Consider the following 57,671-nt stretch of genomic DNA (forward strand, 5'->3'; position numbering starts at 1 on the left):
GCCCTCTCTGCTCTCTTTCATTGCCAATTCCGCTTTTACGTGCTCTTCATTATCAGGCGCTTCCTTATGGGTTTCCTGTTCCCGCTTCGTTCTTTCCGCGGCAGAGAGTGATGCAGTAAAAAACGGTTTTACTTCACTTTCGGATTCGCCGAGAAACGATTGATAGATCGGGACTGTGTTTTCATCGCTCTCCCCGTCATCTTCGTCTGCCTGCTCTTCTTCGATTTCCTGGTATTCGTACGGACTGTCAAGGTTAATCGAGAATGGCTTTTCCGCGGCGTCATCAGCATCCTTTTCTTCGCTGGAATAAGCCCTGTACGCCGGTTCAGGCTCTTCTTCATACTGAGACGCTTCCTCGAGAACCGGCTGGGGGTGCGTCTCTTTTTTCTCTTCGTCCTCCCCGCTCACATCCAGCAGACCTTCAATCGCCAAATCCGCCTGGATCGTCAGCATGCGGGCATCTGTCAGCTGATAATCGAAAGCATCAATAAAGACAAACACGTCGTTTAAATGGCTTACCTTGTTTTTTGGAATGGTAATATCAACAGGGAAGCAATGCGTCAGCTCGGCGCTTCCGTCTCCCTTCAATGTCACGTCTTCCACAAATCGGCTTGTCGCAGGCAGCTCAGCATACTCCCGGGTTTGATCTATGTTGTATTCGCCTGTCAGCTCTAATGACCCGCGTATGGATACATAATCATTCACTTCCTGAACCGAAATGTCAGGATCCAATGATATCGATAATAATTCCGATACTTCCTGTCCTTTTTGAAAACAGATCGACTCTTCTACAGAAAATTGCAAACGATGGTTTTGCGGCAAACTGATATCCTCCCTTCACCTAATTTTTAAAATTAGATGTCAGTAAAGATGTATGAAAAACAGCGTCAAAATATGAACAGAAAAAAAACCGGATTGTTAACGGCGCATGCAAAAAGGCCGCCGGCAATGCCGGCAGCCCCGTCCGCTTTTACTTTGTGCGGCTGATCGCGCTGAATACCTTTTCAGCGGCTGTGATCGTATATTCAATGTCTTCATCCGTGTGGGCGGTTGACAAAAACAGCCCTTCAAACTGAGATGGCGGAAGGAACACGCCTTCATCCGCCATTCCTTTATAATAGTCGGCGAATAGGCTGAGATCCGACCGCTTAGCAGTGTCATAGTTAATGACAGGCTCGTTTGTAAAAAAGAAGCCGATCATTGACCCCGCGCGGTTAAATGTATAAGGAATGCCGTTTTTCCGGGCGACTTCGGAGATCCCTTTTTCCAGGCGGTCTGCTTTGCGCGAGAATTCCCGGTAGGAATCAGGTGTCAGCTGTTTCAATGTTTCAAGTCCGGCCGTCATCGCAAGCGGGTTTCCGGACAGTGTGCCTGCCTGATAAATCGGTCCGCTTGGCGCGATTTTCTCCATGATTTCGGCTTTACCTCCGTAGGCGCCGACAGGAAGCCCGCCGCCGATCACTTTTCCGAGACACGTCAAGTCAGGCGTCACGCCGAAATAGCCTTGGGCGCAATTGTAGTCCACCCTGAAGCCTGTCATGACTTCATCAAAGATCAATAGAGCGCCATATGTTTCCGTCAGTTCGCGGAGCCCTTCAAGGAACCCTTTAACCGGCGGCACGACGCCCATATTGCCGGCGACCGGCTCGACGATGACGCCGGCGATGTCATCTCCGAATTCCTTAAAGACGAGCTTCATGCTTTCAAGATCATTGTAAGGGACTGTAATCGTATTTTTGGCAATGCTTTCGGGAACCCCCGGGCTGTCCGGCAAACCGAGCGTCGCGACTCCGGAGCCGGCTTTGATGAGGAGCGAATCGCCGTGGCCGTGGTAACAGCCTTCAAATTTCACGATTTTATTCCGGCCCGTGTATCCTCGTGCCAGTCTCAAGGCGCTCATCGTCGCTTCTGTTCCAGAGCTGACCATCCGGACGATTTCTATGGAAGGGACCCGTTCAATGACAAGCTTGGCAAGCTCGGTTTCAACCTTTGTCGGCGCACCGAAGCTTGTCCCGTATTGAGCCGTCTTCTGAATGCCGTTCACCACTTGTTCGTTGCTGTGTCCCAAAATGAGCGGCCCCCATGATAAGACGTAATCGATATATTCATTTCCGTCAATATCATAGATCTTTGACCCTTTGCCCCGCTCCATGAAAATCGGGTCCATGTTTACCGATTTAAAAGCGCGAACCGGACTGTTCACTCCGCCCGGCATCACCTGCTGCGCTTCCCTGAAAGCAGCTTTAGATTTTTCATAGCTCCGCATTCTCTAAAACCTCCAGTCCAATTTCCTTATTCCGCAAGCCATTTTGCCGCATCTTTGGCAAAATACGTAATGATCAAGTCGCAGCCGGCCCGTTTCATGCTTGTCAGCATTTCAAGGACAAGCGCTTTTTCATCGATCCAGCCGTTTTGGCCTCCCGCTTTCACCATAGCATATTCTCCGCTTACATTGTATCCGACAACAGGCAGATTACATTCGTTTTTCACTTCGCGGACAATATCCAGATAGGAGAGCGTCGGTTTGACGATCAGAAAATCAGCGCCTTCTTCCACATCGGATTTCGCCTCTCTGATGGCTTCCAAACGATTGGCATAATCCATTTGATAAGTTTTTCTGTCCCCGAACTGCGGGCTGCTTCCGGCGGCATCGCGGAACGGGCCGTAAAACGCGCTCGCGTATTTTACAGCGTACGACATGATCGGCACGTTTGTAAATCCTTCCTCGTCAAGCGCTTCCCTGATAGCGGCGACAAAACCGTCCATCATGTTGGACGGAGCGATAATGTCTGCACCGGCGCGGGCCTGGCTGACCGCCGTTTTCGCTAATAGAACGAGAGATTCGTCATTTAAGATTTCGCCGTTCTCCACAAGGCCGCAGTGGCCGTGGTCTGTATATTCGCAAAGGCATGTGTCGGCAACGACGACAAGCTCGGGGAAATCCTCTTTAATTTTCGAAATCGCTTTTTGGACAATGCCGTGATCATGATATGCTTCACTTCCAACAGCATCTTTGTGTTCAGGCACACCGAAGACAATGACCGATTGAATGCCCAGGCTGGCAACTTCCTCGACTTCTTCCCTCAGTCTGTCTAATGACAGCTGATACACGCCAGGCATGGATTCCACTTCACTTTTTATATTCTCGCCTTCTGTGACAAATATCGGATATATAAAGTCAGTTGCTCTCAGTTCGGTTTCTCTTACCAGCTGCCGCATGCCTGCGGTTGTCCGCAGACGGCGGTGCCTGTGAAATGATGATTTCATTTGTCATTCTCCTTTTCTTGAAATGCGGCACATCATGTCCAGCATTCCATCTATTGTATAAACCTCCGGCATAGCTGAAGGGATTCCGTATTCAGACAGCGCCTTTCTCGTCAAAGGCCCGATGCTGATAAAAGCCGTTTTGTTTTCAGCCCATATTTTGCTTTCCTCTTTCAAAATGCCCATAAATGTATGCACGGTAGAAGAACTTGTAAACGTTACGAAATCAAATGATTCCCGGGCCGCTGCCTCCCTCAGTTCGCGAATTCCTTCACAGTCAGGGACGGTTTCATATAAAATCCATTCAGAAATATCAACGCCAAGCGGTGAAAGGGATTCTTTTATGACATCGCGCGATAAATTCCCTTTTAAAACGGCGACTTTATCGTTCGGGCCGACTTGCTGCTTCAATGCCTCTGCTAGCTGTTCAGCGACATAAAGCTTAGGGATGAGATCAACCTGCACATTCCTGTCTTCCAAATACCGGGCGGTCTTTTCGCCGACAGCTGCCACTTTTGCCCGGGATGCGGCCGCCCTGCTGATTTCGTGATCTTCCATGTAAGAAAAAAAGAATTTAGCGCCATTTACACTTGTAAACACAAGCCAGTCCGCCTGCTCAAGCTCCGTTTGAAAGAGCTTTGCCCGTTCGGAAGAAAGAGCCGGGCGGAACGAAATCAATGAGGTGAGAACCGCTTCTCCCCCCAATTCGTTCACCTTTTGTCCAAAAGACCGGGCCTGGGCTTTGTTGCGGGTGACGAGCACCTTCTTTCCCAGCAATGGAAGATCATGCGTCATGCTCGTTCAGCTCCTGTTTGACCCTGTCGATCAAAGCCTTTGCTCCTTTGCTTGACATGCTTTCGGCACATTCTTTGCCCACAGCCTCGGGATCAGTCCCGACCGTTTTTTCGCGGAATACCGTTTTGCCGTCCGGAGAAGCGACAAGACCTGTCAGTTCAATGACATCGTCTTCAGTCATCGTCGCAAATCCCGCAATCGGGATTTGACAGCCGCCTTCCATCGCATGGAGAAAAGCGCGCTCAGCCATGACAGTCTGCTGTGTATAGCGGTCATTCAGGCGGGAAAACAGGTCGAGCAGCTCTTTGTCCGCAGCTCTGCATTCAATCGCCAAAGCGCCTTGCCCGACCGCGGGAAGACAGCTCTCCGGATCAAGAAATTCTGTCACGACATCGTCTTTCCATCCCATTCTCGACAGGCCGGCTGCCGCCAATATAATGGCGTCATACTCGTCTGTTTCAAGCTTTTTCAGCCTTGTATCAATATTCCCTCTGATCCATTTAATCTCAAGATCCGGACGGATTTGCAAAAGCTGTGCGCTTCTTCTCAGGCTGCTAGTGCCGACAACCGCTCCGTTCCTGAGCTCAGCCAGTTTTTGGCGTTCTTTCGAAATGAGCGCGTCGCGGACATCTTCCCGTTTCGGAATACAGCCGATCACAAGGCCTTCAGGAAGCGCTGACGGCATGTCCTTCATGCTGTGAACCGCCATATCGATTTCTCCCGAGAGCATGGCCTGCTCGATTTCTTTGACAAAAAGGCCTTTCCCGCCGACCTTTGACAAGGTGACGTCTAAAATCCGGTCGCCTTTCGTAACGATTTCCTTTATTTCAAAGGTAACATCCGGATGCAGTTCCTCAAGTTTTTTGATGACCCATTTTGTCTGGGTCATCGCCAATTTGCTTCTTCTTGAGCCTACGATGATGTTTCTCATATGTTCTTCCTCCCACTTCCGTACGGGCAACCATTTAACTAAACCAATGAAATTGTGAAAAGCTGCCGAGTAAAAAGAAATTGATTAAGAGAACAAGAAAAGACGCGGTATTCCACATGGCCGCGATCCTCCCTTGCAGCTCTTTGACGATCCTGATAAATAAATAATATCCATATAAAAAGAGCAGCACAATCGAACCAAGCACTTTCGGGTCCGTCCAGTACAGGGTTTCCAGCGACACATACGACCAGATAATCCCGAGTATCAGGCTCAAAAGGAGCATGGGTACACCGATGATATTGAGGACGTAAGCCATGTAGTCAAGCTTTGACAAATCCTCAATTCTCAACAGCCACTTTCCCCACTTTTTCTTTTTCAATAAGTTGTACTGAAAAAGATAAAGCAACGAAAAGACAAATGACAATGAGAAAGCGCCGTATGAGAGAATCGCCATCGTAATGTGAATGATCAGAAGCTCTGACACCAATCTGCCGGAAAGCTCGGCCGACTGCTGCGCCGTCGGTGTAAACGTATGGATCGCCACCATGGAAAATCCGATCACATTTGTGAAAAAAACAAGAAAATCCACCTTCAGCAGTTTTGTTAATACAAGGGAAAGCGTCACAAGCACCCAGGCATAAAAATAAAGCCCCTGCACATTATTCAACACAGGAAACGCCTTGGTATACCACATAAAATCGCAAAGATAGACCGTCTGAAGAATCCAGACAATAGAAAGCAACCAGAAGGCCGCTTTCCCTGCCTTCCGGTTGTGCTGTAGAAAATCTATAAAATAAAAGAGAACGCTGAGCGCATATAAGACGATCGTAGCTTCATTAACCCTGGCTAACAGTGTATCCGTCATGATCGTCACTCACTTGCGATAGAAGTGAAGCCATGCTGATTTTGTTTTGCAAAGCCATGAACCAGCTGGCGCTCATCTTGTTTCTTTTCATCAGGGAAAGCCGCTTCTTCAATATCGAAAATCTGCATGAACAGGCTGAGCTTTTCCTCAGCATCCGATTCTGAAGCAAATTCTTTCACTTTTAAAATCGGATCGCGCAAAAGCTGGTTGATGATGCTTTTCGTATGCTTGTTTAACAGTTTTTTCTCCCTTGTGCTCAAATGAGGAAGCTTCCGTTCAATGCTCTGCATGGTTTCTGACTGGATCGAGAGTGCTTTTTCCCTCAATGCGGATATGACCGGAACGACGCCGAGCGTGTTCAGCCATTGCTTAAAGGCGACGATTTCCGCCTCAATGATCAGCTCGACCTCTTCAGCCACGGCCTGGCGCTCTTTCAAGTTTTCCTCGACGATGCCTTCGAGATCATCAATGTCATACAAAAACACGCCTTCCACTTCGTGAAGAGCGGGATCAAGATCGCGCGGCACGGCGATGTCCACCATGAAAAGCGGACAGCCTTTCCGAAGCTTGTTGACCTGTTCGATCATGTCTTTCGTGATGACATAGCCGTTTGCACCCGTCGAACTGATGAGAATATCCGCTTCCGTTAAGGCGCATTGCAGCTCATTTAAGCTTTTCGCCTCGCCTGAAAAGCGGTCTGCCAGTTCCTTTGCCTTTGAAAACGTTCTGTTGATGACCGTAACCTGTCCGATTCCTTGACCGTGAAGATTTTGCACGGCAAGCTCCCCCATTTTGCCCGCACCGAGAATCAGCACGTGCTTATCTGAAAGGCTGCCGAAGATTTTTTTCGCAAGCTCAACGGCGGCATAGCTGACAGATACGGCATTGGAAGCGATGTCCGTTTCGGCGTGGCAGCGTTTTGCGACTGTGACAGCCTGCTTAAACAAATAGTTGAAAACGGTGCCGATCGTCTTCTCTTCCTGGGCCAGCTTGAAACTTGTACGAACCTGGCCCAAAATCTGCGTTTCGCCGATGATCATTGAATCAAGACCGCACGATACGCGGAACAGATGTTCAACGGCTCCGTCATTTTCATAAAACTTTAAGTAAGGCGAAATATCTTCTTTATCCATTCCGAACCAATTCGCCAAAAACATTTTCATATAATAGCGTCCGGTGTGCAGCTGATCTACGACTGCATATAGCTCTGTACGGTTGCATGTCGACACGATGATGTTTTCAAGTATGCTTTTTTCTTCTTTAAGCTGCGACATGGCTTGCCCCAGATCGCCTGGCTGAAAGGTTAATTTTTCGCGTATATGAACAGGGGCTGATTTGTAATCCAATCCCACGACAAGTATATGCATAACTCTTGCTTGCACCCCCAACACCTATCTAAATTAGAATAATTATAATATAGAATTTATTATTCACAACGATTATAACATATATTCACTATTTTCTCTTCACAAAATGTGAACAGATTTTAAAAATATGTTGTGATATAGTAGAAATTGCTTTTCTAGTTTATCTACAACAAGAAGGTGATACTTTGAAAAAGAAATCTGTTTTGCTTCCGTGTTTATTGCTCGCCGTGTCGATTTACGCGCTTTTAGGCTCCGGACAGATCAGCCTGTTTGACGGGCAAAAGGAATGGTCCGTTTTGGCGGCTCTCATCGGGCTGGCGTTTTTGTACCAGGGACATAAAGAAGCGGATAACGTCCATTTTTTCGCCGGCCTGCTGCTTGCCGCAATCGGGATTTATTTCTCCTTTAAACAGGAGCTTTTCGGACATGCCGATGATTTTGCCATGATCGTCCTGATTGCCGGAGCCGCCCTTCTCGTCAAATCATTTCGCACGAAAGAATATCAATATGAAAGTTTTTTGATGATCGCCTTTGCTTTATATCTCTATTTTTTCAAGCAGATCATCGCCTGGCTTCAATCGATGAAAATCGAAACAGCCTATGTTGAAGCATACTGGCCGGCCGCCGTGATTGCCGTCAGTCTGCTCTTATTATTCTTAAAAAGAAAATAGTTTATTCCATAAAAAAGCACTTGCATCCGGGACGCAAGTGCTTTTTCTTCAGCTGTTGATCATTTGTTCGATCGCAGCCCAGGCTTCCTGCTTGCCTTTTTTCGTTTCCGAAGAAAACAAAATGAGCTGGTCGCCCTGTTCGATATTCAATGTCTGTCTGACGACTTTGGCGTGCTTTTCCCATTTTCCTTTAGGGATTTTATCCGCCTTTGTCGCAATCACGATCACCGGGATGCCGTAATGCTTTAAAAAGTCATACATCATGACGTCATCCTCTGAAGGGGCATGCCTCAGATCGACGATTTGAACAACGGCTTTCAATTCTTCGCGCAATGTCAAATATGTTTCGATCATCCGCCCCCATGCTTCGCGCTCCGACTTGGACACTTTCGCAAATCCATATCCGGGAACATCGACAAAATGGAGCACATCATTGATGATATAAAAGTTAAGCGTCTGTGTTTTGCCGGGCTTTGAAGACGTTCTCGCTAAATTTTTCCGGTTGATCATTGTATTAATAAATGATGATTTCCCGACATTTGATCTTCCGGCAAGCGCGATTTCCGGCAGCCCCCCTTCAGGATACTGCTCGGGTTTTACCGCGCTGATGACGATTTCTGATTTTGTAACTTTCATTTCTCTTCTCCCACTAGTGCATGCTGAAGGACTTCATCCAAATGAGCGACAGGGACGAAAGTCAAGCCTTCCCGCACGCTTTTTGGAATGTCCTCAATATCTTTTTCATTGTCCTTTGGCATAATGACAGTTTTCAGTCCGGCACGGTGAGCGGCCAGCGTTTTTTCTTTCAGACCGCCGATCGGAAGCACCCTCCCTCTCAGCGTAATTTCCCCGGTCATGCCGACATCGCGGGACACGGGACGGCCCGTCAACGCGGAAACGAGAGCTGTCGCCATCGTAATGCCTGCGGATGGGCCGTCTTTTGGAACCGCGCCTTCCGGAACATGAATGTGAATGTCATGTTTTTCATGAAAATCCGGACTGATCTTCAGCTCTTCCGCTTTTGAACGGACATAGCTGAATGCGGCCTGTGCCGACTCCCTCATGACATCGCCGAGTTTTCCGGTCAAGATCAGCTTCCCTTTCCCAGGCGAAAGCGATACTTCAATTGAAAGCGTATCCCCGCCCGCCGCTGTATAAGCAAGTCCTGTAACGACGCCGATTTGGTCATCAAGCTCTGCCTGTCCGTATCTGAAGATTCGTTTGCCGAGGTAGTCCTCCAAATTTTTCTCTGTTACCGTGATTCTTTTTCTTTCACCAGAGACAATCAGCTTTGCCGCCTTTCTGCAGATCGCGGCAATCTGGCGTTCAAGACTCCGGACGCCGGCTTCCCTCGTATAATAACGGATCACATCAAGAACGGCCTGGTCGCGAATTTGCAGATTGGATTTTTTCAGTCCATGCTCCTTAAGCTGCTTAGGCAGGAGATGGTCTTTGACGATTTCAACCTTTTCCACTTCCGTATAGCCCGCGATCGTGATGATTTCCATTCTGTCTCTGAGCGGGCCGGGAATCGTCGCCAGATTATTCGCCGTTGCGATGAAAAGAACCTTAGATAAGTCAAACGTTTCTTCTATATAATGATCGCTGAACGTATGGTTTTGCTCAGGATCGAGCACTTCAAGCATCGCGGAAGCCGGGTCCCCCCTGAAATCCGAAGCCATTTTATCAATTTCATCCAGCAGAAAAACAGGATTGATTTTGCCGGCTTTTTTCATCCCCTGAATGATCCGGCCCGGCATGGCGCCGACATATGTCCGGCGGTGTCCGCGGATTTCAGATTCGTCTCTGACGCCGCCGAGTGAAATGCGGACAAATTTCCGTCCGAGCGATTTGGCGATCGATTTCGCAAGCGACGTTTTTCCAACGCCAGGCGGTCCGGCGAGGCACAAAATCGGGCCTTTTAACGAATGTGTCAGCTTTTGGACAGCGAGGTATTCAAGAACCCGCTCCTTCACTTTTTCAAGGCCGTGGTGTTCTTCATCAAGAATTTTGCTGGCAAGGTTTATATCAAGCCTGTCCTCTGTCGCGTCATTCCAAGGAAGTGAAATGAGCCACTCGATGTAATTGCGGATAACCGAGCTTTCGGCAGAGCTTGACGGTATTTTTTCGTAGCGGTTCAGTTCTCTGAATGCCGTTTCTTTTACATGATCGGGCATTCCGGCTTCTTCGATTTTATCCGTCAGCTTTTGAACCTCTCCCGTCTTCCCTTCCTTATCCCCAAGCTCTTTTTGAATGGCTTTCATCTGCTCGCGCAGGTAGTATTCCTTTTGCGTTCTTTCCATTGAACGCTTGACGCGCTGCCCGATTTTTTTCTCAATCTCCAGGACTTCTTTTTCATTGTGAATCAGATCGATCACTTTGTTTAATCTGGCTTTCACATCGATGGTTTCCAGCACTTCCTGCTTGTCCTTCAGTTTCAGCGGAAGGTGGGAAGCGACGATATCGGCCATTCTGCCCGGCTCTTCTATGTCTGTCACAGCCGCAAATGTTTCAGCCGATATTTTTTTAGAAATCTTTATGTATTGATCAAAATGGTCGAGCAAGGTGCGCATGAGAGCTTCATCTTCAACATCTTTTTCTGTGTCTTCATCTATTCGCTCGATTGTAACAGATGTATAATCATCCATATCGTTGTACTCGATGATCCGGGCGCGCTGAATGCCTTCCACCAGTACGCGGATCGTTCCGTTCGGCAGCTTCAGCATCTGCTTGATTTTTGTATAGGTTCCGAATGGAAAAATTTCTTCTTCATCCGGTTCGTCTATTGATATGTCCCGTTGCGTTGCCAAAAAGATCATATGGTCATTCATCATAGACTGTTCAAGCGCCTGCACCGATTTTTCGCGTCCTACATCAAGATGCAAAACCATTGTCGGGTAGACGAGTAAACCTCTTAAAGGGAGGAGCGGGATGCTTCGTTTCGTTTCATCTGCCATTTTGACTGACACCTCCGTAACTTTAGTAAGAAACATTATAATACACTTTTTTTATCCATGTACAATAGGAAGCCCCATGAAATAAAAGGGTCTCCTGTAGTATACCCTTTCTTTCTCTTCTGAAAAAGGAAAAGATGACCTACAAAAAGAAAACTTGCCGTGCGGGCGCCGCTAAAAAATCCCCACCTGAAAGTGATGAGGATTAAACGGATTCTCTTTTGACCTGTGCGCCGCCCGGCATTTCCGAAGGCGGATTGACCAATGAGAGGTCCAGCACTTCCTGCAGCGTTTTGACGGGAATAATCCGAATACCGTCAATTTGCTTTAGTATGGACTGAACATTTTCATGCGGGATAATCACGGTTTTCGCGCCCGCATGTTTGGCTGCTTTAATTTTCGGAATCACGCCGCCGATCGGCTTGACCCGGCCGTGCAGGCTGATTTCACCCGTCATTGCGATCGTATGATCAATCGGTATTTTATGAATGGCCGAAAAAATGCCGGCCGCCATCGCGATTCCGGCCGAAGGTCCGTCAACCGGGATCCCGCCGGGAAAGTTGATATGAATATCATAATCTGAAGCTTTTACACCCATTGTCCTAAGCACCGTCATGACATTTTCCACCGAACCCTTGGCCATGCTTTTTCGGCGGATCGATTTTGACTGATTGCCGATATTTTCTTCTTCGGCAATGCCGGTAATATTGATCGAGCCTTTATCAGCCGCCTGATTCACGGTGACTTCAATTTCAAGCAGTGAACCGCTGTTTGGGCCGTGCACCGCAAGACCGTTTACAATGCCGATCTGGGGCTTGTCGGCGATTTTTTGTTCATATTTCGGGGTCAGCTGGCTCGAATGGATCACCCATTCGATGTCCTCGAGTGTAACATGATCGCGATCTTCGGTCAGCGCCATTCCGGCCGCGATCTGCATCATATTGACCACTTCACGGCCGTTTCTCGCATAGCTTGTCAAAAGGTCAAGCCCTTCATTTGTCACTTGCTTGTTGATTTTTTCAGCCGCTTTCTTCGCGACCGTTTTTAATTCGTGCTTTTCGAGGTCGCGGAAAAATACTTCAAGGCATCGCGACCTGATCGCAGGCGGGATTTCCTCAGGCATTCTCGTTGTTGCGCCAATCAGCCTGAAATCCGCCGGCAGTCCGTTTTGAAAAATATCATGAATATGCTTCGGAATCTGCGTATTTTCTTCGCTGTAGTAGGCACTTTCCAAAAACACTTTCCGGTCTTCCAGCACCTTCAGCATTTTATTCATTTGAATAGGATGAAGCTCTCCGATTTCGTCGATAAATAAAACGCCTCCGTGAGCATGTGTGACAGCTCCCTGCTTCGGCTGCGGGATGCCCGCCTGCCCCATCGCTCCAGCACCCTGGTAAATCGGGTCATGCACCGAACCGATCAGGGGATCCGCAATTCCTCTTTCGTCAAAACGGGCCGTTGTCGCATCAAGTTCGACAAAAACAGAAGACTCTTGAAAAGGAGAACGCTTATTTTTTTTTGCTTCTTCCAAAACAAGCCGGGCGGCCGCCGTTTTCCCGACTCCCGGAGGACCATAGATGATCACGTGCTGAGGATTTGGACCGCAGAGAGCGGCTTTCAGCGCTTTGATTCCGTCTTCCTGGCCGACAATGTCGTGAAAGCTTGTCGGCCGCACCTTTTCCGATAAAGGCTCTGATAAATGAATGGATCTCATTTTCCGGAGCTGTTCCATCTCTTTTTTGGACTCTCTGTCTATCGTAACCTTTTGTGTTCTTTGGTTTTTAAGCAAATTCCAAAAATATAATCCGATGATAATCCCGAAAAATAATTGTACAAAAAGTGCAATGCTCGTCCAGCTCAACTGATGGTCCCTCCTGAAATGGTTTCGTATCTGAGTATGTCAGATAGTATTTCCTGTTCAGGGAGGGAATAAACGTTTTAAAGGGATAATTTTGCACAAACAAAAACCCCCTGGGATTCAGGGGGTTTAAACATTAAGCTGACGTTTTTTTGTCTTTGTCGGCGACCGTGCCGTCTTTCAGAATAAGACGCGGCGGCTCGCCATCCGTAACGGTTTCTGCTGTAATCACGCACTTTTCGATATCATCGCGTGACGGCAGATCAAACATGACGTCAAGCATGATTCCTTCGATAATGGAACGAAGTCCACGCGCACCTGTTTTACGTTCAATTGCTTTTTTGGCGATTTCTTTGAGGGCTTCGTCTTCGAAGACAAGCTCCACATTATCCAGTTCAAGCATTTTCGAGTATTGCTTGACAAGTGCATTTTTCGGTTTTGTCAAAATGTCAACCAATGCTTTTTCATCCAGCGGTTCAAGGCTGGCGATAATCGGAAGCCGGCCGATGAATTCAGGGATCAGTCCGAAACGAAGCAAATCTTCAGGAAGCACTTTGGATAGCAGCGCTTCTTTGTCAAGATCTTCATGCTTGTTGTCTGAACCGAAACCGATGACTTTTTGTCCGAGACGGCGTTTGATGATCTGCTCGATTCCGTCAAAGGCTCCTCCGCAAATGAACAGGATGTTCGTGGTGTCAATTTGGATGAACTCCTGGTGAGGATGCTTTCTTCCTCCTTGAGGAGGAACGCTGGCAACCGTGCCTTCAAGGATTTTGAGCAGCGCCTGCTGTACGCCTTCTCCCGATACATCGCGCGTGATTGACGGGTTCTCCGATTTTCTCGCGACTTTGTCAATTTCATCGATGTAAATGATGCCTTTTTCGGCTTTTTCTACATCATAGTCAGCCGCCTGGATCAGCTTGAGCAAAATGTTTTCCACATCTTCGCCGACATAGCCTGCTTCTGTCAAAGATGTAGCGTCGGCAATGGCAAACGGCACATTTAAGATGCGGGCCAGTGTCTGGGCAAGAAGCGTTTTACCGCTTCCGGTCGGTCCGATCATGGAAATATTGCTCTTAGACAGCTCGACATCGTCAACTTTGCTGTTGGAATTAATCCGTTTATAGTGATTGTAAACGGCCACGGCAAGCGATTTTTTCGCCTGATCCTGGCCGATGACATATTCATCAAGAATTTCGCGGATTTCCTGCGGCTTCGGAACATCTTTAAACTCCACTTCTTCTTCAGAGCCGAGTTCCTCTTCTACGATTTCCGTGCAAAGTTCGATGCATTCATCACATATATACACGCCTGGTCCGGCGACAAGCTTGCGTACCTGATCTTGAGTCTTTCCGCAAAACGAGCATTTCAATTGTCCTTTTTCCTCGTTGAATTTAAACATTCTTTCACCCCTTATATCCTTGTCATTTCCGTTTCTTCGTTAAAAGAAACATACGCTGTAAACATTCGTTCCATTATGTATTGCATTTTACCATACTTTCCAAAAAGGCGATAACTTTGTGTTTGCCTTCCCGGCATATTCAATATGTATGTTCATCCGCGTGACATTATCTATCCTTTCCCAAAGAAAGGCCGATAAGTCAAAATTGTATAAAACAAGGCACGAAACACTCGCGCCCTGTTTTATATGAACTATTATTATGAAACATATTAACGGTTTTCTACAAGAAAATCAATCGCTTTGCGGACTTTTAAGTCCTCTTTCATACCTTCTGTAGAACCGATTGCTTGTTTGATGTTTTCAACAGGCATGTTATAAGCTTCAGCCATTTTAGAAAGCTCTTCTTCGACTTCCTCATCAGTCACTTGAAGATCTTCCGCTTTTGCGATGGCTTCAAGCGTCAGGTTTGATTTCACGCGTTTTTCGGCATCTTCTTTCATTTGCTCTTTCAGCGCGGTTTCGTCTTGTCCTGAGAATTGGAAGTAAAGCTCAAGGTTCATGCCCTGCATTTGCAGACGCTGTTCGAATTCTTTCATCATGCGGTCAAGCTCAGTATCGATCATCGCTTGCGGAATGTCGATCTCAGCATTTTCAGCCGCTTTTGTGACAAGCTCTTCGCGCAATTTTGCATCCGCTTCGTTTTCTTTTGCTTCTTCAAGACGTTTTTTCGTTTTTTCAGTCAGCTCGGCAAGCGTTTCGACTTCTTCATCGACATCTTTCGCGAACTCGTCATCAAGCTCAGGAAGCTCCTTCGCTTTGATTTCATGAATTTTCACTTTGAAAACAGCAGGTTTGCCCGCCAAGTCTTCAGCGTGGTACTCTTCAGGGAATGTAACTTCAACATCTTTTTCAGCGCCGGCTTCAAGTCCTACAAGCTGATCTTCAAAGCCTGGGATGAAAGAGCCTGATCCGACTTCAAGGGAATAGTTTTCCGCTTTTCCGCCTTCGAATGCTTCGCCATCGACGAATCCTTCGAAATCAAGGACAACAGTGTCTCCCTCTTCTACTTTTCCGCCTTCTTTCACAACAAGCTCAGCTTGGCGCTCTTGAAGAGATTTCAGTTCGTTTTGCACGTCTTCATCAGTTACGGCGGTATCGTCTTTTTCAATGCCGAGGCCTTTGTATTCACCGAGCTTCACTTCAGGTTTAACCGTTACTTTTGCAGTGAAGATCAGGCTTTCGCCTTTTTCGATTTTTTCAACGTCGATTTCAGGACGGTCAACAGGCTCGATGCCTGCTTCTTCAACCGCTTTCGGATACTCGACAGGAAGCAGGATATCCAAAGCGTCCTGATAAAGAGCCTCAACGCCGAAACGCTTTTCAAACAGCGCACGCGGCACTTTTCCTTTGCGGAATCCTGGAATGGATACTTGTTTGACTACTTTTTTGAATGCATCATCAAGGGCTTTATTAAAGGTATCGGCATCAACCTCAACCGTTAAAACGCCTTCGTTTCCTTCTTGCTTTTCCCATTTTACTGACATGTGTTTCCCTCCAAAATCTATTCAGGTTGTGTCGGTTTTCCATTTTAAAACAAGCAAACGGCTACGTCCATAGAAAGCTGCAGTCCGCCGGCAGCTTGGTTCTTCCTGATTAGCCATCATTATGTATACAAAGATAAATAATGAATCTTTAGCGGCAAACGGAACAATCGCCTTCCGTTTTTCACAAATGCAACCACTTTATTATAACACAATGCCTGCTGCTTTCAACATTTACAAATAAGAAATTTCTTCTATGTCTTTGATCATCGCGCACGCTTCTTCGAGCTGCCTGTCATTGAATTCGTAGAGGATATGAAGCTCATTTTTATCAATGTCGATGCCGTGCATTTCATACCCGACTTTATGAAGTGCGGCTGCCCAAAGCTCGCGGTTTGCGTATTTCGGCTGAAACGGATATAACACGTACAGATGCCTCCGCCACAATTCTTCAACCGCCTGGTACAGCGAGGGATTTTCATTCCCGAGCGTATCGTCAAGGACGTTCAGGACATATGTTAAAATCGGCATGGCATCCGGCTTGACCGTTTCTTTCGGATTAATTGTCATCGATTCGCCAAACTTTGTGACGAGCGTCGTTTTTTCATAATCTGATTCGGCGAGCAGCTGCAAAATCATCGTTTTCACGACGGGGTGTCCGTTCGGGTTTTGCAGAATCGTTTTCAATAAACCGATATATTTCGACAGATTGCGGTCTTTCAGCGAATGGATCAGCTTCACCTGCTCACCGGTATCATTCAAAATCCGCTCGCGGTCGTATTCTTCCGTGTCTGACAGATCTTCTATGAGATCCTCGGTTTCCGGCTCCTCCGTCATCCTGCGGCTGAAATCAAGCAGTTTGTAAAACTGTTCGGCGCTTTCCGGGGGCAGCTTGTTTTCTTCAAGGACGGCTTCAATCGTTTCCTTTACTTTATCATACTGGCGGAGCTGAATTAAAATCGTCATATAGACCTGTAAAACCGTAAAATAGTGGCCCTGGCCTTCCTTCAGCATCTTTTCGCAAATGCCCTTTGCTTCCTCAAGCTCGCCGATTTCCAGAAAGCAGATGGCCATTCCGAGATAAATGTCCGATTCCTCTTCATCGTAATTCCTTGCTTCTGAAAATAACCGCAGCGCTTCATGATAATTTTTTTCTTTTAAGGCGGACATCCCTTTATGCACTAAACGCTCCTTTACGTTTGGAAACGGGATGATCTTTGAATTTTTCTTGTCAGGCTTCATTCCTAAGTTCCTTTCAGGCACTTATTTTTAACAAGTGTACCAACACGGCCCGCTAAACACAAGAAAGAACAAACAACCGGCTCTCTTTCAGCAAAAAAGCGTCCGAAAACATCGGACGGCTTTTTTAGACTTGAAGCCAGGAGCTTCGCTGTTTTTCAAATTGTTCAATTTCATCCTCGAGAAGCAGCGTCAATGAGATTTCATCATAGCCGTTCAGCAGCATCTCTCTCCAGTGCGGATCAACGTCAAACGAAACCTGCTTCCCGCCGTGATCCGTAATCGTCTGCTGTTCGAGATCCACGGTCATCGACCGTGACTGATGTTCGTACTGTGCAGCAAGCTCTTTCCATGTGTCATACGGAAGACGGATCGGCAGCATCCCGTTTTTGAAGCAGTTTTGATGAAAAATATCGGCAAATGACGGCGCGATGATGATTTTAAAACCGTAGTCGTCCAAGGCCCACGGCGCATGCTCTCTGGAGGAGCCGCAGCCGAAGTTTTCTCCAGCGATTAAAATCGATGCCCCCTCATATTCAGGACGGTTGAGCTCAAACTCCGGATTTGGCGCGCCGTCCGCCAAATATCTCCAGTCGAAGAAAGCAAAGCGGCCGTAGCCCGTTCTTTCGATCCGTTTTAAAAATTGTTTCGGTATGATTTGATCTGTATCTACATTAATTCTGTTTAATACCGCCGCTTTTCCGGTATGTGTCTTTAAGGGTTCCATCTTTTCACTCCTTTACACGGCTGTTTTTTCTTTAAAATGTTTTCTGACATCGACAAAACGGCCGTGGATCGCCGCCATCGCCGCCATCGCAGGACTGACGAGATGCGTTCTGGCGCCCTTGCCCTGTCTGCCTTCAAAATTGCGGTTTGAAGTGGAAGCGCACCGCTCTCCTTCTGGAACAACATCGTTATTCATGCTGAGGCACATGCTGCATCCCGATTCTCTCCATTCGAATCCGGCTTCGATAAATATGTGATGAAGACCTTCTTTTTCCGCCTGGATTTTAACGCTTTGCGAGCCGGGAACGACGATCGCTCTCACACCGCCGGCGACTTTCTGCCCCTTGATCATCTCGGCCGCCTGGCGGAGATCCGTCATCCGCGAATTCGTGCATGAGCCGATAAAGACGTGTTCAATCGTAATATCTTCAATTTTTTTATAAGGTTCAAGACCCATATATTCGTAGGCCCGCAGCGCTTCTTTTTTATCGTCTTCCTGTTCGAATGCCTCCGGTCCCGGGATCGCTTCATCAACTGGCAGCACCATTCCCGGATTGATGCCCCATGTCACCATCGGCGAAATGTCATCGCCGTCCAGGACGATCGTCCGGTCGTAGACGGCGCCCGGATCGGTCCGGAGACTCTTCCATTCCTCGACCGCCTTTTCAAATTCTTCGCCTTTTGGCGCATATTTTTTCGATTTTACATATTCAAATGTTGTTTCATCAGGCGCGATGAGTCCAGCCCTTGCCCCGGCTTCGATCGACATGTTGCAGACGGTCATGCGTTCGTCCATTGACATGTTCCGGAACACTTCGCCTGTATACTCAATGACATAGCCGGCGCCGAATTTAACGCCGTACTTTCCGATCACGGCAAGGATGACGTCTTTTGCTGTGACTCCTTTTTGCAGTTTGCCGTCAACGCGGATTTCAAGCGTTTTCGGCTTTTGCTGCCAAAGCGTCTGCGTTGACAGCACATGTTCCACCTCGCTCGTTCCGATCCCGAAAGCAAGCGCGCCGAATGCTCCGTGTGTCGATGTATGGCTGTCGCCGCAGACGATCGTTTTTCCCGGAAGCGTTAAGCCGAGTTCAGGCCCGATGACATGGACGATTCCCTGATCAGGGCTCGACAGGTCGGCAAGGCGGATGCCGAATTCCTCGCAGTTTCGTTCTAGCGCACTGACCTGCCGTTTGGCGACTTCATCTTTAATCTCAAACCGGTTCACGGTCGGGATGTTGTGATCCATCGTCGCAAACGTATTCTCAGGCCTTCTCACTTTTCTTTTCTTTTGTCTCAGCCCCTCAAAAGCTTGGGGCGAAGTGACCTCATGTATGAGATGCAAATCGATATACAAAAGGTCAGGCTTCCCCTCTCCTTTTTTTATGACATGCTGATCCCAAATTTTTTCGATGATCGTTCGAGGCATCATCTGTTTTCCTCCCTCTACCAATATCCATTTTCCTTAAACGTAGGCGGTCATGATGTTTGAAATGGCATTGTCATCTGCCAGTGCGGCTTTTACCTCTTCTGTGATCGACTTTGTCGTACAATGCTCGGCTCCTTTGGCAAGATCCTTTGTTCGCTTTCCTGACCGCAGCACTTGATTAACGGCGTTTTCCACAGCTTGCGCTTCCGCTTCAAGGCCAAATGATGTGCGGAGCATCATCGCCGCCGACAAAATAGCCGCAAGCGGATTGGCGATGTTTTGTCCGGCAATGTCAGGGGCAGACCCGTGGATCGGCTCATATAAATGAAGTCCTGAGCTGGATAAGCTCGCCGACGGAAGCATGCCGAGCGATCCCGTCAGCATCGACGCTTCATCGCTTAAAATATCGCCGAACATGTTTTCAGTGACGACGATGTCAAATTGGCCCGGATTGTAGATGAGCTGCATTGCGGCATTGTCCACCAGCATATGTTCAAGCTTGACGTCCGGAAAATCAGCAGCGACTTCCTCCGCCGTCTTTCTCCACAGTTTGCTTGATTCAAGGACGTTCGCTTTATCTACAGAAGTGACCTTTCCTTTTCTCGTCTTTGCCATTCGGAAGGCTTCCCTGATGACTCTTTCGATTTCCGATTTTTTATAAAGCAGCGTGTCAACGGCTTCCTGTTCGCCGTTTTCATTGACATACTGCCTGCTTGGCTCTCCAAAATATAAACCGCCCGTCAGCTCGCGGACGATGACAAAATCAACGCCTTCTATATATTCCTTTTTTAAAGGAGAAGCATCAGCAAGACTTTCAAAAACTCTGACAGGCCTCAAGTTGGCGAAAAGGCCGAGCTGTTTGCGAATGGCAAGCAGCCCTTTTTCAGGTCTCAGTTCAGAAGGATTTTGATCCCATTTCGGACCGCCCACCGCTCCGAGCAGGATGGCATCCGCAGCTTTGCAGACGGCGACTGTTTCCTCAGGCAGCGGCGCACCCGCCTTATCGATTGCCGCTCCGCCGATCAGACCGTATTCAAACTCGAATTCATGCTGATAATGTTCGGCAACGCTTTTCAGCACATCTACAGCCGCTTCCAATACCTCGGGGCCAATTCCGTCACCGGGCAAAAGTGCGATTCGTTTTTTCACGTTAAACAAACTCCTTCCTTTTTTACTGTCATGATCCTACAGCGGCTTGCTTTGGCAAACCTTCCGCATTCAATTCGAATACAAGAAGGCGGTTGACCGCATTTACATATGCCTTTGCCGAAGCTTCGAGCACATCCTGGGCGACTCCGCGGCCGCCTGATTCCTTCCCGTTGATTGTCACTCTGACATATACCTGGGCAAACGCGTCCTGCCCTTTGCGGTTGGATTGAATCCGATAGTCGAGGAGCTGGACTTCTTTATCCATACAGCGCTTCAGCGTATTGTAGACCGCTTCGACGCTGCCCGCTCCAGTAGCGGCTTCCTGAATGACCCGGTCTGTTTGCTGATCCTTTAATGAAACCGTTGCTGTCGGCACTTGTGACGTGCCGTAATGAACTTGAAGCGATTCCAACTCATAGCCGATTTTCCGGTCTGTCGCTTTCTCTTCAAGAATGAGAGAAATCAGATCCTCATCTGTAAATTCTTTTTTCTTTCCTGTCAGCTCTTTAAACATGCTGAAAAATTTATTGATCTCCTCTTCCCCGAACTGGAATCCGAGGTTTTCGAGCTTATCTTTAAACGCATGGCGTCCTGAGTGCTTTCCAAGCACCAGCGCGTCTGTCTTTACGCCGACAAGCTCTGGGGAAATGATTTCGTACGTTGTTTTTTCTTTCAGGAAACCGTCCTGATGAATGCCTGATTCATGTGCGAAAGCATTATCGCCGACGACCGCTTTATTGCGCGGCACAGCCATTCCGGTCAGCTTGCTCACCAAATCACTTGTCCGCTTAATCTCATTCAATTGAATCGTTGACTCCGCCTGATAAAAATCTTTGCGAATATGGAGGGCAACGGCAATTTCTTCAAGAGACGCATTCCCCGCTCTTTCGCCAATGCCGTTAATCACCGATTCCACTTGGTCAGCGCCGTTTTCGATCGCCGCCAGGGAGTTGGCGACCGCCATTCCCAAATCATCGTGGCAATGGGCTGAAAGCTTGACCCTGTCGACATTGCGGGCATTTTCCTTTATATAGCGGAAAATGTTGCCGTACTCGGCAGGGGCCAAGTATCCCACCGTATCCGGAAGGTTAATGACATCCGCGCCGGCTGCGATCACTTCGCTGACGATCTCGGCTAAAAACGGGAGATCTGTCCGGCACGCATCCTCTGCCGACCATTGCACAATCGGAAATTTCTGCTTCGCGTATTTGACCATTGCCACCGCCTGTTCCAGCACTTGCTGCCGCGTTTTTTTCAGCTTATATTTCAAGTGGATATCAGAGGTGGCGATAAACAGGTGCAGCCTCGGTTCAGCCCCGTCTTTCAATGCTTCCCAAGCCGAATCGATATCCCCTTTGACAGAACGGGCAAGCCCTGTAACCGAACAGTTTTTAATCGTTTTCGCGATCTCCTTTACAGCGTGAAAATCCCCGGGGGATGAAGCGGGAAAACCCGCTTCCATAATATTAACCCCGAGCTTCTCCAGCTGATGGGCGATCGCCAGTTTCTCCCGCGTATTTAAATTGACGCCTGGTGACTGTTCGCCATCACGGAGTGTCGTATCAAAAAAGTTAATTTTTCGCACCGGCTACCACCGCTTCCTTCTTTTTACCTTGTTTGACAAACGGCATCATTTCACGGAGCTTTCTGCCGACCACTTCAATTTCATGCTCATTTTCGCTTGCATTAATGGCGTTGAAGCGCGGACGGTTTACTTGGTTTTCCACGATCCACTCTTTTGCGAACGTTCCGTTTTGGATATCTTGCAATACTGCTTTCATGGATGCTTTTACATTCTCATCGACAACGCGAGGGCCTGATACGAAATCTCCCCATTGTGCCGTGTCTGAGATGGAGTATCTCATGCCTGCCAGACCTTCTTCATACATCAAGTCAACGATCAGCTTCAGCTCGTGCAAACATTCGAAGTATGCGAGTTCCGGCTGATATCCCGCTTCTGTCAGCGTTTCAAAACCGGCTTTGACGAGGGAAGTCAATCCTCCGCACAGAACCGCCTGTTCTCCGAATAGATCTGTTTCTGTTTCTTCTTTAAATGTCGTTTCCAGAACTCCGGCTCGCGCTCCGCCGATCGCTTTCGCATACGCCAGCGCTTTGTCTTTCGCTTCGCCCGTTACATCCTGATAAATCGCGAACAGTGCGGGAACGCCTGCGCCTTGTTCAAACGTTCTTCTGACAAGATGCCCCGGCCCTTTAGGAGCGACAAGGAATACGTCAACATCTGCCGGAGGAACGATTTGATGGAAATGAACATTAAAGCCGTGGGCGAAAACAAGTGAATTGCCGGCCTGAAGCTCATCTTTAATTTCGGCTTCATATACTTTTTGCTGCTGTTCATCAGGAAGCAAAACCATGATGATGTCGGCCTGCGCGGCAGCTTCTCTTACCGTAAATACTTGATGGCCGTCTTCTTCGGCTTTCGTAAAGGACTTCCCTTTTCTGACGCCGACAATAACGTCCACTCCGCTTTCTTTCAAGTTGAGCGCGTGGGCATGGCCTTGTGAACCATATCCGATGACTGCTACTTTTTTTCCTGCCAGTACGTTTTCTTTGATATCACCGTTGTAATAAACTTTTACCATTTCAATCTCTCCCTTTTTCTGTTTGATTTATACAATAGATATTGTTTTAATAGAGGCCGGCTTCTGCTGGGTTCCTCTTGCAAAAGCCGTGGTGCCTGTTCTGGCAACCTCTTTAATCCCGTATGGTTTCAATAATTCAATGAGCGCTTCGATTTTGTTTGATTCGCCTGTCACCTGAACGACGACGCTGTCTTTGGCGACATCGACCACCGCTGCCCGGAACGGCTCGATGACGCCGTTTATTTCCGCCCTGCTCGAAGGCGGGGAGACGACCCTGATTAAAGCCAGTTCCCTTTGGACGATTGATTGATTCGTAATGTCTGTGACTTTCAATACATCAATCTGTTTATTTAGCTGTTTTGTCAGCTGCTCTGTTTCTTTTTCATTTTCCACATGAACGACAAACGTGATTCTGGAGATGCCCTCTGTTTCGGTGTGCCCTACTGTAATGCTTTCAATATTGTAATGCCGTTTTGTAAATAGCCCTGTGATTCTGTTTAAGACGCCGGTTTGATTTAAAACCGTGAGCGTAATGATTCTTTTCAAGGTTTCACCCCCACCATTTCATGAAGCCCTTTTCCTGGCGCAACCATCGGAAATACCTTTTCTGCTTGCGCGACCTGAACATCGATGACCATCGGTTCATTCGATGTCAAAGCAGCTTCGAGCTTTTCTTTTGCTTCCGCTTCAGATGTGATCCGGACGCCTTTGATGCCGTAGGCCTCAGAAAGCTTGATGAAATCCGGCTGCGACGAAAATTTAGAATGCGAATAGCGCTCATCATAAAAGATTTCCTGCCATTGCCGGACCATTCCGAGACAGCGGTTGTTCAGCACGACGACTTTGATCGGCAGATTGAGGTCGTGAATGACAGCCAGCTCTTGCAGCGTCATTTGAAATCCTCCATCACCGAGGATGGCGACGACCGTCGCATCTTTTTCCGCGAGCTGGGCCCCGATCGCTGCCGGAAGTCCGAATCCCATTGTGCCGAGGCCTCCTGAGGTGACCCATCTGTCTGCCTTTTGGAACGGATAAAACTGTGCCGCCCACATTTGATGCTGCCCCACGTCCGTGGTCAAAATGGCTTCACCTTTCGTATATTTGTGAATGTATTCGATCAGTTTTTGCGGCTTAAAGCCTTCCTCTTCATTTTCTTCATACCAGAGAGGATATTCGTTTTTCCAATCGGCAAGCCGCTGTTTCCACTCATCAGAAGCGCCCGGTTTGCCGTTTTGCTTGATCAGCTCCGCCAATACAAGCTTGCTGTCTCCGACGACCGGAATATGCGTATGGACGTTCTTGCCGATTTCAGCCGGATCAATATCAATATGGGCAACTGTCGCGTTCTTTGCGAAATACTTCAAATTCCCTGTGACCCTGTCGTCGAATCTGGCGCCGATGCTGATCAGCAAGTCGCATTCATACAACGCCATGTTTGCGGCATATGTGCCATGCATTCCGGCCATTCCCAAGAAAAGCGGGTGGTCTGCCGGAAAGCCTCCGAGCCCAAGCAGCGTATTTGCCACAGGAATTTGCTGCTGTTCGACATAATTTTTTAATTCTTCTGACGCTTTTCCGTGCAAAACGCCTGCACCCGCTAAAATGACCGGCTTTTTCGCTCCGCTGACCGCTTCCACAAGCTTTCTGATTTGCAGATAATTCGGTTCTTTCGTCGGCTGATAGCCCGGGAGATGAATATCATGGTCATAGCTGAATTCCCCTTCAATATTGGCGATATCTTTCGGGATATCGATCAACACTGGGCCCGGTCTGCCGGTAGTCGCAATGTGAAACGCTTCTTTTATAATTCTCGGCAGGTCTTCAGCATCCCGAACCTGGTAGCTGTGCTTCGTAATCGGCATCGTAATCCCGATCACATCCGCTTCCTGAAAAGCGTCAGATCCGATCACCGACGTGGCCACCTGACCTGTGAAAACAACGAGTGGCAATGAATCGATCATCGCATCGGCGAGACCTGTCACAAGATTGGTCGCACCAGGACCGGAGGTGGCGATCACGACGCCGGGCTTTCCGGAAATTCTCGCATATCCTTCAGCCGCGTGAATCGCGCCTTGTTCATGCCTGGTCAGGACATGAAACATTCCTGACCCGTAAAGCTTGTCATAAATCGGCAGGACTGCCCCGCCCGGATATCCGTAGATCACTTCAACATTTTCCCGCTTTAAAGCCTCAATCAGCATTGACGCCCCAGCCATCGTTTGTGTACATTGGGCATTTTCTGCATCCAACTGTACATTCGTCCTCATTTTTCTTCCTCCTATCAAGTGATGCTCATCATTTACATTCACTATTGATTGAACATTCATCATCTATATGTGCCGTAAAGCATGAATTCAATATGCCTTTACAGCTAAAAAAGCCTTCCCGCCCACAATTGGCGCTGCTTACCTTGCAGGCCAAAGGGGCGAAAAGGCTTTTCTTTCCGCGGTACCACCCTTGTTTACGGCCATTGCGGCCGCCTCATGGATAATCTTATCCGTTTTTATAACGAGTGAACTTGATTCGTTCACCCGGCCGCCCCTACTAAATCAAAAGAATCGTTCAGGCCGACACTCAGAGGGGAGTTCACAGCGGAGGCCATCACCGGTTCCCAGCAATCCCGGCTCTCTGCAGATGGCGTTTCCGCTCCTACTTATCCTCTTCTACGCTTATCTTTATTTAGCTGACACTTAAACTTTGATCTGTAAAGTTTACTTTTTCCCCTTCGCGCACAACGCGTTCGCGAAACTTTTCCAGCATCCTGTTTGTGTGGACTCCCGGTTTCCCGCTTCCGATCTGCCGGCCGTCCACTTTCACAACCGCAATGACCTCTGCGGCGGTTCCAGTCAAAAACACTTCCTCTGCCGTATACACATCATGACGGGTAAACGGCTCTTCCTTCACTTCATAGCCGAGCTCTTCGGCGATTTCAATAATCGCGTTGCGTGTAATTCCTTCAAGCGCCCCGATGTATCCCGGCGGCGTCAACAGCTTTCCGTTTTTATAAATGAATACATTATCCGCAGAACCTTCGGCCACATAGCCTTGATCATTGAGCATGAGCGCTTCGCTGACCCCGGCCATCCGCGCCTCGATCCGGACAAGAATGTTATTTAAATAGTTCAGGGATTTTACTTTCGGGCTTAATACATCCGGCCGATTTCGTCTTGTCGGCACAGTGACGATATCAATTCCGGTTTCATATAAATGTTTCGGGAATATTGCCAATGGTTCGACAATTATGATGACACTCGGCTGCGAACAATTGTTGGGATCGAGTCCGAGATCACCGGCGCCCCTTGAAACGACAAGGCGGATATAAGCATCCTCCAGCCCGTTTTTTTCCACCGTTTTCAACACGTGATGTGTCAGCTCTTCCTGCTCATAAGGTATTTCAAGCAGGATGGATCTTGCTGAATCATACAGCCGGTCCATGTGCTCTTTCATTCTGAAAATGTTTCCGTCATACACCCTGATGCCTTCAAACACTCCGTCACCGTATAAAAAACCGTGATCATAGACCGATATTTTAGCGTCTTCTTTTTTAACGAATTTGTCGTTTAGGAAGATCCACTGGTCTTTCTGGTCCCCCATCCTTTTAGCACACCTTTCTGTTGTAAATGAACGCTTTAAACGAATAAAAACTCATGATGCGGGAACCCGTTTTCCCGCCGTTATTCTTCGGGAAAATTGAAAAGTTCTCAAGTGATTTGATCTTTTGTTTGAACCCATATTACGCCGCTTTACAGACAGTGTCAACCGTATTTTTTAAAATTATTAGACAATTTAGATTTATCAATCTACTTGTATACGCTTACATGATTGATATAAAAGGAAATTCGAAATTGACAAACAATAAAAAATTTTTTCTTTAATCTATCAAGATTACACAATCGCCGCACCGTTTTATACAATTTTGTCACATTTGATGACAAAAAAACGGGAGCCTTCCTTGTTACACCGGCAGATTTCTTACCAGCAAACATGTACAGACTCCCCCTGCATAAATTCACATAAAATGTAAAAAAACAAAAGATAGGTGAATGTTATGAATGACACATATTTAACCGTTCCATATGCATCTGAGAACCAACTCCGGCAATATCCGGGTTATTTCGGATATCCCGGATATCAGATGACGTACGTTTTTACCCATGGCACCCCTATTATTTACAATCCGTACGGTGCCGTACCGCTCAGCCCCACCGGCGTTATCGGCCACCCCGGAATCCCCGCGGCCGGAGTTCACGGATTTGCCGGCGGCCACGGATTTGCCGGAGCAGTCGGCGGGTTCAGAAATGAAGGGAACTGCTCTCAATTTTGCGGCCTATAAGTTTCGGCATTAAACAACCCCCTGAGCGATCATGGCATCGGCGACCTTGATGAATCCGGCGATATTGGCCCCGGCCAATAAGTCTCCCGGGCGCCCATAGCCCTCGGCGGCCTTCACACTGTTTTGATAAATGCTTGTCATGATTCCGCGCAGTCTGTTATCCGCTTCCTCGGCCGTCCATCGCAATCGGGCGCTGTTTTGCGCCATTTCCAACGCGGAAACGGCGACACCGCCGGCATTTGCCGCTTTAGCGGGGCCGAACAAAATGCCCGACTTCAAAAACAGCTCGATCGCTTCCTGTTCAGACGGCATATTCGCCCCTTCTCCGACGGCTTTGACCCCATTCGCGATCAGAGCTTCAGCCGCTTTTTCATCAATTTCATTTTGGGTCGCGCATGGAAGCGCAATGTCGCACGGTACAGACCAGATCCCTGAACATCCTGTGAAGTAATGCGCTTCAGGATGTTCATTTACATATTCAGCGATTCGTTTGTTTCCGGATTCTTTCAATCGTTTCACAGTCTCAAGGTTGATCCCGTTTTTGTCATATACATAGCCGTCGGAATCGCTGCAGGCCACCACTTTCGCCCCGGTTTGAATGGCTTTTTCCATCGCATAGATCGCCACATTTCCCGATCCCGATACGACGACGGTGCTTCCTTTGAAGCTCATCCCTTTATCCTTCAGCATTTCCTCTACAAAATAAACAAGCCCGTAGCCGGTGGCTTCCGTACGCATGAAACTGCCCCCGTATTCAAGGCCCTTCCCTGTCAAAACGCCTGCCTCATAACCGCCGCGGATTTTTTTATACTGTCCGAACATAAACCCGACTTCCCTGGCTCCGACGCCGATATCGCCTGCCGGCACATCAGTGTCGGGTCCGATATATTTACACAGTTCATTCATAAAGCTCTGCGTAAAATTCATAATTTCCCTGTCTGATTTGCCCTTCGGATCAAAGTCGGCTCCCCCCTTTCCGCCTCCGATCGGAAGGCCTGTCAGCGAGTTTTTAAAAATTTGTTCAAAGCCTAAAAATTTAATAATGCTTGCATTAACGGAAGGATGGAAACGGATGCCTCCTTTATAAGGGCCGATCGCACTGTTAAACTGGACGCGGAACCCGCGGTTGACCCGGACTTTCCCCTGATCATCGACCCACGGAACTCTAAACACAATCATACGCTCGGGTTCAGCGATTCTCTCAAGAATATTGTGCTCGATATACTTCGGATATGTAGCTAATACAGGGACAAGTGAATCAAAAATTTCTTTTACAGCTTGAAGAAATTCACTTTCATGAACATTTCGCTTCTGTATCGTTTCATACGTCCTTGTCACATAATCTCTCGCCGCCTGCATATTGGTTTGTTTAACTCTTTCAAGTGTTTTCACCTTTCTTCAGCCCCTTTCAAGATGGATGACCGGTCATGTTTGGTAGATTTTCTATCAGGAACATGTTACACCCAGAGAGATTTTCCATCAATCTGGAAAACAGATCAAACCATTGCTGATATGAGATGTATGTCTAAAAGTGAGAATATGCGGGCAATTTGGCAGTCCGCAGACGACTGTTAAATAAGGTGGAACGGACTATCGCCGTTTCGCAAACAGAGGCGATTTTTCTTGAGCTATGAAGGTGTTTCCTGGTTTCTTTCCTATCCGCCCAATGACGCCCTTTTATTGTAGTCCCGATCTAAAGCCATAAAAAAATGAATCGTTCAGCATAGATAAAAAACAATACAAATCCCCTAAAAAATGGTTCCATCTCAGCATTATCATGCCGTTTCTGAGAGCTGTTTTTTCCTGCTGCACCATGAATTTCCGTGATATCTTTGAAAAGATATGCTGCTATAGGAGGTTCAACATGTATTGAAAAAGATAAGAAAATATTTTAGAAAACATCCAAAAATAGCTTTTACTATAGATTTTGTCGCAACAGGCAGCTGTTTACTGATTGGCTATTGGCTTTTACCTGGATTTTTAGGCACCTGCATTGCCGTAGCAGGCATTCTCATTATCCGAGGACTATTAGGTACATATTGGTCGGATAAGCAAGAATAAGAATTTATTCATCTCCCGTGTCCATTCCCCAGCAATTTCATCACATCCCCTGACAGACGCCTGAACGTTGTGCGCAAGGCCGGGAATCCACGCATATTTTGATCTTTACTAAATTTTCGGATAGACCGTGCCATTTCAGACACACTATGACTAAAACATGGTGGGGGTGCTGATGTGAACCAACAAAAAAAAGACAAAGAATTGTCAAACGTCCAAACACAAAGAAACTTCTTAACGGCGGAAGAATTTCCAGAAGGCGCGTATGGATCTCCGGCAGGCAAAGACGAGGCTGTCGAGAACAAAAACACGCCATGGCAGGAAGGCCAGCAATTCTACAGCAATTTCACATATGAAAACAGAGATTTGCATGAAGATGTGCCAAGACAGTATCCGGGTGCGCATCCGGTGCATGATGAGGAAGACGAAGACGGGGAATGAGCAGAAGCATTTCCCCCAATCATAGAAAGATGACACAATAAGCTTGCAGAGCAAAGAGCCTCAATCTCCTATTTTAAAAAAGGGACTGGGGCTTTTCTGTTGGCTTCTTGGCCTCCTGCCGCGGACTGGTCAATCGGTAAAATGACGATGACATTGGCGCCGTGACCTCCGTTTATTTTCCGTGTTGTCGCGATCTTTTGAATGATCCAAAGTGAAGCGGGTTTGTTGACGACACGACGCGCTGCCTTGACGGACTTTTCGATGAGCTGCGCAAGAGTGTCCGCTTTGAGATGCGCAGCCCCGGCGACCTTAACCGCATAACGGGCGATCGTTTTCAGCGCTAGCCGGTCCGTGTCGTTTAATTCGTATGTATTGCGTTTGATGTGTTTGTAGACAGACGCGTTGAGTTCGGCCGTCGAGCCCTAGGTAATGTATATCGATTCTGCCATCCGTAATTTACGTTTAGTGTAATCATAATTACGTTAAACAGAATTACCAATTACGGTTTGCGTAATTTTTAGCTTTATCGTATACTACGGGTTATACAATACGAAAGGGTGAGACGAATGCGACTTCGTCTTAAAGAATTACTTGAAGAGCACGGCTACGAGCAGAAAGATCTCGCAGAAGAGTTACAGATATCAACACGCGCTGTGAGTGAGTTGTGTTCCGGTAAAACGAAGAGGTATCCAAAGGAAACCCTCGAAAAGATTATTGATAAGTTCAACATTACGGATATGAACGAATTATTTGAGATTCGCAACAAGGGGGATAAACAATGATTAAAGGAGAAAACATTTTTAAAGAGGAAATTGATGTAAAGTACTTATTTAAAAAAGGAGAAGATAAGGATGTTCTAACCGTTGTTTTCTCTGGGTTTAGTACAGAAGGAAAGCCGCCTCTCTACAACTACATAAGAACGCTAGAAGGCTTTACTTGCAACGCTTTATTTATTTTAGATGATTTTGGTTGTCGTGGGAGTTATTATCTGTGTAAACAAAGAAATTTCTCTATTGAACGATCAGTGATTTCTCTAATCAATAAAATAGTTGAAGAAAACGGCATTAAAAAAATCATTTCTTGCGGGTCTAGCAAGGGCGGATACGCTTCTCTATATTACGCCATTAAATATGGTTTTGATGCGGCTATATGCGGATCTCCTCAATATTATTTAGGGGATTATCTTATTAGCACAAAAAACCAGTCTATGAATGAGGTCGCAAAATTTATGTCCGGCGGTTGTTCTCAAAGTGATAAACTCTTTTTAAACGATATTCTCCGAGACGTCCTACTCAATTCCAAAAATAAACCCGAGCTCTATATTCATTTAGGCGAGGGAGAAATACACTACACTCATCATGTTAAACCAATGATTGAAGATCTGAAATCCTCTGGCAGAGAATACGTGTTGGATTTAGGGCCTTATAGCTCCCATGCAGATGTTGCGAAGTTTTTCCCAGAATTCTTGAGAAAAAATATAGCTCAGAAACTCAATAGTCCATACGTTATATTTGAGGAACAAGCAAAATCAGATATGACCAAAGGAGACTCTTGCCTATTCCGGGTCAACAAGGATCACGATGGTGATATATACGCGTGGTATATCTATAAAGATGGAGAAATAATAGAGAGAAGAATGTACGAAGATTCAAGGGAAACGTTAGTGAATTTTCATGATACAGGTGAATACATGGTGAAGGCTTTTGTTCAAAACAAACATAAGCGAAAAACATCATTAAAAAGTACCGCTTTCCAAGTAAAAGAAGCCCTATCTGTTTAAGGACGGGGCTTTTTCCAATCTATATCCATATTTTGTTTACACTTCGACAAGTTGCATTGCGTTTTCCGTAAGTGATGAAGTTATTCCGCCTCCTTATATCGTTCGGTCGGGCGTCATTTATTCAACGTACGGTCTAGCGTAAGTAAATTTAATTTCAGAAACAATATCTAACTCAGGAATTGCCACCAAAGAACACGTAGAATTAAAGGTTATTGGTTATGATTCAATTTGGTTTACTTTCGGTCAAGAAAACGACAGATTCATATGAATAAAAAAATCGGCAGGCCCACTATATATAGGTGCTACAACAGCCGTCCTTTAATGTCATCAGAAAGTCGGTACTTTCTAGCTCCTGCTTCAATTGAAGAACATCACTTTGTCAAATACACTTCAATTTAATGATAGGCACAATAACCTAACCCCAATGATTCATTTTCATGGATGAACAGGATTTATTCACCAATCCCTTTCCGTAAAGTGGTAAACTCTATACTGATTGTAACCATAAGTATTAGAGGAGAATGCCATGAAGACCCTTGACGTTCAGGCGTTGCACCATGCAATTGACCAAACGCTGGAACAATTAAAAAAGCAATCAGATGAAATCGCTAACGTCAAAAAAAGTGTAGAGGGAATCACGTCCCTTGACGATGCTTTGAAAGGAAAAGGCGGCGATGCCATTCGTTCCTTTTATGAAGAATGTCACACTCCTTTTTTGCGGTTCTATGAATCATTTATTGAGGAATATCAGTCAACGCTGAAAAAAATCAAAAATGCACTGAATTCCCTTGAACCGAATCACAACGGATTTATTTCACAATCCTTTCTCGAATACGAACTGGAACAAGGCTTGAACGCGGCTGATCGAACAACGAAACATTTAGTTTCCAAAGCCAACGCTTCAATTGTGAAAGTCAGCCATATTGTCGATTTGCCGGATTTGAATGACAACGATTTTCATGAACAGAATCGAAAAGCTTTGACTGACATCAATCAGACGATTGAAAAGCTGCATACGTTTGACAGAGAACAGACAAACGCCCTCAAAACAGCCGAAAATGACCTTGAGACGATGCAGAAATACATTGCGCGGCTCGAAAAGATGTATACCGGGCCCAAAATTGAGATCACCGGTTATCAAAAAGGCACGATTTTAAAGCCGGATGAGATGGATAACTTGAGTGGAAATCAAGAAACAGCGATGAGTGTCATGTTGAAAAAAGTCGGAGACAAAGAAGATGCCGAAATAAGTAACCTCGCCGATCCTGATCGTTTAAAGAAATTGGCGATGCAAAAGGTTCCCAAAAAAGTGTATACTGATGAGGAAATTGAAAATTTGAGTAAAGATGAATTAGCAAAACTGAAAAAGGTTTACAAATTCATGAATGGACATAAATACTGTTTCTACATGGATGGTAAATATGTCGTCGGCATACAGTTGGTTGACGATCCTCCTGAAGAGGATGAGGAAGTAAGTGATTTAGAAAAATATGCAGGATTAGCCTTGGAGTTCTCTGGAGAAAGTGATTTTGAACGAGCTGCATTGGGATATGATCCTGATACATATGAAAAACTTTCGCTCCTTGAACGATTCGAAGCCGCTGTTAACTTAACGCCACCATTTAAAGTTATCAAATGGATTCGTCGGGGAGACAAACTAGCAAAAGTATCGAGGGTTCAGAAAGGTGCTAAGATAACCAAAAAAGCTTCAAAAGCTAAGGTCCATACTCCCGATAGTATACGGAAAAATCTCGATAATGACATTTTAGATGTTATGGAAAAAAACGATGGCCATTTAATTAAAAAGCATCTTGGAAAGTCAAATGAGGATTTAATCAAACGGGCTAATAAAGAAGGTGTTGATTCAACAACTTTCACCAACAAAAAAACGGCAATAAAAGCAGCACAACAAGGTATAAGAAAACATGCAAAAGAAATTTCTGAATGGCTTAATAATCCGGATTCAAATCCTAGGTTAGTGATTAATACCAAGCACGGTTTTGAAATCGGTAAGGGTGTTTCAACAAAAAATCAGGGAGCCTCCGCTTCAAAACAAGTAACGTATGGATTAAAGAACTCTAGAATTATTCTTAAAAAAGATAGTTCAATGGAGAATGGATATAAAATTGTGACAGGTTTTCCTGTTGTAAAGTAAGGTGAGAAGGTTTGAGCGAAGAATTCACATTAGAAAAATTCAAATATTTTTTGGAATGTTATTTTAATCCTAGTATGGATTTCTCTGATATTAGAGATTTAGCAGAGGATTATAGAAAGGATGAAAGTGATAATAATATAAAGATGTTCCTTTATGAACTTCATGAGATAAAAAATAAAGAGCAATGGAATGCAGCCAATAATTTTATAAGAGAACATGGAATGAGAAATCTAAATCAAAAGCAAATAAAGCAAATGGTTGATACGATAATTAAAGTTCTAAACAGAGATTAATAAATATTTATCCCCCCTTTTAGGGGGGATTATTTACTTACTTCAATTTAAAAAATTAAAAGGCTGCCTGTCGGCACCCTCATTTTGATTTATTTTGTTGTTTTAAAACCTCAATTGCCTTAGTGATCGCCTCCGGAACATAAACGCCCATTTTCCCCGCATTTTCAGTAATAGAGATCAATTCATTAATGCAATAAAAAACAATGGCCACAGTCATAACCAAAAAGCCCATTTCAATGCCATTTTCAATCAGCAATAAATCGATCATATGGGCGACAGTAACAATAATCACAAAAATAAAGACCTTTCGAGTGATGCCGATATATCCAACTTTGCTTTTCATCTCCCCATTTACTCCGGCTGCAGCCAGACCGCTTGCATAATCGATAATGACCAGAACAGATAAAATCGTCTAAAGAACGCTCCACCCGCCAAAAGGAAATCCGGCAATGCCTGCCGGAACCGCAATTAAACCTTTATAAAGTGTCTCCAAATTATTTCCTCCTTTAAACAAAATAAAAACACCGTTTTTTACGGTGCTGGTTTATTTCTTACAAGAAATGAGTAACCACAAGATTTTTGACTTTTACCTCTGTTTCTCCATTATTGGTTAGCATAAGTCACGGGGAAGCGTACAATAATTCAACTTTTTTCGCGTCTCGATCGCCATTGTCCAAAACGATGACATCTTCATATCCTTTTAAAGTAGCCGTCTTCGCGCCTCGCTTTAAAAACATATTTCCCTATCTTAACTACCTGGTCGCTGGTATGACAGAAACCCCGGACAGGATACGATCAGTGACAGATAGTTTTTCACCTGTGACTAGGTCGACACCTGTTATCGCTCTGTAACCAGCATAACCACCGGATAATTCTTCAGCCGTGCTTTAACCCAATCAAAAGCTTTTTCAATGTCGCTCTTCTTCACTCTGCTTTCCGGTATTCGGCTGACAAGTTCGTCCTTCATTTCACCGCCGGATATGTATTTTCGGACAATTTGACCGTTTGAATAAAGTGTATAAGAAAAGAAGATTCTAAGATTCATAGCTGTGCATTGTTGTTAACGACTCAACGAAAACCGAACGAACCCGGCATATTTCAATCCCGAAATCTATGGCGATTTTACTTAAGAAGTTGATTCACATTAGGAAACAAGAAAAGTTTCAGGCCGGTTCTCAATGGGAATGGGGAGATTATTTATTCCTTTTTGGAAATGAGGTAGGAAAACCCATCCGACCAGACTCAATCAGCCAGTGGTGGAGACGGTTTACTAAAAAACAAAACATTAAGCATATCCGGTTTCATTCTCTAAGACACAGCTCTGCTACTCATTTGATAAACAAAGGAGTGCACGCGAAGGTTATTCAAGAAAGATTAGGACATACAAAATGGACACCACAATGTCAATTTATGCTCATGTAATCGAGGAAGCTGACCAAAAATCAGCCGCACATTTTGACAGTTTTTTTGATGACAGAACAGCGGACGGAAATTCGAAAATTTAAATCCGCTCTCAAAACACATTTTCAACCCCAAAATAGAACGCATGTTCCAAGCAAAGAAAAAAGCCTCAAACCCTTGTATACCAAGTAGTTTGAGGCTTTTTTCAGTGACGTCCCAGGAGAGATTCGAACTCCCGACCGACGGCTTAGAAGGCCGTTGCTCTATCCAGCTGAGCTACTGGGACATGATGTTGTTGTTTCGTTCGCTTTAACTATCAGCGACAAGATTTATTATATGCGTATTACGCCTATAAGTCAACATTTTTTTAGAATTTTTTTCATCACGAGGAAGAAAAAATTCTTCCTCGTGAATATCATGGCAATTTGTAATGATTTGTTAAGCTTTCTACTTCCTGTCCTGACGTATCGTAGAAACGGACTTCTGCGTTGTCATTGTCAATGTTTAGTATAGCATAAGTTTTTTCTCTCCGCACCCGGGGAAGACGGATGCTGCCGGGATTAATCAGCAGCTTTCCGTCCATCAGCTCGCTTCCCGCGATGTGGGAGTGGCCGAAGCAGATGATATCGGCTCCGAGTTCTTCCGCCCTGTAATACACATTTAACAGCGACTGCTTAATGCCGTGTAAATGTCCGTGCGTCAAAAACAGTTTTCTTGAGCCGACCGGGACGACGATTTCATCTTTGAATTGTCCGTAGAAGTCGCAGTTTCCTTTTACCGTCAAGTAGGAAGCGAGCGCCGGATGAGCAGGATCAAGCTCGGAATCTCCGCAGTGGATGTGGAGATCGGTATCCTTCTCATGCCGTTTTGCGATGGCTTGCAGTTCATCTTCAAGACCGTGGCTGTCGCTGACAATCAGCACCTTCATTCAGGCTCCTCCTCTCGGTGTCAATCCAATAATGCGGACAGTTTTTTCAGCGCATCCGCCCTGTGGCTGATCTTATTTTTTTCGCTGCTTGAGAGCTGAGCCATTGTTTTATCCTTGTCTTTGACGAGAAAAACCGGATCATAGCCAAATCCGTTCGTGCCCGCCGGTTCTTCCGTGATAAATCCTTCTACAGCGCCTTCGACTGTTTTCGTTTCCTGCCCCGGAATGCTTAAAGCCAGCGCACATCTGAACCTTGCCGTACGGTCTTCTTTTTCGACGCCTTCAAGCTCTTGTAAGAGCTTTTGCAAGTTGGCGAGGTCGTTTTTTTCTTCTCCGGCATAGCGGGCGGAGTATACCCCGGGACGGCCGCCGAGGTAGTCGACGGAAAGCCCGGAATCATCGGCAATCACCATTTTTCCGGTCTCTTTTGCTATGGTTTCCGCTTTAATGATCGCGTTCTCTTCAAAGGTCTGTCCGGTTTCTTCAATGTCAGCCGTATAGCCGATGTCCAGCAAAGATTTGACATCATAGCCTCTTGGGGCGAGCATTTCTTTGAATTCCTTGACTTTTCCTTCGTTTTTTGTGGCAATGATGACTTCTTTCATTCCGATCAAGCCTTTCTATACATTTTTATTGATGAATGGCCGCAGCAGCATCGCCGAGCACTTCTTTTTGTTTTTCAATCAGTTCAGAAATTCCTTTTTCGGCGAGCTCCAACAGCCCGTTCAGTTCGTTTTTGGAAAACGTCGCTTCCTCTCCGGTTCCCTGAAGCTCGACAAAGCGGCCTTTCCCAGTCATGACGACATTCATATCTACTTCTGCATTTGAGTCTTCCTGATAGTTTAAATCGAGGATGAGTCCTTGCTCCTTGTCAATTCCAACTGAAGTGGCCGCCAAAAAGTCAGTGATCGGCATCGTTTTCAGCGTGCCATTCTCGACAAGACGCCCGACGGCAAGCGCCATCGCGGTGAATGCCCCGGTGATTGATGCGGTTCTCGTTCCGCCGTCCGCCTGAATCACGTCGCAATCGATCCAGACCGTCCGTTCACCCAGCTTCTCCAAATCAACAACCGCCCGCAGGGCTCGTCCGATCAGCCTCTGGATTTCCATCGTACGTCCGGAAATTTTTCCTTTTGACGATTCCCTGATCGTCCTCTGATTCGTCGCCCGGGGCAGCATGCTGTACTCTGCCGTAATCCAGCCTTTCCCTTCCCCGCGCAAAAAAGGCGGGACGCGGTCTTCTATTGACGCGTTGCAAATCACCTTTGTCGAGCCGACTGTAATCAGAACCGACCCTTCCGGATGGGTAATGAAGTCAAGCTCCATTGCTACAGGGCGTAATTCATCATTTTGTCTTCCATCGTATCTCATGTTTTACCTCCGATTGTATGTACATAAACATTTCATATTATTCCGCTTACAAAAGCGCTTGGACAGCTGAATAAAGAAAGAGGCAGCTTTAAACGCCCACCTCTTTTTTTATAGTATATCAAAAACCTATGTCTAAAAACTACCTGTGTTCACCCGGCTCGGTCTTGAAACCGGTTTTGACAGCTTTTCGCCTTTTTCATTGACTAGTTCGGCTTTGCCGTTTACCGTTACCGATACGCTTTTAATGTCCGGCAGCTCGGTTACTGTCAAGACGATGCTGTTTAACACTTCATCTGAAATCACTTTCTTTTCCCCGTCCGCGCTTCCGTAGATGGCTTCATTGAAATCAAGCGTGACATGGCCGTCCTCGATTTTCGGTTTGCTTTCAAGCTTCACGTCTCCCTGAAAATCAGTTAACAGTCCGCTTTTTTTGCTCGGCCCTTCCGTCAGTTCTTCAATCGCCGCCGTCACTTGATCCGATTTTTTGTCTGATGAGCGCTTTGTGACAGGGACATAATAGGTGCCTTGATCAGCCTCGGCCAAATAATAGACGGTGACAGGCTGTGTGGCCGTTATATCCGTCACACCGGATGTTTCCAGATTAATGCCGTCCTCGCGGCCCAGATTCTCTGAAAGCGGTGTGCCGTTTACAGGCATCTCTTTTAAATCGTGACCGTTCATCCGGATTTTTACTTTATCAATAGAGTTAAATTGAGTTAAAGTCCATGTGATGGCCTGGACGATTTTTTGTTCATCTTCAGCCTTATAATTTTTAAATTCATTTGAAAAATCGGCAATGGCCGTGCCATCTTCTTTGATGTCGACATTTACCGTCGTGTCTGCCGGGAGCACGGCTCTGAATCCATTTGGAAGGATGTTTGAGACAGGCCCTCCTTCAACAAGATATTCAAGGGCTTGCTTGGCCGTCCCTTCCTGTTTTGGCAGCGGAAGCGTCTGAGCGGTTACATACCCGTTTTTATCAATCAGATAAAGCTCTCTCATGACCGTATCCCCATTTTGCTCCGCTTTATGTTCACCGGTGGTTTTTCCGCCTTTGTCGTCCGTTTTTTCTTCTGTCTTATCTGTCTGGTCCTGTTCCTTCTCCTCTTTCACATATTTGATATCCTGCGGCGGATCGATTTCCTCTGAGGCTTGATCCGACTGAAATAGACCGCATCCGGACAGAAGCAGCACGGAGGCTGTCACAGACACCGCAAGTCCTTTTATTCCTATTTTCGGCATACTTTTCCCTCCTAAGACTGTTTGTACTACTATGTATACGAGCCCGTTTTTGAATTAGACCGCTTTTTAAAAATTCATTTCAGGAGGAAAGACTCCTTGCGGCAAGTTTGGCGAAAGATAAAAAAACAGCATTTTACCCTTTTAACGGATAAAACGCTGTTTTTTTCAAAAATGCTTCACTCAATGACAGATCGAGCTGGTGAATTTGGATCTAATGTAAAGTCATAAGACTTCTCGTCACGATACATCGGATCGGCGTAAATGGACTCTTGATCTTGTTTTGCTGCCTTTTGATATGATGAAAACACGTCGTATTCATCCTTTTTCCAAATCCATAAGCCATCTTTGCCGGCTTCCTTATGGTACACGTTATGATTCACTATATTCCCTTCATTTTCGGTAAATTCGTTGGCGATAAATATTCGCGAATCACTTGCCGTCAATATGTTCTTTTCGATGTTGTTATGTTTTGTATCATACTGGAGCAGCAGCTGTCCGCCATCCAGTCCCTTTGTATCATTGCGGAACATAATGTTGTGAGCAATGACAGAATGGCTGGTGCCTCCCCGCTTTTTATCGTATCCGCCGATTGAAATACCGGTATAAGCGTTCTCATACACTGTGTTGCCGGTTATCTGAATATCATCGGCATATTTCCCTTTATGTTCAGACGTTGCTTCAATGCCGATATCGTTGCCGTAGACTGTGTTTTTCTTAATGTCAATATTTTGTCCTCCATCGACATATATTCCGCCTGCTGAGTAATCATCTCCATATGCAGGATTTCCGTAAGTCGAGTTATGATAAACCGTATTGTTTTCTACTGCACCGTTGCGCACAAAATCGCTTTGATCCGCAGTTCCTTCATAACCGATAAGGTCAATACCGATGTTGTTATTGTCACGGACCACATTGCCGCTGATCGTGAAACCGTCAATATTTCCGTTTAGCACAACCGCTTCACTCGCTCCGAGTGTCAGTTTTTCAACCGTATTGTCCTCGATCTTAATGTCTTTCATGCTGCCCGTTCCATAGACGGCAATTCCGTGGGCATTGCCGTCATCCGCTGTTGTTTTTATATCCCGGACGTGATTGTTCTTAATGGTTATATGACTGCTGGAGCCTGATACATAAATTCCCATGGCGGTTGCTTCTTCAGATGAAACAGACAGATCCTGAATTGTTAAACCGCTGATTGTTATGTCATGTTTATTGTGAATATGAATGAGCGGTGTTTCATATTCTGCGTCCGCAACTGATTCTCCGCTGATCACGACTTTTTCATTCTCATAGTTTCGAAATACGATCGGCTTTTTGTCCGTACCGCTGTGCTTCACATCGAGTGTCTCTTTATACGTACCTTCCCGAATCAGCACGGTTGTGCCGGCAACAGCCTGATTTGCGGCATGTGCCAGTGTGCGAAACGGCTTTTCTTTCGTTCCGTCATTTTGATCATTTCCATCTGGAGAAACGTATAAGCAGTTTGCTTGTTCTGCTTGTTCTGCTTCTTTTGCTCCTGTCTGATTATAAGCAAAAGCGATAACACCAGAAGCCAAAATAGCGATTGAAACAATAAAATACAATATTCTCATATTCAGCTCTCTTTTCTATTTAAAATAGATTGCTATCACAATTATAATCTATCCATTGTTGGAAAAACACCCCAAAAGATAGTAAACCAGAACAGTAAACGCCGGGAATGTTCCGCTTGCCGCGTTCTATCCAATATTGAAAAAAGCTGTCGAGATGATCTCGACAGCCTGACAGCCGGTATATTCCGGCTTGCATCTGCTACTTTACAGGGGTTTCTTGAAGTGAAATGGTTTCCACATTGTTCACTTCATAGCCAAACCAATCGTTTGCGATTTTTTTAAAACGGTCGCGGTCTCCTGTTGTTAAAAATTGATGTTCAGGAGGCAGCTGTGCTTTATTTAATAAACCGTTGTAGGATAAAATCGTGCTGACCTCTCTGGCCGTCTCATCCCCTGAAGAAATGATATTGACGCGCTCGCCCATGTAGCGCTGAATCGGCTCTTTTAAAATGGGATAATGCGTACATCCCAAAATCAGCGTATCAATGGAGGAATCCCTCAGCGGATAAAGCGAAGATCTGACAATCTCATCAGCCGTTTCGTCCAAAAATTTCCCGCTTTCCACAAACGGAACAAACATCGGACAAGCCAGGTTTTCCACCGTCAGATCGCTGTTTAATGAGAGCAGCGCTTCTTCATAAGCTCCGCTTCTGATCGTATTTTCCGTCCCGATGACGCCGATCCGCTGATTTTCCGTCACCTTGATGGCTGTTCTCGCACCCGGCTGCACCACTCCGATGACGGGTATGCCGACTGTCCGGCTGATGTCTTCCAATGCGATGGCGGTTGCCGTATTGCAGGCGATCACGAGCATTTTAATATGATGACGGGATAACAGGTAGTTTGTCATTTCCCATGTAAATGAAAGAACTTCTTTTCTGTCGCGCGGACCGTAGGGACACCTTTTTGTATCCCCAAGATAAATGATTTTTTCTTTTGGCAGCTGCCTCATGATTTCTTTTGCCACGGTTAAACCGCCGACTCCCGAATCAATGACTCCTATCGGTTGATCCAACAAAATCGCCTCATTTTCTATTCATTTCCTGCTGAAGTTTAATTAACAATTTTTCAAATGCGGCTGTTTCTTCTTCAGAAAACGCCTCTAACATGTTTTCCAGATAATCCTGTCTTTTTTGGATGACCTCTTGAATGATCCGCTCCCCTTCCGGTAAAAGGTGAATGCGGACGACCCGCCTGTCTGACGGGTCTTTCACCCGTTCCACAAGGCTGCTCTTCTCCATCCGGTCAATCAAATCTGTCGTCGTGCTGCACGCCAGATACATTTTCTGAGATAATTCGCCGATCGTCATATCCCCGTATTCATACAGCCACTGCAAGCCGACGAACTGCGGGGGTGTAATCGTATATTGGGTAAGAATTTCTCTTCCTTTTTGTTTGATGATGCCCGCAATATGGCGGAGTGATTTTTCAATATCCGCTATATGGTTCAAAGAAGCATTCGAATTCATGTGCTCAACCTCGCTCAACTCGTTGTTTTTCATACACAACACCCGAGTCTATTTTCCTTCTTTTCTACAAAAATTGCAAGGCTTCAACATAATATACAGGTTCCAGGAAAAATAAAACAACCGGTTCCCTTCTTTATCCAAGAAGGAATACCGGCGCAATTTAGAGCTCTAGCTCACCCATTCGAAGAAGTTCAACAACAGCTTGCGAACGGCCTTTCACACCCAATTTTTGCATGGCATTGGAAATGTGATTACGAACAGTTTTTTCACTTATAAAGAGCTCGCTTGCGATTTCCTTTGTTGTCTTGTCTTGAACGAGCAATTCGAACACTTCTCTTTCTCTTTTTGTTAGCAGCGGCTTTGATTGAAACTCTTTCTCCTTCAAGTATTGTAACCCTCCTTGCTAAGGTGAGAGCTGATCTGAAACGAATGGGTTTCGATATAGTCGTGATATCATATGAAACATACCCGAGGTCGGTGACGTTTCTGAAGGAGAAAAGGTAACCGCTAACACCTATTTTTTGTGTTTTGAAAAAGGGTGCTTCGGCGGCAAACCGCGTCTCCCTGACGTTTCAGGCAGGCTTTTAAGGAAGGCATTTCAAGATCCATGCGATCATCCGCCATCTTTTTGTAATATAAGCGTGTTTTTTCTTTTTTTGAACAGCCTTGAGAATCTGGGCGGCGGCCTTCTCCGGAGAAGCTGCCCAAAACAGGTTTTCCGCTTTTGCAAGCGCCGTGTTGACAAAGCCTGGCTGAATTTCAGTGATCGCAATGTCAGCTCCTGCGCTTTTCACTTTTCGCCTCAGTCCCTTTACATAATGTGAAACGAAAGCTTTTGAAGCGCTATAGGCGACGGCTGATCCGCTTGCTCTTAATGCGGCAACAGATGAGAGGGCGATCAAATGGCCGCGCCCATTGTGTAAGAAATGCTCCAGAAAAACGTTTGAACAAGCGGCAAACCCTGACACATTCACATCAATCGTTTCTTTTTGTTTGTGCCAGTCGATCCCGCTTTCGGTATATCCGACGCCTGAACAAATGAAAACCGCATCCACCTGCCCCAGCTCACGAATCAGTTCTTTTAACAGCATATTCGCTTGTTCAACATCAGCTACGTCAATCTTTTTGATATGTGAAAGGTTAGGCAGTTCATTCCGCAATTTGGTGAGCAGCTCTTCACGCCTGGCAGCAAGCCCCAGCACAACCCCGTTCTCTGACAGCTGTTTGGCCAGCTCTCTCCCGATCCCGGAACTCGCCCCGATCACTATTGCTTTTTTCATGTCTCTTCTCCCCTCATGATTATTTCTCAGGAAATGTGCCTAATAATTTCAGTCTTTGATCTTCCGTCCAGCTTTCGGGTTTCCCCGTATTTTTCGCAATCTGGACCATGACGGCTGTTCCTGTAAAACAGGGAGTACCCGCCTTGTTTTCCGCCAAGTAATGGAGCGTAAGCGAGGATGTTCCGACAGCTGCCGTTTTGACGCCGATTTTTAAGTTTTCATGGAGCATGACTTGCATGTGATAGTCGCACTGCTGGCTGGCCACGACCGGAATCGTCCGGCTTTCTGAATCAGCCAGATGATCCATCGTTTGAAGATGTTTAAAATAAGAAATTCTCGCTTCTTCAAAATATATGAACGGGGTCACATTATTCATGTGCCCGAACATATCCGTTTCCGAAAAGCGGACAGACACCTCCTCAAAAAAAGAAAACGACTGCCGCCATTCGGCGAATGACCCCTCAATATATGCAGGCAATTTCATTGGTTCCATCCCCTTTTTTTCATGAAAACACCTCTTCAAAACTGAAGAGGTGCGTTTCATTATTCCGTGTTGTCGCTTCCGAAGAAGTTTTTAAACGCCTGTACGGTGGTATCCCTGTTTAGTGCGGCGATTGACGTCGTCAAAGGAATTCCTTTCGGACATGCCTGCACACAGTTTTGCGAATTTCCGCAATTGGCAAGGCCGCCGTCACCCATGATCGCTTCAAGCCGTTCAGATTTGTTCATCGCTCCGGTCGGATGGGCGTTGAACAGGCGAACTTGCGAAAGCGGTGCAGGTCCCATGAAGCTTGATTTGTCATTGACGTTTGGACAAGCTTCAAGACAGACGCCGCATGTCATGCATTTTGACAGCTCGTAAGCCCACTGCCGTCTTTTTTCCGGCATTCTCGGCCCCGGCCCCAGATCATATGTGCCATCGATCGGCACCCAAGCTTTGACTTTCTTTAAGGAATCAAACATCCGGCTCCTGTCTACCTGAAGATCGCGAACAACCGGAAATGTTTTCATCGGCTCAAGGCGGATCGGCTGTTCGAGCTGGTCGATCAGCGCTGTGCACGATTGTCTCGGTTTTCCGTTAATGACCATGGAACATGCGCCGCACACTTCTTCCAGACAGTTCATATCCCAGGCAATCGGCGTCGTTTTTTCTCCTTTTGCATTGACCGGATTTCTTCTGATTTCCATTAATGCAGAAATGACGTTCATGTTTGGACGGTAAGCAATTTCAAACTCTTCCTGGTAAGGACTGGACTCCGCTGTATCCTGACGAGTGATGATAAACTTGATTGTCTGATTTTCACTCATGATTTCGCCACCTTTTTCTTCGAGTAATCCCGTTTACGCGGTGCGATTAATGAAACATCGACATCCTCATAATGGAATTTCGGGGCTTCAAAATCGCCTGCATGTTTCGCCATTGTCGTTTTCAGCCATTCCTCATCATTTCGTTCAGGGAAATCCGGTTTATAATGGGCGCCGCGGCTTTCGTCCCGGTTGTATGCGCCGAGTGTGATCACCCTTGCGAGCTGCAGCATGTTCCGCAGCTGACGCGTGAATACCGCTCCTTGGTTGCTCCATTTCGCCGTATCATTGATATTGATGCTGCTGTAGCGTTCCATGAGCTCCTGGATTTTTTCATCCGTTTGCAGAAGCTTGTCATTGTAGCGGACGACCGTCACATTGTCAGTCATCCATTCGCCGAGCTCTTTATGAAGCACATAAGCATTTTCATTGCCGTCCATCTTCATAACGTCCGCCCATTTTTCTTCTTCTTTTCTGATGTATGAATCATAGAGAGACGAAGATAAGTCCTCTGCGGATGTTTCAAGCCCTTGAATGTATTCAACGGCTTTAGGCCCGGCCACCATTCCGCCGTAGATCGCGGACAAGAGCGAATTCGCGCCAAGACGGTTTCCGCCGTGCATGGAGTAATCGCATTCGCCTGCGGCAAACAGCCCCGGAATGTTTGTCATTTGGTCGTAGTTGACCCAAAGTCCGCCCATTGAGTAGTGAACCGCAGGGAAAATTTTCATCGGCAGCTTGCGGGGGTCGTCCCCCATGAATTTTTCATAGATTTCAATAATGCCGCCAAGCTTGATATCAAGCTCTTTCGGATCTTTATGAGAAAGATCGAGATACACCATGTTTTCGCCGTTGATTCCGAGCTTCTGTCTGACGCAGACATCGAAAATTTCGCGAGTCGCGATATCACGCGGGACAAGGTTTCCGTATGCCGGATATTTTTCCTCAAGAAAGTACCAAGGTTTCCCGTCTTTATAGGTCCAGACCCGGCCGCCTTCGCCACGCGCCGATTCACTCATCAGCCTCAGCTTGTCATCACCCGGGATGGCCGTCGGGTGGATTTGGATGAATTCACCGTTCGCATAATATGCGCCCTGCTGGTAGACGATTGAAGCCGCTGATCCTGTATTGATCATGGAGTTCGTCGATTTTCCGAAGATGATTCCCGGTCCGCCGGTCGCCATGATGACGGCGTCCGAACGGAACGATTCAATTTCCATTGTCGTCAAATTTTGCGCGACGATGCCGCGGCACTTCCGATCATCATCAAGTACGGCGCCAAGAAATTCCCAGCCTTCATATTTGGAAACAAGCCCCGCAACTTCAAAGCGGCGGACCTGCTCATCAAGCGCATAAAGAAGCTGCTGACCTGTCGTTGCCCCGGCATACGCCGTTCTGTGATGCTGCGTTCCTCCGAAGCGGCGGAAATCGAGCAGCCCTTCCGGTGTCCTGTTGAACATGACCCCCATGCGGTCGAGCAGATGAATGATCGATGGCGCAGCCTCGCACATCGCTTTTACCGGCGGCTGGTTTGCCAAAAAGTCCCCGCCGTAAACCGTATCGTCAAAATGCTCCCAAGGGGAGTCTCCTTCACCTTTCGTATTAACCGCTCCGTTGATTCCGCCCTGCGCACATACTGAATGCGACCGTTTCACCGGAACGATTGAAAATAGTTTTACACTTGTTCCTGCTTCCGCAGCTTTAATGGTCGCCATCAGACCCGCAAGTCCTCCGCCGACGACGATAATGCTTGAGTTGCTCATGCCAGCCCCACTCCCTCTAGTAATCTAGTTCTTTTACACAAATGCCAAAATCGCTCTCAGCCCTACATAGGACAGCACAACAAAGACTCCCATTGTCACAAACGTGGAAATTCGCTGTGAACGCGGAGAAACCGTAATTCCCCAAGTGACAGCAAACGACCATAAACCGTTTGAAAAGTGGAAGATCGTTGAGAGGACACCTACAATGTAAAAGCCGAGCATGATCGGGGAGCTCAGAATATCAGCCATCATGTCAAAGTTTACCTCTGCCCCCATTTGGGCGGCAATCCGCGTTTGCCAGACATGCCAGCTGACAAAAATTAAGGTGATGATTCCTGTTACCCGCTGCAGAATAAACATCCAGTTTCTAAAGTAGCCGAATCTGTTCGCATTATTTTTCGCCGTAAACGCTATGTATACACCATAAACAGCATGATAAATCAGCGGAAGGAAAATCACGAAGATTTCCAACGCGTACCTGAACGGCAGGTTCTCCATAAAATGAGCGGCGTTGTTAAACGCCTCTTCTCCGCTTGCCGCAAAGTGATTGACAACCAAATGCTGGATGAGAAATATGCCCACCGGTATGACGCCAAGCAAAGAATGCAGTCTTCGATACACAAACTCTCTGTTCCCGGCCATTGCTTTACCCCCTAGTTGATAAGTGCAGTAAAATTGAAAGGTCTCCTATCCCCCGTCCTGTTTCAAATATCGCACTTTGTTAAGTTTTTATGACAATTTCATTTTACTCCTATGAGAAAAAAGCGTCAAGAAAACGCGTACATAAATTGAAATTTTCTAACATCTCACGAAATTTCAGAAATTTTTATTTTATTAAAATATAAATATATCAGATTTTTTTCTTTTGAAATTGCATGTCCGCGCTGTAATCTTCCCCCCCATTTAAGCTATAATAAACGAAGGAAAGAGGGGAGACATTGGATATGAACAAATATGAAGCAAACTTAGCGCAATTAAAAGAGCTGGAAGTCTCCGCATATGCCTATGAATTAATCAGGGAAGTGGTTCTTCCGGATATGCTGGGACAAGACTATGCCGACATGATGTATTGGGCCGGGAAAAACCTCGCCCGGAAGTTTCCGCTGGAATCATGGGAAGACATCCCTGCGTTTTTTCATGATGCAGGATGGGGAACGCTCACGATGGTTCATTCAAAAAAACAGGAACTTGAATTTGAACTTGAAGGCCCGCTGGTCTCCAATCGTCTCAAATTTCAAAAAGAACCCTGCTTTCAGCTTGAAGCCGGGTTTATCGCCGAACAAATCCAGCTGATGAACGAGCATATTGCCGAATCATATGAACAAGTCAAAAAAAGAGCCGGAAAAGTTGTATTGACCGTCAAATGGGATATGAAAGATCCGGCATGATGCTCGAAAGGCTGCTGTTGATTTTCAGCAGCTTCAGGCATCTCGACAGCCTCAGCTTGTAGAAAAAAACAAGTTTTTTCGGGACTGACCCCATAAGATGAGACAAATAAAAAACACCTTCAAGTTTGAAAACGGATAGTTGTTATCGAAATAAGACGTGGAGGTGTTTTTTCTATGGGGACAAGAGTGAGTTATCCGGTTGAAGTCAAACGGAAGGCTGTAGAAATGAGATTGCAGGCGAACCTATGAAAGAGATGATGCAGGAATTAAATATCAAGAATAAGACACAGGTGCAGACATGGGTCAGGTGGTATAAGGCTGGGGATACACACCGGTTCGAACAACCTGTTGGAAAACAATATATTTATGGAAAGGGTCCCGAGTATTCTTCCGAATTAGAGAAATCGCTATCTGATACAACAGAATGAAGTTTTAAAAAAGTACAACGAATTGGAAAGGAAGTTGATAAGGAAACGTCAATCGAACTGGTAGAAGAGTTGCGCCAAACGATGACGGTACAGGACATTTGTGTCCATTTAGGTATCTCACGCGGTTCGTATTATAGTTGGAAAAAGGATCTGACTAAGAATAATTCTAAGAGGCGATTAGAAAAACAAATCGGCACGTTGTACCGAGAGCACAAGTATCGATATGGATATTGGAAAATTACAGCCATACTAAAAAAGAGAATGCGTATTAACCGTAAAACTGTTCAACGTATCATCCAGAAAAACCAGTGGCAGTGTCGAGTTAAAGTGAAAAAGTGTAAGAAGAATGGGCAGCCCTATGCCGTGGTCGATAATATACTGGATCGGGACTTTCAGTCTGACCGTCCTCTTGAAAAACTGGACAAAAACAATTGTACCTTTCCAGTATATTGGATTTATACAATGGAGAAGTGATTGCTTCTACGATTGGGGATAAGCAGGACACAGACTTTGTTTTACATACACTTGATCAGTTGCCAACACTGCCTCAGAACTGCGTGTTACATAGCGATCAAGGTTCAGTTTATACATCTTACTAGTATCAGAAAGCTGTTAATATAAAAGGCATTACCATGAGCATGTCCCGCAAAGGGACGCCCGCTGATAAAGCCTCCATCGAATCGTTTCATTCCTCACTAAAGTCTGAAACGCTCTATCTCAACAGCATTGATCGAACTACGACCACCATCGTAGAACGGACTGTCAAAGAATACATTTATTATTATAACAACATTCGTATTCAAACGAAACTAAACAACCAATCACCGGTAAATTATCGGCAATTGGCTGTATAAAGGTGTTTTGATCCCTGTCTCAAAAACGGGGGTCAGTCCCTTTCATGCAAGCTTTTTTTATTCATTTGTTTTCCCGTCCTTTTTCATGTTTTGAAAAGAGAAAAAGTCCTCCCACACCCTAGTCAAGCTTGGCTAAGTATGTGGCAATCTTCATCAAATTCTGGCAAGTGGCTGCGGGAAGAACTTGTTCTTTCACATTTCGTTTTCCCCTCAACCGACAGTAGCGAAGCCCATGCAGCTGTTTTGAATCTGCAAAGCTTCGCTCTATTTTTTCTTTCACAGAGGGTTTCCCCAAATTTATACAAACGATTTTGACTGACCTTTTCTTTATTGCCCTCCCCTATGTGTCTCGAAACGACCTTCTAGCGGTTCTTCGATGGTGTACAGTTTAAATGCAGAGGGTATGAGGCGCACTTTGCAGGATTTGATTTATAGAATATGTAGCCTTATCGATCGGTCGTTGAGCATTGGGGTGTTCTGTCTGTTCGGACATATGTACCGATCTTTTCCACAGTCATATTGAAACCCCCACTTTTGAAACAATCATCTTGTGGGATGAAAGCGTCTATGGGCGATCACGCCGAAGATATTGCGATCGGATAACCCTTTACAGATTAGAGTTGTCAAATAGCCTGAATTAAGAGGCACAGATTCTGCTTGAAAACCAAATCGTGCGATTTGATGATCTAATCGATCAAGGTAAGGCGCAGAATCATGGACCATTATCGGGCGTTACAAAGGCATCGGTGATGATATTATATTTCATGTCAGTTGTTCGGCAAATAGAAAAATCCCTTCAGGTTTGTTTTCATGGTAAAGATAGCAACTTACGGGATCAGTTACGGTGGCAAATTTCTTTTTCACCCCCTCTCTGGCTTTTAAAGACTTTTTTCCGTGTGCTTCTTGGACGGCTTCATCCAAGCCCTTTATATAGATTTTTGTATCCTGTTCAATCTTTTTTTCGTGTACTTATGCTTGGTAGAGTCGGTGAATAAGACACGTCCGCCCACCATCATGATTGATTGCTTGAAGTACGCTCTCATCAAAAATGTCTTGGAAGATGTTTGTGTTATTAAAGCGTGTGCATCTATTCGAGCTGGTTGTGGAATGGTGTGGAACTCGATCGTGAATGTTAATCCTAGAAACCAACTATAGACCTATTATAGTAAGTTTCTTTGTCGATCTGTCTTTCTGAACGGATACCATAGAGCTACCCGATAAACATCATTTTGCACAAAATCAGCGGATCAAGCAAGAGGCGACCTTTATTTTCTCAATAGTAAGGTTTAACCATTACAATGATAAAAGAGAAATCAATGTACTTGTCAATTTTACGTAGCAGGTGATCCTCTTCGATAAGTTTGTCGAGCAGTACCAATCCAGCGTCGTTCCGGGAAGAATTCCTTGTGTGGTACATATGCAGACACTATCCTTTTTGAAGACTTTTCTTTATTATAAAATGAGGAAAATAGGAAAGGCTACCGAGAAAATCTCGACAGCCTTAGAAACCGACCTACCAATCTATTCTACCTTAATGCTTTTTCAAACCTGTAAATCCCCTAAATAAACTACATTGCTAACTGTCGCCAAACGAAAGCTTCATGTAATTATTTTATACGTTTAAGGGTATTATAGACATTAATTTTTTGAATTTTATATTTTTCCTTCTTACCTAAATAAATAGAACCTTTTTTTAAAAAGAACTTTACTTTGTTTGCTTTAGGATATTCACCTGTTATATTTTTGTATTTTGATATAATTAGGGCACTCGCAGCACTAACTTGAGGAGCAGCTAAACTTGTTCCATAAGTTAAAGTATAACCGTCTTGTATTTCTGCTATTTGATCTAAGATAGGTTTTTGTAGATAAGTCGGGTAAGAAGTGATGATCATGTCTCTAATATCAATTTGAGATGTCTCATCATAATTATTCCCAAGATATCCAACAGGAGCAACAAAGTCTACTTTTTTTCCGTAGTTAGAATAAGGTGCTAATTCATCATTGCTCAATACTCCTCCTACTGTAATAACTTTGTTCATACCTCCAGGTAAATGATAGTTATTCTTTTCTTTCCTTAGCCTGTCCAAATCCAGCCCGTCATTTCCAGAGGAAGCTACGACAACTACATTTGACTTTTTGGCATAATTTATAGCTCTTTCATAAGCTTTTATAGTAACCTTATCATCTTTATCATTTTTACTTTTATATGTACCTAAGCTAAGATTAATAACTTTATTGCCGTCCTTAACAGCCTGAATAATAGCCTGGATTGTCCACAAAGAGTCTCCATCTACCTTGCCAATGACTTTGTAGGGAACTATTGAAATATCAGGAGCTATTCCTTCCATTACACCAGCAACTAAGGTACCATGTCCAAAATCATCTGATATGTCGGAATCATTGTCAACAAAAGACTTAGCCTTTTGTAAATCTAAATTATTTTGTAGATATGGATGATTAACATCTACTCCACTATCAATAAGTGCTACCTTAACCTTTGGATCAATTTTCGCTAATTTATATGATTCAAAATCCTTTGTAATATCCCTCAAATACCAGTTGTTTTTTTGAAACGCCGGAGAATTTAAGCCTAACTGGGATTGATCTTTCGTAGATGCCTCTACCTTCGTTTTATTTAAATGCCCTTCTTCTTCAATTGTTTTTGAAAGCTTATTTGTTAAATGAAGAGTTGAAAGTGATGGACCTTTATAAGAAATAAGACCAATTTCCTTTACACCTTCAATTTGTTCTACATTATTTTGTTCTATTAATCTATAAACTTCATTATATTTTTCGTTCTGATTTAATATGATCGTTCTCCAATCGCTAACATTATCTGTACTATCCGCCAAAATATTGTTGTGAGAATAAAAAAGTCCTATAACTACAAAAAACAACCCTAGTATATACTTTTTCATTAGTTCGCCACACCTTCTTTGTATGTATTCAAATAAGTATATTAGTTAGATATGCAGTCAAAATGAAGCCTAGTATAAAAACCAACAAATATAACAGCTTTTTCATTTAGATACCTCCATTTCTTTTTATCACCACAATATCATCTTTGATTATTTTTATAAAGATTATAATAGTAACCTTTTTGCTTCATTAAAAAATAATGATTACCTTCCTCAACTATTTCTCCTTTCTCCATCACAATTATCCTGTCAAATTCTTTGATAGTATGAAGTCTATGAGCTGCAACAATACAACCTAAATTTGACTTTAGAATATTGTCCATTATTTTTTTTTCCGATATATTATCTAGTGCACTCGTGGGCTCGTCCATCAAGATAAAAGATGGTTTTTTGAATAAGGCTCTTGCTAAAGCAATCCTTTGCTTTTGGCCACCTGAAAGGTTTGAACCGTTTTCAGAAACTTCTGTATTCAAACCTAAAGGGAGATGTTGAATAATTTCATCAACTCCAGAATCGAAAACAACTTCAAAGAGGAAATTCATATCTTCGGTTTCAAAATTATTTAATACAATATTATCTTTGATTGTATTATTGAAAATACTCGGATGTTGATTAACTATTCCTATTTTTTTTCGATAATCCTTAGGATTTAATGTTGTGAAATTTTTTCCGTTTACCAAAAACTCACCATAACTAGGATAATATAATCCAGACAATAATTTTATTAGTGTACTTTTTCCCGATCCACTTCTCCCAACAATAGCTACCTTTTCATTATTAAAAACTTTTAGATTAATTCTATTAAGCGTTAATTCTTCAAATTCACTATATTTAAAACCAACATTTTTTAACTCTAATTCGTAAATTTTATCTATATTAGTTTTAACTTCTAGATTTTTTTCTGATTTTGAGTTAATTACTTCCTGAATTTTATAAAAATAGGATTTGAGAACTAAGAATTCAGTATAGAAACCAGCGATTGAAACTACTGGATTCATAAATGAAGGGGTTACAGCTGTAATCCCTATTAGCTGTCCTATTGTTAGTGTTCCTTTTTGAATTTCCATAATTCCGATACAAACAAGCAAGAGATTTAAGATAAATTGTAATGATGTTGACAAATTGCCAAGAAATGCACTGATCCTGCCTTTATCCTTTTCGTATATTACTTGTTTTTGAAAGTGCTTAAACCATTCTTGATAAAAATATTCTCCTGCTCCTGATATTTTTATGGTTTCCATATTTTCTATTAACTCAGTTACTATTTTTTGAACTCTAGATTGTTCTAGTAATTCTTTGTCTGTTATTTTTTTTATCACTATCGCATTCAAAATAGCTGTAAAAACGATTACAACAGTGGTTAAGATTATAATGAATGAAAGAAAGATTGAGTATTGAAAAATTAAAAATAGATAAACAAAAATAAAAATAGAATCGATTATAAGAGATGTTACTCTTTGAGTTAGTATTTGACGAATATACACGCTTAAATTTGAACGGAATATAAGATCTCCTGTCGATCTGTTTACAAAAAAATTCATTGGCAAAGAAATAAGTTTTGAAATAAATTTTGTCATTAAATGAATATCAAAGTTCTTTTGGAAATTCGCAATTAAAAGAGATCTAATAACTTGAAAGCAATAGTAACTCAACAATAAAATCCCAAGGAGAATAAATGTCTGAAATGCAAAGTTATTATTAAATCTCAGATAATCGTTATTGTCTATTAAGGTTTGGGTTAGAATCGGAATAAATAATCCAAATACCTGGATAAAAACTGTACAAATCAGAGTGAAAAAAATAAACTTTTTTTGAGAAAATACAATTTTAAATAAAACATTTTCATGTTTTTTCTTGGCTTCCACCTCAGTTTTTAGAACTTCTGTTGGGAGTAATATTACTTTAGAAAAACCTTTTATAAAGTTTGCGAGTTCAATTTTCTTTTTTCCGGTTGCAGGATCCGCAACATAGGCGTTTTTTTTTGAAATTTTCTCTAATACAATAAAGTGTTTATTTTCCCAGAGACATATACAGGGGGTATTAAAATTCCTCAATACATCCAAATCCTTGACACGTATTCCTTTAGTTTTAATACCGTAGTCGCTAAGGATGTGTTGTAATTGTTGAAGTGTGTTCCCCCCTTTTGGAACCCCATATCGATCGCGAACTTCCCCTAATTCAATATTCTTCCTATAATAATTTAAAATCATTGTGATACATGCTAATCCACATTCACTATGCTCCATTTGCTCAATAAACTTTAATCTTTTATTCCTCAAACTGTTTTTTCCTTTCTAATCAAATCAAGGACTAAATATTTAGCCCTTTAGAATTTTAAATATCGAAATGTAACAAGCTGGGAATTTCTTCCGGGTTATACAGTCGCAAAAATTCATAGCCAATACCTGAAATACCTGTGAATAGCCCTACACTTCTAAAGCAAGGTATTGATCGTACAAGATAATCCCCATATTTATATTTATTTTCAAGAACATTTCTTAGCTTATATATCAATGAATTATATATATTTCTATCCTTTGTTAATAAAAAATAGCTCAAAAGAAATTCAATGTCGCCAAAATTGCCGTGACATAAGCAATCATCGTTTTTTGTGTGTCTCGTTAAATTATCATAACAAATATCAATTTCCTTTTTAAGGGTATTGTTATTTTCTAAATATTTTAATGAGTTGATTCGATTAATTCCAATTCCTGTTGATCCATGACACCATTTATGAGATATTTGTTCATTATTAAATCTTTTATCTTTCCAACCAGATTTACTCGAATCAAAATAAGATTGATCTTTTTCTAAAGATTTTACTGCCTTATCAAAAAACGTTTTCTTTTCCGAAATATCCGAGAGTGCAAATAATGAACTTGCTACCCCCGCAAATCCATGGGCAAAACCACCTAAATTAACAGTGTTTAGGTCTATTCTCTCCCCTAGTTCTTCAGCAAAATGTTTAACATTTAAATCCTTAGTAATTTTATATATGTTAACAAGATTTTTTAATATTCCCGCGTATCCGCCAATCCAATCATGTTGTACACAATTTTCAATATTTTGTTCCAAATATTTCACTATGCCATTGATCTTTTTTTGATAACTAGAATAACCTGTGTTTAGCATTAATATGGTTAATGGGTATAATAATGCTCCTCTACCAGCGAATGAACTGAGCTCATTTTTATTTACAACTTGATGATAAATTGAATTCTCTATTTTTAGATAAACATCTCTGAGTTTAGGATCAGCCGTCACTTTGTAAAGAGATGAGTAAAACAGGAGTAAACCAGATAACCCATCATATAGATCAGCATTTATCGGTCCGATAGACCAAGTACCTTTTTGATCAAGATTAACGTCACTCCATGAAACAGTTTCATCATCTTCTGAAACATACATTTCCTTTGTTAATTGATCTGCTATATTAAGGGCTTCATTAAGAAGAAAATCTTTGTCTATTATTATATCTTTTACATTAACCCGTTCTTTTAAGTCAGTTAAATTTAAATTCAATCTGTATGATTTATTTGTATACATTCCAAAAGAAACTTTCATATATGACAATTGCTTTTCTATTTCTTCTTCATTAAGCGACCTTATTCTTTCAATTACTCTATCATAAGCAGTTTTATCATAATAATCCTTAATTATAGTACCATTACTTGTTATTATATCTTTTGAGTTCACAATATTATAAAAGACAGGAACATCGCCTTTACACATATCCTCTATCTCATATAATATGACTTCTTTATTAGAGTGAGGATAAGCCCATAAATTTTCAAATAGTTTTTCTCTTTCAATGTAATCTTTAGTACAATTAGGGTGGTAAGAAAAGCTCAACATATCAACATATCGTTGTGTACTCTTAAGTACATTACGTACCTTCTTGCCTTTAAAACCTTCTAACATTCCGCCATCAGTAATCAATTCTTTTTTATTCTCCATAAAAAAGTTGCTTATTTCCTTAAATCCGTCAAAGATATAAGGAATAAATTTTTTGAAATCAGCCTTTTCACCATTTATTTTTGGAATGTTGTTAGCTCCATTAATGATTAAATCTTGATATTTAAATACCATTTCATCACTATTTTCATTGGCAACTTTCAATACTTTAAATGGCGCAATTTGTTCATCACCACTTAAAGCGCTTAATTCTACTCCCTTTTTATTATTAGCCCTCTCATCATATGCAGTAAAAGGAACCAGCCCAGTATAATTAACTGAGTTAACATGTTCAAACTTTAATGAGGTATAAGCGTCGTCTCCCATTTTCAGTGAAGGTACATGTTGAAAAAGGGTTTCAAGATCAATAATAATTGGAAAGCCTCCAAAAGCTATTACATTTTCATAATGAAAGTCATTCCCACACAAAAAATGAGTTATTCCTATTAAATGTCCAAATCTTTTATAAAAACTTTTAATTTCATCGATATTTGAACAATCCTTGTATTGTATGTATTCCTCGAACGCATATTTATCCTTTATTATTTGTTTGGGTATATAAAAATTGAAACTTCTATTTTTTTTATTAATCCATTGTAAAAATTGATAATATGTTTTTACAACTTGTAGATCTTTCGGTTTATAAACAAGCCTTAGTTTATTATCTAATTCAAAAAGTATAACTGTTCGCCCATTATCATGAGAATCTCCGGCACTCATCTTAATTGATGTTATTTCATTTTTATTGTTATGATGTCCAAACACTTCTTTAATTAAACTTAGTTCATCAAGATAACGTGATAAGAATTCATTTAAATTATTAACAAAAAACATTGTTCTTATTGTCAACAACTTTGCGAGGGTTGGGTATTCTCTAAAAAAACCGACCATGTCATTAATGTATTTAAATCTTATATTTAAGTATGAACAAAATCTTTCACTCGAATTTTCTCCCATTAAAGAACCTTTGTTTTTAAAGAGATGTAAGTCTCTAACCAATGTTTTCCCAGCAATATTAAGCAATTCTGTATTAAGATCTTCTAATAACATTTCAATTGCAGAGGACGACATCAAGTTATCACTATCTAGTTTTTTTTCAAATTGATCTTTTGCCCAAAACAAAAAAGCTCTAACGGCATATGTAAAATCAGTAGCTTTACTCTTTAATTCAACTTCTCGAAGACAACTCATTATATCTTCAAAATTCTTAAACCATTCTTTTTCTTTAACTATTTCTAAAATTTTTTTCTTGTCATCATTTTGTAGTTTGGATATTCCTAAATTAAATGCTTCTTCTGATATTTTTTCATACTTCAATTTCAAATTAAATGTTTCATCACTTATAAGACTCTTTCTATTTTTCCATGCTTTTAATTCATTTAATTCTCCGTTACAAAACGAAGGGGACGAATTATCTTTTCTATATTCTATCCGTTCTTTTATCCTAGTTGTTAGTGAAAAATCCAAATTATCTACACTATTCCTCAACATATTTTCTCCCCCTCAAAACAAATTGTTCTTCACTTATAATAAACAATGTATCTCTATTAAAAATATCTGCATTTAATATTTTTATATACTTTTTATACGCTTCATCATTTCCTTTAATTAATGCTAAACGTTTTAATTCGCTAACCTTATTATGATCACTTGAATGCAGCTTTGAATATAAGCTCTCAGCTGCCATAGTGTTATTTTCTAAAATTAAATTAATTTCTTCTATATAAATAATCGCACTCAATAGAGACCTTTTTTGTTTACTTTTAATTTTGCAGAGTCCTTGGCTTTCTATTTCTTTTAATATTTCTTGAAAAAAATGAATTTTACGCCTGTTGTAAATATTAAAATTCAATTGAGCACAATATAAATAAGAATACAATGCCTGTAAACTTTTATTGCTTATATTATTAATTGAGTTTGGTTGGAC

The 57,671-nt window shown here is 43.8% G+C and carries 51 protein-coding genes, 1 tRNA gene, 3 pseudogenes and 1 other annotated feature (1 of these 56 running past the window's edge); of the genes and pseudogenes, 11 read left to right on the forward strand and 44 right to left on the reverse strand.

From position 1 onward, the window contains the following. The 7 genes and pseudogenes from BTR1S_RS18300 to hemA form a co-directional block, all read right to left on the reverse strand. Positions 1-822: pseudogene (locus BTR1S_RS18300) on the reverse strand (LysM peptidoglycan-binding domain-containing protein); the annotation flags it as partial. A 148-nt stretch (positions 823-970) separates the two neighbouring features. After that, complete coding sequence (gene hemL / locus BTR1S_RS18305) at positions 971-2,266, reverse strand: glutamate-1-semialdehyde 2,1-aminomutase (RefSeq protein ID WP_029418695.1); 1,296 nt, start codon at positions 2,264-2,266, stop codon at positions 971-973. Between the two features lie 26 nt (positions 2,267-2,292). Next, positions 2,293-3,267: a porphobilinogen synthase gene (gene hemB, locus BTR1S_RS18310; RefSeq protein WP_006637866.1), complete on the reverse strand. Its 975-nt coding sequence runs from the start codon at positions 3,265-3,267 to the stop codon at positions 2,293-2,295. A 3-nt stretch (positions 3,268-3,270) separates the two neighbouring features. Next, positions 3,271-4,059, reverse strand: coding sequence for a uroporphyrinogen-III synthase (locus tag BTR1S_RS18315; protein ID WP_006637867.1), 789 nt, complete (start codon positions 4,057-4,059; stop codon positions 3,271-3,273). Next, positions 4,049-4,990, reverse strand: coding sequence for a hydroxymethylbilane synthase (gene hemC, locus BTR1S_RS18320; protein ID WP_006637868.1), 942 nt, complete (start codon positions 4,988-4,990; stop codon positions 4,049-4,051). Before hemC ends, BTR1S_RS18315 begins: the two co-directional genes overlap by 11 nt. A 34-nt stretch (positions 4,991-5,024) precedes the next feature. Further along, positions 5,025-5,855, reverse strand: coding sequence for a cytochrome c biogenesis protein (locus BTR1S_RS18325; RefSeq protein ID WP_006637869.1), 831 nt, complete (start codon positions 5,853-5,855; stop codon positions 5,025-5,027). A 5-nt stretch (positions 5,856-5,860) separates the two neighbouring features. Beyond that, entirely contained in the window at positions 5,861-7,222 is a 1,362-nt protein-coding gene (gene hemA / locus BTR1S_RS18330; RefSeq protein ID WP_006637870.1) for a glutamyl-tRNA reductase, read from the reverse strand. A 185-nt stretch (positions 7,223-7,407) separates the two neighbouring features. Between hemA and BTR1S_RS18335 the strand changes: the two genes are divergently transcribed. Beyond that, positions 7,408-7,893 (forward strand): hypothetical protein, encoded by a 486-nt coding sequence (locus tag BTR1S_RS18335; protein WP_006637871.1) that lies wholly within the window; start codon positions 7,408-7,410, stop codon positions 7,891-7,893. Positions 7,894-7,941: 48 nt separating this feature from the next. Here the strand turns inward: BTR1S_RS18335 and yihA are convergent, their stop codons facing one another. The 14 genes from yihA to ilvE form a co-directional block, all read right to left on the reverse strand. After that, complete coding sequence (gene yihA, locus BTR1S_RS18340; protein ID WP_006637872.1) at positions 7,942-8,529, reverse strand: ribosome biogenesis GTP-binding protein YihA/YsxC; 588 nt, start codon at positions 8,527-8,529, stop codon at positions 7,942-7,944. After that, the gene (gene lon / locus BTR1S_RS18345) at positions 8,526-10,850 is read right to left on the reverse strand and encodes an endopeptidase La (RefSeq protein ID WP_029418696.1); all 2,325 of its coding nucleotides are present in this window, start codon (positions 10,848-10,850) and stop codon (positions 8,526-8,528) included. Before lon ends, yihA begins: the two co-directional genes overlap by 4 nt. A 202-nt stretch (positions 10,851-11,052) precedes the next feature. After that, positions 11,053-12,708 carry an ATP-dependent protease LonB gene (lonB, locus tag BTR1S_RS18350; protein ID WP_006637874.1) on the reverse strand — a complete coding sequence of 552 codons (1,656 nt, stop codon included), beginning with the start codon at positions 12,706-12,708 and terminating at the stop codon, positions 11,053-11,055. Between the two features lie 133 nt (positions 12,709-12,841). Then, positions 12,842-14,107, reverse strand: coding sequence for an ATP-dependent protease ATP-binding subunit ClpX (gene clpX / locus BTR1S_RS18355; protein ID WP_006637875.1), 1,266 nt, complete (start codon positions 14,105-14,107; stop codon positions 12,842-12,844). 269 nt (positions 14,108-14,376) lie between these two features. Next, a complete protein-coding gene (gene tig / locus BTR1S_RS18360) occupies positions 14,377-15,651 on the reverse strand; it encodes a trigger factor (RefSeq protein WP_029418697.1) in 1,275 nt (424 codons plus the stop codon). A gap of 231 nt (positions 15,652-15,882) precedes the next feature. Further along, positions 15,883-16,890 carry a DNA damage checkpoint antagonist DdcA gene (gene ddcA, locus BTR1S_RS18365; protein WP_006637877.1) on the reverse strand — a complete coding sequence of 336 codons (1,008 nt, stop codon included), beginning with the start codon at positions 16,888-16,890 and terminating at the stop codon, positions 15,883-15,885. Between the two features lie 124 nt (positions 16,891-17,014). Next, the gene (leuD, locus tag BTR1S_RS18370; RefSeq protein WP_006637878.1) at positions 17,015-17,614 is read right to left on the reverse strand and encodes a 3-isopropylmalate dehydratase small subunit; all 600 of its coding nucleotides are present in this window, start codon (positions 17,612-17,614) and stop codon (positions 17,015-17,017) included. 12 nt (positions 17,615-17,626) lie between these two features. Continuing rightward, entirely contained in the window at positions 17,627-19,045 is a 1,419-nt protein-coding gene (gene leuC, locus BTR1S_RS18375) for a 3-isopropylmalate dehydratase large subunit (protein WP_006637879.1), read from the reverse strand. 33 nt (positions 19,046-19,078) lie between these two features. After that, positions 19,079-20,191, reverse strand: a complete 1,113-nt coding sequence (gene leuB / locus BTR1S_RS18380) for a 3-isopropylmalate dehydrogenase (protein ID WP_029418698.1) — start codon at positions 20,189-20,191, stop codon at positions 19,079-19,081. Positions 20,192-20,219: 28 nt separating this feature from the next. After that, the gene (locus BTR1S_RS18385; RefSeq protein ID WP_006637881.1) at positions 20,220-21,776 is read right to left on the reverse strand and encodes a 2-isopropylmalate synthase; all 1,557 of its coding nucleotides are present in this window, start codon (positions 21,774-21,776) and stop codon (positions 20,220-20,222) included. Then, a complete protein-coding gene (ilvC, locus tag BTR1S_RS18390) occupies positions 21,763-22,791 on the reverse strand; it encodes a ketol-acid reductoisomerase (protein ID WP_006637882.1) in 1,029 nt (342 codons plus the stop codon). The genes BTR1S_RS18385 and ilvC overlap by 14 nt, the downstream gene beginning before the upstream one ends. 27 nt (positions 22,792-22,818) lie before the next feature. Continuing rightward, the gene (gene ilvN, locus BTR1S_RS18395) at positions 22,819-23,337 is read right to left on the reverse strand and encodes an acetolactate synthase small subunit (RefSeq protein ID WP_029418699.1); all 519 of its coding nucleotides are present in this window, start codon (positions 23,335-23,337) and stop codon (positions 22,819-22,821) included. Then, positions 23,334-25,058, reverse strand: coding sequence for an acetolactate synthase large subunit (gene ilvB, locus BTR1S_RS18400; RefSeq protein WP_006637884.1), 1,725 nt, complete (start codon positions 25,056-25,058; stop codon positions 23,334-23,336). Before ilvB ends, ilvN begins: the two co-directional genes overlap by 4 nt. Before the next feature lie 151 nt (positions 25,059-25,209). Next, positions 25,210-25,466 (reverse strand) — a binding site (T-box leader). Between the two features lie 4 nt (positions 25,467-25,470). Continuing rightward, complete coding sequence (gene ilvE / locus BTR1S_RS18405) at positions 25,471-26,385, reverse strand: branched-chain-amino-acid transaminase (protein ID WP_006637885.1); 915 nt, start codon at positions 26,383-26,385, stop codon at positions 25,471-25,473. 454 nt (positions 26,386-26,839) lie between these two features. Here ilvE and BTR1S_RS23440 point away from each other — a divergent pair, with 454 nt between their 5' ends. Next, a complete protein-coding gene (locus BTR1S_RS23440; RefSeq protein WP_029418701.1) occupies positions 26,840-27,124 on the forward strand; it encodes a hypothetical protein in 285 nt (94 codons plus the stop codon). A 9-nt stretch (positions 27,125-27,133) separates the two neighbouring features. Here BTR1S_RS23440 and gdhA read toward each other — a convergent pair whose 3' ends face one another. Continuing rightward, positions 27,134-28,516, reverse strand: coding sequence for an NADP-specific glutamate dehydrogenase (gdhA, locus tag BTR1S_RS18420; RefSeq protein WP_029418702.1), 1,383 nt, complete (start codon positions 28,514-28,516; stop codon positions 27,134-27,136). A 477-nt stretch (positions 28,517-28,993) separates the two neighbouring features. Between gdhA and BTR1S_RS18425 the strand changes: the two genes are divergently transcribed. Both BTR1S_RS18425 and BTR1S_RS18430 read left to right on the forward strand, forming a co-directional pair. Then, positions 28,994-29,185, forward strand: coding sequence for a hypothetical protein (locus BTR1S_RS18425; RefSeq protein ID WP_006637888.1), 192 nt, complete (start codon positions 28,994-28,996; stop codon positions 29,183-29,185). Between the two features lie 174 nt (positions 29,186-29,359). After that, on the forward strand, positions 29,360-29,623 hold the full coding sequence (locus BTR1S_RS18430) for a hypothetical protein (RefSeq protein WP_006637889.1): 264 nt from the start codon (positions 29,360-29,362) through the stop codon (positions 29,621-29,623). A gap of 68 nt (positions 29,624-29,691) precedes the next feature. Here the strand turns inward: BTR1S_RS18430 and BTR1S_RS23780 are convergent, their stop codons facing one another. Beyond that, a complete protein-coding gene (locus tag BTR1S_RS23780) occupies positions 29,692-30,006 on the reverse strand; it encodes a helix-turn-helix domain-containing protein (RefSeq protein ID WP_473113468.1) in 315 nt (104 codons plus the stop codon). 183 nt (positions 30,007-30,189) lie between these two features. Here BTR1S_RS23780 and BTR1S_RS18435 point away from each other — a divergent pair, with 183 nt between their 5' ends. The 4 genes from BTR1S_RS18435 (at position 30,190) to BTR1S_RS18450 (ending at position 33,851) form a co-directional block, all read left to right on the forward strand. Then, positions 30,190-30,405 (forward strand): helix-turn-helix domain-containing protein, encoded by a 216-nt coding sequence (locus tag BTR1S_RS18435; RefSeq protein WP_029418703.1) that lies wholly within the window; start codon positions 30,190-30,192, stop codon positions 30,403-30,405. Beyond that, a complete protein-coding gene (locus BTR1S_RS18440) occupies positions 30,402-31,403 on the forward strand; it encodes an accessory Sec system protein Asp2 (RefSeq protein ID WP_029418704.1) in 1,002 nt (333 codons plus the stop codon). Before BTR1S_RS18435 ends, BTR1S_RS18440 begins: the two co-directional genes overlap by 4 nt. Before the next feature lie 526 nt (positions 31,404-31,929). Further along, entirely contained in the window at positions 31,930-33,558 is a 1,629-nt protein-coding gene (locus tag BTR1S_RS18445) for a T7SS effector LXG polymorphic toxin (protein ID WP_029418705.1), read from the forward strand. Positions 33,559-33,569: 11 nt separating this feature from the next. After that, positions 33,570-33,851 carry a hypothetical protein gene (locus tag BTR1S_RS18450; protein WP_029418706.1) on the forward strand — a complete coding sequence of 94 codons (282 nt, stop codon included), beginning with the start codon at positions 33,570-33,572 and terminating at the stop codon, positions 33,849-33,851. A gap of 79 nt (positions 33,852-33,930) precedes the next feature. On the opposite strand, the gene BTR1S_RS18455 is transcribed toward BTR1S_RS18450, so the two are convergent. Together BTR1S_RS18455 and BTR1S_RS23525 are read right to left on the reverse strand one after the other, a co-directional pair. Next, positions 33,931-34,260, reverse strand: a complete 330-nt coding sequence (locus BTR1S_RS18455; RefSeq protein WP_305765070.1) for a phage holin family protein — start codon at positions 34,258-34,260, stop codon at positions 33,931-33,933. Between the two features lie 343 nt (positions 34,261-34,603). Continuing rightward, complete coding sequence (locus tag BTR1S_RS23525) at positions 34,604-34,693, reverse strand: pre-toxin TG domain-containing protein (protein WP_236835518.1); 90 nt, start codon at positions 34,691-34,693, stop codon at positions 34,604-34,606. Positions 34,694-34,904: 211 nt separating this feature from the next. On the opposite strand from BTR1S_RS23525, the gene BTR1S_RS23655 reads away from it, so the two are divergent. Then, a complete protein-coding gene (locus BTR1S_RS23655; RefSeq protein ID WP_369692099.1) occupies positions 34,905-35,273 on the forward strand; it encodes a site-specific integrase in 369 nt (122 codons plus the stop codon). Between the two features lie 191 nt (positions 35,274-35,464). On the opposite strand, the gene BTR1S_RS18465 is transcribed toward BTR1S_RS23655, so the two are convergent. The 14 genes from BTR1S_RS18465 to BTR1S_RS18530 all read right to left on the reverse strand — a co-directional run bounded on the left by BTR1S_RS18465 (position 35,465) and on the right by BTR1S_RS18530 (position 46,844). Then, a tRNA-Arg gene (locus BTR1S_RS18465) sits at positions 35,465-35,538 on the reverse strand. Between the two features lie 129 nt (positions 35,539-35,667). Beyond that, a complete protein-coding gene (locus tag BTR1S_RS18470) occupies positions 35,668-36,180 on the reverse strand; it encodes a YfcE family phosphodiesterase (RefSeq protein ID WP_006637895.1) in 513 nt (170 codons plus the stop codon). Positions 36,181-36,200: 20 nt separating this feature from the next. Next, positions 36,201-36,794, reverse strand: a complete 594-nt coding sequence (locus BTR1S_RS18475; protein ID WP_167373790.1) for an XTP/dITP diphosphatase — start codon at positions 36,792-36,794, stop codon at positions 36,201-36,203. Positions 36,795-36,810: 16 nt separating this feature from the next. Next, complete coding sequence (rph, locus tag BTR1S_RS18480) at positions 36,811-37,551, reverse strand: ribonuclease PH (protein ID WP_006637897.1); 741 nt, start codon at positions 37,549-37,551, stop codon at positions 36,811-36,813. A 132-nt stretch (positions 37,552-37,683) separates the two neighbouring features. Then, positions 37,684-38,793 (reverse strand): GerMN domain-containing protein, encoded by a 1,110-nt coding sequence (locus tag BTR1S_RS18485; RefSeq protein ID WP_006637898.1) that lies wholly within the window; start codon positions 38,791-38,793, stop codon positions 37,684-37,686. A 176-nt stretch (positions 38,794-38,969) separates the two neighbouring features. Next, the gene (locus BTR1S_RS18490) at positions 38,970-40,385 is read right to left on the reverse strand and encodes a right-handed parallel beta-helix repeat-containing protein (protein ID WP_006637899.1); all 1,416 of its coding nucleotides are present in this window, start codon (positions 40,383-40,385) and stop codon (positions 38,970-38,972) included. Between the two features lie 199 nt (positions 40,386-40,584). Further along, positions 40,585-41,403 carry a glutamate racemase gene (gene racE / locus BTR1S_RS18495; RefSeq protein ID WP_087962508.1) on the reverse strand — a complete coding sequence of 273 codons (819 nt, stop codon included), beginning with the start codon at positions 41,401-41,403 and terminating at the stop codon, positions 40,585-40,587. Between the two features lie 7 nt (positions 41,404-41,410). Next, entirely contained in the window at positions 41,411-41,854 is a 444-nt protein-coding gene (locus BTR1S_RS18500; RefSeq protein ID WP_006637901.1) for a MarR family winged helix-turn-helix transcriptional regulator, read from the reverse strand. A 160-nt stretch (positions 41,855-42,014) separates the two neighbouring features. Beyond that, a complete protein-coding gene (gerE, locus tag BTR1S_RS18505) occupies positions 42,015-42,239 on the reverse strand; it encodes a spore germination transcription factor GerE (RefSeq protein ID WP_003184172.1) in 225 nt (74 codons plus the stop codon). A gap of 199 nt (positions 42,240-42,438) precedes the next feature. Continuing rightward, the gene (locus tag BTR1S_RS18510) at positions 42,439-43,134 is read right to left on the reverse strand and encodes an SDR family NAD(P)-dependent oxidoreductase (protein WP_006637902.1); all 696 of its coding nucleotides are present in this window, start codon (positions 43,132-43,134) and stop codon (positions 42,439-42,441) included. A gap of 19 nt (positions 43,135-43,153) precedes the next feature. Continuing rightward, the gene (locus tag BTR1S_RS18515; RefSeq protein WP_006637903.1) at positions 43,154-43,618 is read right to left on the reverse strand and encodes an acyl-CoA thioesterase; all 465 of its coding nucleotides are present in this window, start codon (positions 43,616-43,618) and stop codon (positions 43,154-43,156) included. Positions 43,619-43,677: 59 nt separating this feature from the next. Beyond that, on the reverse strand, positions 43,678-44,442 hold the full coding sequence (gene sdhB, locus BTR1S_RS18520) for a succinate dehydrogenase iron-sulfur subunit (protein ID WP_006637904.1): 765 nt from the start codon (positions 44,440-44,442) through the stop codon (positions 43,678-43,680). Further along, positions 44,439-46,202, reverse strand: a complete 1,764-nt coding sequence (gene sdhA / locus BTR1S_RS18525) for a succinate dehydrogenase flavoprotein subunit (RefSeq protein ID WP_029418708.1) — start codon at positions 46,200-46,202, stop codon at positions 44,439-44,441. The genes sdhB and sdhA overlap by 4 nt, the downstream gene beginning before the upstream one ends. A 33-nt stretch (positions 46,203-46,235) precedes the next feature. Beyond that, complete coding sequence (locus BTR1S_RS18530) at positions 46,236-46,844, reverse strand: succinate dehydrogenase cytochrome b558 subunit (RefSeq protein WP_006637906.1); 609 nt, start codon at positions 46,842-46,844, stop codon at positions 46,236-46,238. Positions 46,845-47,146: 302 nt separating this feature from the next. Between BTR1S_RS18530 and BTR1S_RS18535 the strand changes: the two genes are divergently transcribed. Both BTR1S_RS18535 and BTR1S_RS18545 read left to right on the forward strand, forming a co-directional pair. Further along, entirely contained in the window at positions 47,147-47,590 is a 444-nt protein-coding gene (locus BTR1S_RS18535) for a YslB family protein (protein WP_029418709.1), read from the forward strand. 174 nt (positions 47,591-47,764) lie between these two features. Next, a pseudogene (locus tag BTR1S_RS18545) lies at positions 47,765-48,872 on the forward strand (IS3 family transposase). Positions 48,873-48,990: 118 nt separating this feature from the next. Here BTR1S_RS18545 and BTR1S_RS18550 read toward each other — a convergent pair. The 5 genes and pseudogenes from BTR1S_RS18550 to BTR1S_RS18570 all read right to left on the reverse strand — a co-directional run. Continuing rightward, positions 48,991-50,295, reverse strand: a pseudogene (locus BTR1S_RS18550) (transposase). A gap of 184 nt (positions 50,296-50,479) precedes the next feature. Next, positions 50,480-51,790, reverse strand: coding sequence for a S8 family peptidase (locus tag BTR1S_RS18555; RefSeq protein ID WP_029418710.1), 1,311 nt, complete (start codon positions 51,788-51,790; stop codon positions 50,480-50,482). A gap of 140 nt (positions 51,791-51,930) precedes the next feature. Further along, positions 51,931-54,069, reverse strand: a complete 2,139-nt coding sequence (locus BTR1S_RS18560) for a peptidase domain-containing ABC transporter (RefSeq protein WP_029418711.1) — start codon at positions 54,067-54,069, stop codon at positions 51,931-51,933. A 55-nt stretch (positions 54,070-54,124) separates the two neighbouring features. After that, the gene (locus tag BTR1S_RS18565) at positions 54,125-57,235 is read right to left on the reverse strand and encodes a type 2 lanthipeptide synthetase LanM family protein (protein WP_029418712.1); all 3,111 of its coding nucleotides are present in this window, start codon (positions 57,233-57,235) and stop codon (positions 54,125-54,127) included. Next, on the reverse strand, positions 57,222-57,671 hold the end of the coding sequence (locus BTR1S_RS18570; protein ID WP_029418713.1) for a site-2 protease family protein. The gene runs 549 nt beyond the window's last position; the window shows 450 of its 999 coding nt (coding positions 550-999); its start codon lies off the right edge, out of view; its stop codon occupies positions 57,222-57,224. Before BTR1S_RS18570 ends, BTR1S_RS18565 begins: the two co-directional genes overlap by 14 nt.

The organism is Bacillus sonorensis NBRC 101234 = KCTC 13918 (assembly GCF_001592005.1).
Classification (GTDB): Bacteria; Bacillota; Bacilli; order Bacillales; family Bacillaceae; genus Bacillus; species Bacillus sonorensis.

Coding starts and splice junctions, on each gene's coding strand:
- leuC (WP_006637879.1), bottom strand. CDS start 19,045: ATGATGCCTCGAACGATCATCGAAAAAATTTGGGATCAGCATGTCATA.
- ilvC (WP_006637882.1), bottom strand. CDS start 22,791: ATGGTAAAAGTTTATTACAACGGTGATATCAAAGAAAACGTACTGGCA.
- hemB (WP_006637866.1), bottom strand. CDS start 3,267: ATGAAATCATCATTTCACAGGCACCGCCGTCTGCGGACAACCGCAGGC.
- clpX (WP_006637875.1), bottom strand. CDS start 14,107: ATGTTTAAATTCAACGAGGAAAAAGGACAATTGAAATGCTCGTTTTGC.
- ilvB (WP_006637884.1), bottom strand. CDS start 25,058: ATGAGGACGAATGTACAGTTGGATGCAGAAAATGCCCAATGTACACAA.
- BTR1S_RS18555 (WP_029418710.1), bottom strand. CDS start 51,790: ATGAAAAAGTATATACTAGGGTTGTTTTTTGTAGTTATAGGACTTTTT.
- lon (WP_029418696.1), bottom strand. CDS start 10,850: ATGGCAGATGAAACGAAACGAAGCATCCCGCTCCTCCCTTTAAGAGGT.
- BTR1S_RS23440 (WP_029418701.1), top strand. CDS start 26,840: ATGAATGACACATATTTAACCGTTCCATATGCATCTGAGAACCAACTC.
- BTR1S_RS18535 (WP_029418709.1), top strand. CDS start 47,147: ATGAACAAATATGAAGCAAACTTAGCGCAATTAAAAGAGCTGGAAGTC.
- BTR1S_RS18445 (WP_029418705.1), top strand. CDS start 31,930: ATGAAGACCCTTGACGTTCAGGCGTTGCACCATGCAATTGACCAAACG.
- BTR1S_RS18325 (WP_006637869.1), bottom strand. CDS start 5,855: ATGACGGATACACTGTTAGCCAGGGTTAATGAAGCTACGATCGTCTTA.
- BTR1S_RS18485 (WP_006637898.1), bottom strand. CDS start 38,793: ATGCCGAAAATAGGAATAAAAGGACTTGCGGTGTCTGTGACAGCCTCC.
- yihA (WP_006637872.1), bottom strand. CDS start 8,529: ATGAAAGTTACAAAATCAGAAATCGTCATCAGCGCGGTAAAACCCGAG.
- ilvE (WP_006637885.1), bottom strand. CDS start 26,385: ATGGGGGACCAGAAAGACCAGTGGATCTTCCTAAACGACAAATTCGTT.
- BTR1S_RS18515 (WP_006637903.1), bottom strand. CDS start 43,618: ATGAAATTGCCTGCATATATTGAGGGGTCATTCGCCGAATGGCGGCAG.
- BTR1S_RS18470 (WP_006637895.1), bottom strand. CDS start 36,180: ATGAAGGTGCTGATTGTCAGCGACAGCCACGGTCTTGAAGATGAACTG.
- BTR1S_RS18435 (WP_029418703.1), top strand. CDS start 30,190: ATGCGACTTCGTCTTAAAGAATTACTTGAAGAGCACGGCTACGAGCAG.
- BTR1S_RS18440 (WP_029418704.1), top strand. CDS start 30,402: ATGATTAAAGGAGAAAACATTTTTAAAGAGGAAATTGATGTAAAGTAC.
- sdhB (WP_006637904.1), bottom strand. CDS start 44,442: ATGAGTGAAAATCAGACAATCAAGTTTATCATCACTCGTCAGGATACA.
- tig (WP_029418697.1), bottom strand. CDS start 15,651: ATGTCAGTAAAATGGGAAAAGCAAGAAGGAAACGAAGGCGTTTTAACG.
- sdhA (WP_029418708.1), bottom strand. CDS start 46,202: ATGAGCAACTCAAGCATTATCGTCGTCGGCGGAGGACTTGCGGGTCTG.
- BTR1S_RS18315 (WP_006637867.1), bottom strand. CDS start 4,059: ATGACGCATGATCTTCCATTGCTGGGAAAGAAGGTGCTCGTCACCCGC.
- BTR1S_RS18565 (WP_029418712.1), bottom strand. CDS start 57,235: ATGTTGAGGAATAGTGTAGATAATTTGGATTTTTCACTAACAACTAGG.
- hemA (WP_006637870.1), bottom strand. CDS start 7,222: ATGCATATACTTGTCGTGGGATTGGATTACAAATCAGCCCCTGTTCAT.
- ddcA (WP_006637877.1), bottom strand. CDS start 16,890: ATGAAGCCTGACAAGAAAAATTCAAAGATCATCCCGTTTCCAAACGTA.
- BTR1S_RS18500 (WP_006637901.1), bottom strand. CDS start 41,854: ATGAATTCGAATGCTTCTTTGAACCATATAGCGGATATTGAAAAATCA.
- leuD (WP_006637878.1), bottom strand. CDS start 17,614: ATGGAACCCTTAAAGACACATACCGGAAAAGCGGCGGTATTAAACAGA.
- BTR1S_RS18490 (WP_006637899.1), bottom strand. CDS start 40,385: ATGAGAATATTGTATTTTATTGTTTCAATCGCTATTTTGGCTTCTGGT.
- hemL (WP_029418695.1), bottom strand. CDS start 2,266: ATGCGGAGCTATGAAAAATCTAAAGCTGCTTTCAGGGAAGCGCAGCAG.
- BTR1S_RS18530 (WP_006637906.1), bottom strand. CDS start 46,844: ATGGCCGGGAACAGAGAGTTTGTGTATCGAAGACTGCATTCTTTGCTT.
- rph (WP_006637897.1), bottom strand. CDS start 37,551: ATGAGATACGATGGAAGACAAAATGATGAATTACGCCCTGTAGCAATG.
- hemC (WP_006637868.1), bottom strand. CDS start 4,990: ATGAGAAACATCATCGTAGGCTCAAGAAGAAGCAAATTGGCGATGACC.
- BTR1S_RS18510 (WP_006637902.1), bottom strand. CDS start 43,134: ATGAAAAAAGCAATAGTGATCGGGGCGAGTTCCGGGATCGGGAGAGAG.